The 56,538-nt window shown below is 34.0% G+C and carries 70 protein-coding genes (2 of these 70 only partly in view); 16 read left to right on the top strand and 54 right to left on the bottom strand.

Annotation, left to right across the window (positions count from 1 at the left end):
• The 17 genes from ABD745_RS09170 to ABD745_RS09090 form a co-directional block, all read right to left on the bottom strand.
• On the bottom strand, window positions 1–603 hold the beginning of the coding sequence (locus ABD745_RS09170) for a polyamine aminopropyltransferase (RefSeq protein WP_344828362.1). 912 nt of this gene lie to the left of the window's left edge; only the first 603 of its 1,515 coding nucleotides appear in the window; the start codon lies at window positions 601–603; the stop codon falls past the left edge of the window.
• Complete coding sequence (locus tag ABD745_RS09165; protein ID WP_344828359.1) at window positions 596–811, bottom strand: DUF350 domain-containing protein; 216 nt, start codon at window positions 809–811, stop codon at window positions 596–598. Before ABD745_RS09165 ends, ABD745_RS09170 begins: the two co-directional genes overlap by 8 nt.
• 11 nt (window positions 812–822) lie before the next feature.
• Complete coding sequence (locus tag ABD745_RS09160; RefSeq protein WP_344828356.1) at window positions 823–1,017, bottom strand: hypothetical protein; 195 nt, start codon at window positions 1,015–1,017, stop codon at window positions 823–825.
• Between the two features lies 1 nt (window position 1,018).
• Window positions 1,019–2,491, bottom strand: a complete 1,473-nt coding sequence (locus tag ABD745_RS09155) for a DUF4178 domain-containing protein (protein WP_344828353.1) — start codon at window positions 2,489–2,491, stop codon at window positions 1,019–1,021.
• A gap of 2 nt (window positions 2,492–2,493) precedes the next feature.
• Window positions 2,494–2,853 carry an S-adenosylmethionine decarboxylase family protein gene (locus ABD745_RS09150; RefSeq protein WP_344828350.1) on the bottom strand — a complete coding sequence of 120 codons (360 nt, stop codon included), beginning with the start codon at window positions 2,851–2,853 and terminating at the stop codon, window positions 2,494–2,496.
• Between the two features lie 24 nt (window positions 2,854–2,877).
• Window positions 2,878–3,801, bottom strand: coding sequence for a citrulline utilization hydrolase CtlX (ctlX, locus tag ABD745_RS09145; RefSeq protein ID WP_344828347.1), 924 nt, complete (start codon window positions 3,799–3,801; stop codon window positions 2,878–2,880).
• 94 nt (window positions 3,802–3,895) lie between these two features.
• Window positions 3,896–4,090 (bottom strand): four helix bundle protein, encoded by a 195-nt coding sequence (locus tag ABD745_RS09140; RefSeq protein ID WP_344828827.1) that lies wholly within the window; start codon window positions 4,088–4,090, stop codon window positions 3,896–3,898.
• Window positions 4,091–4,128: 38 nt separating this feature from the next.
• Window positions 4,129–4,293 carry a four helix bundle protein gene (locus tag ABD745_RS09135; RefSeq protein WP_344828344.1) on the bottom strand — a complete coding sequence of 55 codons (165 nt, stop codon included), beginning with the start codon at window positions 4,291–4,293 and terminating at the stop codon, window positions 4,129–4,131.
• Window positions 4,294–4,388: 95 nt separating this feature from the next.
• Window positions 4,389–5,303 (bottom strand): dimethylarginine dimethylaminohydrolase family protein, encoded by a 915-nt coding sequence (locus tag ABD745_RS09130; RefSeq protein ID WP_344828341.1) that lies wholly within the window; start codon window positions 5,301–5,303, stop codon window positions 4,389–4,391.
• Between the two features lie 614 nt (window positions 5,304–5,917).
• Window positions 5,918–8,089 carry a TonB-dependent receptor domain-containing protein gene (locus ABD745_RS09125; protein WP_344828338.1) on the bottom strand — a complete coding sequence of 724 codons (2,172 nt, stop codon included), beginning with the start codon at window positions 8,087–8,089 and terminating at the stop codon, window positions 5,918–5,920.
• 80 nt (window positions 8,090–8,169) lie between these two features.
• Window positions 8,170–9,147, bottom strand: coding sequence for a helix-turn-helix domain-containing protein (locus tag ABD745_RS09120; RefSeq protein WP_344828335.1), 978 nt, complete (start codon window positions 9,145–9,147; stop codon window positions 8,170–8,172).
• Between the two features lie 518 nt (window positions 9,148–9,665).
• The gene (locus ABD745_RS09115) at window positions 9,666–10,952 is read right to left on the bottom strand and encodes a citrate synthase (RefSeq protein WP_344828332.1); all 1,287 of its coding nucleotides are present in this window, start codon (window positions 10,950–10,952) and stop codon (window positions 9,666–9,668) included.
• An 89-nt stretch (window positions 10,953–11,041) separates the two neighbouring features.
• Window positions 11,042–12,334 carry a phosphopyruvate hydratase gene (eno, locus tag ABD745_RS09110; protein WP_047401297.1) on the bottom strand — a complete coding sequence of 431 codons (1,293 nt, stop codon included), beginning with the start codon at window positions 12,332–12,334 and terminating at the stop codon, window positions 11,042–11,044.
• A 134-nt stretch (window positions 12,335–12,468) separates the two neighbouring features.
• Entirely contained in the window at window positions 12,469–14,181 is a 1,713-nt protein-coding gene (locus ABD745_RS09105) for a hypothetical protein (protein ID WP_344828328.1), read from the bottom strand.
• Between the two features lie 136 nt (window positions 14,182–14,317).
• The gene (locus ABD745_RS09100) at window positions 14,318–15,010 is read right to left on the bottom strand and encodes a sensor histidine kinase (RefSeq protein ID WP_344828325.1); all 693 of its coding nucleotides are present in this window, start codon (window positions 15,008–15,010) and stop codon (window positions 14,318–14,320) included.
• Between the two features lie 667 nt (window positions 15,011–15,677).
• Window positions 15,678–16,478, bottom strand: coding sequence for a hypothetical protein (locus tag ABD745_RS09095; protein ID WP_344828322.1), 801 nt, complete (start codon window positions 16,476–16,478; stop codon window positions 15,678–15,680).
• A gap of 5 nt (window positions 16,479–16,483) precedes the next feature.
• Window positions 16,484–17,116, bottom strand: a complete 633-nt coding sequence (locus ABD745_RS09090; protein ID WP_344828319.1) for a response regulator — start codon at window positions 17,114–17,116, stop codon at window positions 16,484–16,486.
• 181 nt (window positions 17,117–17,297) lie between these two features.
• Here ABD745_RS09090 and ABD745_RS09085 point away from each other — a divergent pair, with 181 nt between their 5' ends.
• Window positions 17,298–17,723: a hypothetical protein gene (locus ABD745_RS09085; RefSeq protein ID WP_344828316.1), complete on the top strand. Its 426-nt coding sequence runs from the start codon at window positions 17,298–17,300 to the stop codon at window positions 17,721–17,723.
• Window positions 17,724–17,778: 55 nt separating this feature from the next.
• Here the strand turns inward: ABD745_RS09085 and rplQ are convergent, their stop codons facing one another.
• The 29 genes from rplQ to ABD745_RS08940 form a co-directional block, all read right to left on the bottom strand.
• Complete coding sequence (gene rplQ / locus ABD745_RS09080; RefSeq protein WP_344828313.1) at window positions 17,779–18,297, bottom strand: 50S ribosomal protein L17; 519 nt, start codon at window positions 18,295–18,297, stop codon at window positions 17,779–17,781.
• A gap of 6 nt (window positions 18,298–18,303) precedes the next feature.
• A complete protein-coding gene (locus ABD745_RS09075; protein ID WP_047401289.1) occupies window positions 18,304–19,299 on the bottom strand; it encodes a DNA-directed RNA polymerase subunit alpha in 996 nt (331 codons plus the stop codon).
• Window positions 19,300–19,331: 32 nt separating this feature from the next.
• A complete protein-coding gene (gene rpsD / locus ABD745_RS09070) occupies window positions 19,332–19,940 on the bottom strand; it encodes a 30S ribosomal protein S4 (protein ID WP_047401288.1) in 609 nt (202 codons plus the stop codon).
• A 19-nt stretch (window positions 19,941–19,959) separates the two neighbouring features.
• Window positions 19,960–20,349, bottom strand: a complete 390-nt coding sequence (gene rpsK, locus ABD745_RS09065) for a 30S ribosomal protein S11 (RefSeq protein WP_034694697.1) — start codon at window positions 20,347–20,349, stop codon at window positions 19,960–19,962.
• 12 nt (window positions 20,350–20,361) lie between these two features.
• Window positions 20,362–20,739 carry a 30S ribosomal protein S13 gene (gene rpsM, locus ABD745_RS09060; protein ID WP_007839478.1) on the bottom strand — a complete coding sequence of 126 codons (378 nt, stop codon included), beginning with the start codon at window positions 20,737–20,739 and terminating at the stop codon, window positions 20,362–20,364.
• Window positions 20,740–20,748: 9 nt separating this feature from the next.
• Window positions 20,749–20,865, bottom strand: coding sequence for a 50S ribosomal protein L36 (gene rpmJ, locus ABD745_RS09055; RefSeq protein ID WP_007839480.1), 117 nt, complete (start codon window positions 20,863–20,865; stop codon window positions 20,749–20,751).
• 62 nt (window positions 20,866–20,927) lie between these two features.
• Window positions 20,928–21,143, bottom strand: a complete 216-nt coding sequence (gene infA / locus ABD745_RS09050) for a translation initiation factor IF-1 (protein ID WP_047401287.1) — start codon at window positions 21,141–21,143, stop codon at window positions 20,928–20,930.
• Between the two features lie 3 nt (window positions 21,144–21,146).
• Entirely contained in the window at window positions 21,147–22,526 is a 1,380-nt protein-coding gene (gene secY, locus ABD745_RS09045; RefSeq protein ID WP_047401286.1) for a preprotein translocase subunit SecY, read from the bottom strand.
• 9 nt (window positions 22,527–22,535) lie between these two features.
• Window positions 22,536–22,985, bottom strand: a complete 450-nt coding sequence (rplO, locus tag ABD745_RS09040) for a 50S ribosomal protein L15 (protein WP_047401285.1) — start codon at window positions 22,983–22,985, stop codon at window positions 22,536–22,538.
• 19 nt (window positions 22,986–23,004) lie between these two features.
• Window positions 23,005–23,181, bottom strand: coding sequence for a 50S ribosomal protein L30 (gene rpmD / locus ABD745_RS09035; protein ID WP_007839493.1), 177 nt, complete (start codon window positions 23,179–23,181; stop codon window positions 23,005–23,007).
• 10 nt (window positions 23,182–23,191) lie between these two features.
• Window positions 23,192–23,713, bottom strand: a complete 522-nt coding sequence (gene rpsE, locus ABD745_RS09030) for a 30S ribosomal protein S5 (protein WP_047401284.1) — start codon at window positions 23,711–23,713, stop codon at window positions 23,192–23,194.
• 20 nt (window positions 23,714–23,733) lie between these two features.
• On the bottom strand, window positions 23,734–24,087 hold the full coding sequence (gene rplR / locus ABD745_RS09025) for a 50S ribosomal protein L18 (RefSeq protein ID WP_047401283.1): 354 nt from the start codon (window positions 24,085–24,087) through the stop codon (window positions 23,734–23,736).
• A gap of 15 nt (window positions 24,088–24,102) precedes the next feature.
• Complete coding sequence (gene rplF, locus ABD745_RS09020) at window positions 24,103–24,648, bottom strand: 50S ribosomal protein L6 (RefSeq protein WP_344828298.1); 546 nt, start codon at window positions 24,646–24,648, stop codon at window positions 24,103–24,105.
• 17 nt (window positions 24,649–24,665) lie between these two features.
• Window positions 24,666–25,064 (bottom strand): 30S ribosomal protein S8, encoded by a 399-nt coding sequence (rpsH, locus tag ABD745_RS09015; RefSeq protein WP_062162720.1) that lies wholly within the window; start codon window positions 25,062–25,064, stop codon window positions 24,666–24,668.
• Between the two features lie 148 nt (window positions 25,065–25,212).
• Window positions 25,213–25,482 carry a 30S ribosomal protein S14 gene (gene rpsN / locus ABD745_RS09010; protein WP_027387207.1) on the bottom strand — a complete coding sequence of 90 codons (270 nt, stop codon included), beginning with the start codon at window positions 25,480–25,482 and terminating at the stop codon, window positions 25,213–25,215.
• Window positions 25,483–25,485: 3 nt separating this feature from the next.
• Window positions 25,486–26,037 carry a 50S ribosomal protein L5 gene (rplE, locus tag ABD745_RS09005; protein ID WP_047401280.1) on the bottom strand — a complete coding sequence of 184 codons (552 nt, stop codon included), beginning with the start codon at window positions 26,035–26,037 and terminating at the stop codon, window positions 25,486–25,488.
• Between the two features lie 13 nt (window positions 26,038–26,050).
• The gene (rplX, locus tag ABD745_RS09000) at window positions 26,051–26,377 is read right to left on the bottom strand and encodes a 50S ribosomal protein L24 (protein WP_034702866.1); all 327 of its coding nucleotides are present in this window, start codon (window positions 26,375–26,377) and stop codon (window positions 26,051–26,053) included.
• Window positions 26,378–26,399: 22 nt separating this feature from the next.
• On the bottom strand, window positions 26,400–26,768 hold the full coding sequence (gene rplN / locus ABD745_RS08995; protein ID WP_034684837.1) for a 50S ribosomal protein L14: 369 nt from the start codon (window positions 26,766–26,768) through the stop codon (window positions 26,400–26,402).
• Window positions 26,768–27,025: a 30S ribosomal protein S17 gene (gene rpsQ / locus ABD745_RS08990; protein ID WP_052186088.1), complete on the bottom strand. Its 258-nt coding sequence runs from the start codon at window positions 27,023–27,025 to the stop codon at window positions 26,768–26,770. The genes rplN and rpsQ overlap by 1 nt, the downstream gene beginning before the upstream one ends.
• Window positions 27,026–27,036: 11 nt before the next feature.
• Window positions 27,037–27,225, bottom strand: a complete 189-nt coding sequence (gene rpmC / locus ABD745_RS08985; RefSeq protein ID WP_047401279.1) for a 50S ribosomal protein L29 — start codon at window positions 27,223–27,225, stop codon at window positions 27,037–27,039.
• Between the two features lie 12 nt (window positions 27,226–27,237).
• Complete coding sequence (gene rplP, locus ABD745_RS08980) at window positions 27,238–27,663, bottom strand: 50S ribosomal protein L16 (RefSeq protein ID WP_047401278.1); 426 nt, start codon at window positions 27,661–27,663, stop codon at window positions 27,238–27,240.
• 97 nt (window positions 27,664–27,760) lie between these two features.
• The gene (gene rpsC, locus ABD745_RS08975) at window positions 27,761–28,522 is read right to left on the bottom strand and encodes a 30S ribosomal protein S3 (protein WP_344828282.1); all 762 of its coding nucleotides are present in this window, start codon (window positions 28,520–28,522) and stop codon (window positions 27,761–27,763) included.
• Between the two features lie 7 nt (window positions 28,523–28,529).
• A complete protein-coding gene (gene rplV, locus ABD745_RS08970) occupies window positions 28,530–28,928 on the bottom strand; it encodes a 50S ribosomal protein L22 (RefSeq protein WP_047401276.1) in 399 nt (132 codons plus the stop codon).
• A 2-nt stretch (window positions 28,929–28,930) separates the two neighbouring features.
• Window positions 28,931–29,209: a 30S ribosomal protein S19 gene (gene rpsS, locus ABD745_RS08965; protein ID WP_034678015.1), complete on the bottom strand. Its 279-nt coding sequence runs from the start codon at window positions 29,207–29,209 to the stop codon at window positions 28,931–28,933.
• Between the two features lie 2 nt (window positions 29,210–29,211).
• A complete protein-coding gene (gene rplB / locus ABD745_RS08960; RefSeq protein WP_344828277.1) occupies window positions 29,212–30,033 on the bottom strand; it encodes a 50S ribosomal protein L2 in 822 nt (273 codons plus the stop codon).
• 22 nt (window positions 30,034–30,055) lie between these two features.
• Window positions 30,056–30,346, bottom strand: coding sequence for a 50S ribosomal protein L23 (gene rplW, locus ABD745_RS08955; RefSeq protein WP_047401274.1), 291 nt, complete (start codon window positions 30,344–30,346; stop codon window positions 30,056–30,058).
• A gap of 3 nt (window positions 30,347–30,349) precedes the next feature.
• Entirely contained in the window at window positions 30,350–30,979 is a 630-nt protein-coding gene (gene rplD, locus ABD745_RS08950; RefSeq protein ID WP_047401273.1) for a 50S ribosomal protein L4, read from the bottom strand.
• The gene (rplC, locus tag ABD745_RS08945; protein ID WP_047401272.1) at window positions 30,970–31,593 is read right to left on the bottom strand and encodes a 50S ribosomal protein L3; all 624 of its coding nucleotides are present in this window, start codon (window positions 31,591–31,593) and stop codon (window positions 30,970–30,972) included. Before rplC ends, rplD begins: the two co-directional genes overlap by 10 nt.
• Window positions 31,594–31,845: 252 nt before the next feature.
• The gene (locus ABD745_RS08940; RefSeq protein ID WP_344828824.1) at window positions 31,846–32,610 is read right to left on the bottom strand and encodes a DeoR/GlpR family DNA-binding transcription regulator; all 765 of its coding nucleotides are present in this window, start codon (window positions 32,608–32,610) and stop codon (window positions 31,846–31,848) included.
• A gap of 115 nt (window positions 32,611–32,725) precedes the next feature.
• On the opposite strand from ABD745_RS08940, the gene ABD745_RS08935 reads away from it, so the two are divergent.
• From ABD745_RS08935 to ABD745_RS08905, 7 genes are all read left to right on the top strand, one after another.
• Window positions 32,726–34,315, top strand: coding sequence for a glycerol-3-phosphate dehydrogenase/oxidase (locus ABD745_RS08935; protein WP_344828271.1), 1,590 nt, complete (start codon window positions 32,726–32,728; stop codon window positions 34,313–34,315).
• 19 nt (window positions 34,316–34,334) lie between these two features.
• Window positions 34,335–35,831 carry a glycerol kinase GlpK gene (glpK, locus tag ABD745_RS08930; RefSeq protein WP_344828268.1) on the top strand — a complete coding sequence of 499 codons (1,497 nt, stop codon included), beginning with the start codon at window positions 34,335–34,337 and terminating at the stop codon, window positions 35,829–35,831.
• Between the two features lie 25 nt (window positions 35,832–35,856).
• Window positions 35,857–36,588, top strand: a complete 732-nt coding sequence (locus ABD745_RS08925) for an MIP/aquaporin family protein (RefSeq protein WP_344828265.1) — start codon at window positions 35,857–35,859, stop codon at window positions 36,586–36,588.
• 18 nt (window positions 36,589–36,606) lie between these two features.
• Window positions 36,607–37,407: a hypothetical protein gene (locus ABD745_RS08920; protein ID WP_344828262.1), complete on the top strand. Its 801-nt coding sequence runs from the start codon at window positions 36,607–36,609 to the stop codon at window positions 37,405–37,407.
• A 147-nt stretch (window positions 37,408–37,554) separates the two neighbouring features.
• Complete coding sequence (locus ABD745_RS08915; protein ID WP_344828259.1) at window positions 37,555–37,968, top strand: hypothetical protein; 414 nt, start codon at window positions 37,555–37,557, stop codon at window positions 37,966–37,968.
• A complete protein-coding gene (locus ABD745_RS08910) occupies window positions 37,968–38,945 on the top strand; it encodes a hypothetical protein (RefSeq protein WP_344828256.1) in 978 nt (325 codons plus the stop codon). Before ABD745_RS08915 ends, ABD745_RS08910 begins: the two co-directional genes overlap by 1 nt.
• 33 nt (window positions 38,946–38,978) lie before the next feature.
• On the top strand, window positions 38,979–41,675 hold the full coding sequence (locus ABD745_RS08905) for a hypothetical protein (RefSeq protein WP_344828252.1): 2,697 nt from the start codon (window positions 38,979–38,981) through the stop codon (window positions 41,673–41,675).
• A 27-nt stretch (window positions 41,676–41,702) separates the two neighbouring features.
• On the opposite strand, the gene ABD745_RS08900 is transcribed toward ABD745_RS08905, so the two are convergent.
• The 7 genes from ABD745_RS08900 to ABD745_RS08870 form a co-directional block, all read right to left on the bottom strand.
• Entirely contained in the window at window positions 41,703–42,203 is a 501-nt protein-coding gene (locus ABD745_RS08900) for a low affinity iron permease family protein (protein ID WP_344828249.1), read from the bottom strand.
• An 84-nt stretch (window positions 42,204–42,287) separates the two neighbouring features.
• A complete protein-coding gene (locus tag ABD745_RS08895) occupies window positions 42,288–43,070 on the bottom strand; it encodes a GLPGLI family protein (RefSeq protein WP_344828822.1) in 783 nt (260 codons plus the stop codon).
• 184 nt (window positions 43,071–43,254) lie between these two features.
• On the bottom strand, window positions 43,255–43,560 hold the full coding sequence (gene rpsJ / locus ABD745_RS08890) for a 30S ribosomal protein S10 (RefSeq protein WP_002661363.1): 306 nt from the start codon (window positions 43,558–43,560) through the stop codon (window positions 43,255–43,257).
• Between the two features lie 17 nt (window positions 43,561–43,577).
• A complete protein-coding gene (fusA, locus tag ABD745_RS08885) occupies window positions 43,578–45,695 on the bottom strand; it encodes an elongation factor G (RefSeq protein ID WP_344828246.1) in 2,118 nt (705 codons plus the stop codon).
• Between the two features lie 6 nt (window positions 45,696–45,701).
• Window positions 45,702–46,178, bottom strand: coding sequence for a 30S ribosomal protein S7 (gene rpsG / locus ABD745_RS08880; protein ID WP_047401262.1), 477 nt, complete (start codon window positions 46,176–46,178; stop codon window positions 45,702–45,704).
• A 23-nt stretch (window positions 46,179–46,201) separates the two neighbouring features.
• The gene (gene rpsL, locus ABD745_RS08875) at window positions 46,202–46,615 is read right to left on the bottom strand and encodes a 30S ribosomal protein S12 (protein ID WP_027381287.1); all 414 of its coding nucleotides are present in this window, start codon (window positions 46,613–46,615) and stop codon (window positions 46,202–46,204) included.
• Between the two features lie 109 nt (window positions 46,616–46,724).
• Window positions 46,725–48,314 carry a hypothetical protein gene (locus ABD745_RS08870; protein ID WP_344828242.1) on the bottom strand — a complete coding sequence of 530 codons (1,590 nt, stop codon included), beginning with the start codon at window positions 48,312–48,314 and terminating at the stop codon, window positions 46,725–46,727.
• A 111-nt stretch (window positions 48,315–48,425) separates the two neighbouring features.
• Here ABD745_RS08870 and ABD745_RS08865 point away from each other — a divergent pair, with 111 nt between their 5' ends.
• The 3 genes from ABD745_RS08865 (at window position 48,426) to ABD745_RS08855 (ending at window position 50,646) form a co-directional block, all read left to right on the top strand.
• Window positions 48,426–48,902, top strand: a complete 477-nt coding sequence (locus tag ABD745_RS08865) for a Dps family protein (RefSeq protein ID WP_344828239.1) — start codon at window positions 48,426–48,428, stop codon at window positions 48,900–48,902.
• A 93-nt stretch (window positions 48,903–48,995) separates the two neighbouring features.
• Window positions 48,996–50,174, top strand: a complete 1,179-nt coding sequence (gene pncB / locus ABD745_RS08860) for a nicotinate phosphoribosyltransferase (protein WP_344828236.1) — start codon at window positions 48,996–48,998, stop codon at window positions 50,172–50,174.
• Between the two features lie 4 nt (window positions 50,175–50,178).
• Window positions 50,179–50,646, top strand: coding sequence for a YciI family protein (locus ABD745_RS08855; protein WP_344828233.1), 468 nt, complete (start codon window positions 50,179–50,181; stop codon window positions 50,644–50,646).
• A 479-nt stretch (window positions 50,647–51,125) separates the two neighbouring features.
• On the opposite strand, the gene ABD745_RS08850 is transcribed toward ABD745_RS08855, so the two are convergent.
• The gene (locus ABD745_RS08850; RefSeq protein WP_344828230.1) at window positions 51,126–52,286 is read right to left on the bottom strand and encodes a hypothetical protein; all 1,161 of its coding nucleotides are present in this window, start codon (window positions 52,284–52,286) and stop codon (window positions 51,126–51,128) included.
• A gap of 121 nt (window positions 52,287–52,407) precedes the next feature.
• Between ABD745_RS08850 and ABD745_RS08845 the strand changes: the two genes are divergently transcribed.
• The 5 genes from ABD745_RS08845 to ABD745_RS08825 form a co-directional block, all read left to right on the top strand.
• The gene (locus ABD745_RS08845) at window positions 52,408–52,863 is read left to right on the top strand and encodes a helix-turn-helix domain-containing protein (protein ID WP_344828227.1); all 456 of its coding nucleotides are present in this window, start codon (window positions 52,408–52,410) and stop codon (window positions 52,861–52,863) included.
• Between the two features lie 76 nt (window positions 52,864–52,939).
• The gene (locus ABD745_RS08840) at window positions 52,940–53,695 is read left to right on the top strand and encodes a DUF5995 family protein (protein ID WP_344828224.1); all 756 of its coding nucleotides are present in this window, start codon (window positions 52,940–52,942) and stop codon (window positions 53,693–53,695) included.
• 19 nt (window positions 53,696–53,714) lie between these two features.
• Complete coding sequence (locus ABD745_RS08835) at window positions 53,715–54,347, top strand: hypothetical protein (protein WP_344828222.1); 633 nt, start codon at window positions 53,715–53,717, stop codon at window positions 54,345–54,347.
• A 59-nt stretch (window positions 54,348–54,406) separates the two neighbouring features.
• A complete protein-coding gene (locus ABD745_RS08830; RefSeq protein WP_425549788.1) occupies window positions 54,407–55,915 on the top strand; it encodes a DNA recombination protein RmuC in 1,509 nt (502 codons plus the stop codon).
• Between the two features lie 101 nt (window positions 55,916–56,016).
• Window positions 56,017–56,538: the 5' portion of a TrmH family RNA methyltransferase gene (locus ABD745_RS08825; protein ID WP_344828219.1), read on the top strand. Its footprint extends 246 nt past the window's final position; only the first 522 of its 768 coding nucleotides appear in the window; it begins with the start codon at window positions 56,017–56,019; its stop codon lies beyond the right edge, outside the window.

The raw sequence follows: 56,538 nt of genomic DNA, 5'->3' as shown, positions 1-56,538 counted from the left end.
TTTTATTCTTAGTGAAATCGGTTTTGAAAGTTCTTTTTTAAGATAGAAACATAAAAATATGGCGATTGAAATATTAATCAATCCAAAAAACAAAGGTGTTTTTACGATTCCCAACTGAGGAATTAAGACCAGTGGAAATAAAATGGAAGCTAATAAAGCTCCGATATAATCAAATGCAAAGACATTTGAAACCAAATCTTTAAACTGAACTCTGTCCTTTAAAATGTTCATCAACAAAGGAATTTCCACACCGACCAGACATCCTGTAAAAAAGACAAAAAGATATAAAACAGCCTCAAAATGTGCCAAAGTATTAAACAAAATAAACAACACTACCGAACTGATTCCTCCGATAATTCCTACTAGAATTTCGATTTCTACGAACTTATCGATCAGATTTCCTTTGATGAATTTTGAGAAATAAGAACCAACTCCCATCGAAAAAAGGTAAACACCAATAATGAAAGAAAACTGTTTCACAGAATCTCCTAAAAGATAGCTTGCCAAAGCTCCAGCGACCAATTCGTAAATCAGTCCGCAAGTCGCAATAACGAACACCGAAAACATTAATAACAGCTCAAGAGGAATCCTCTTCTTATCCATGAATTGCTGCGCTTATAATAATTGAAATACCAATGATAAAAGCTCCGAAAATAATAGCTAAAGCCGTGTTTTTATTCTGAGCGATCTCATGCCATGTTTTTTCCGGTGTTATTTTTTCAATAACAACATAACAAAGCAACAAAATAGCAATTCCTAAAAAAGAATAAATCACCGAATTGATGATGGGTAAAAAATTTATCTGATCCATAATTTATATTTTTATTTGTGATAATATCTGTAATAGCCGACTCCAGAAGAGTGATGTCTCCTTGTAGTTCCGTCGCGGTAAGTTTCTGTTTTTTCGCAGTCACAAAACTGGTTTCCGTTATAGGTAAGATAAGTGAACCAGCCCAGAAAAAAAACTCCGATGAGACACAACAGCCAGTTTTCTTTTATGTAATTTATAATATTCATATTATGATTGCGGATAAGGTGAATTTGAACTGTTTGACCATTTACTCGTTTCAAAAATTTTTCTTCCGAAATAACATGCTACTACAAATACAATTAATAAAATCATCACAATAGCGAAATTCCAGAAGGAAACCGGAAGCCATTCGGCTTTAATTTTAACAGATTTATTGTCATAGCTTGTAGGCGCTGTACTTCCGGGCGAAACATTTGCATTCAGTAAAGAATCGATATCAGCTTTTCCTAAAGTCTGGCAAACCAATTGTGCAAGCGCGCTTACCGAATCTTTTCTGATCACTTTTGAATCTCCGAAAGCAGCCGTTTCCATTGTGCTGTTATTGGTCACACTAATTGTTCCGTACGTATCTCTCGATAAAGACAAACTTCCATCCGGAGAAGCATAGTTTGATGATACAGAAGTCTGTGCTGCTTCCTGCTTTTCAGCGGAAATTAAAAAGTGATATTTTCCCGGAGCGACACCACAAAAATTAAATTCTGAGTTTTTACTTCCTTCACTCCAGTTTTCTCCGTCTTCATAACCGTGATATTCTTCAATATCTTTCGAGGTGTAAGCAATTTCGTTTGTATTTTCATTCACCAGACTTAATCCTACATTTGCCCAGGAATTATCTACATTAGAAGAAACCTCAACCTTCAAAGGTGCAGAACCGCCCGATAACTCGAAACTTTTACTTACCATTTCCTTGTCTCTTACATCTGCGAAGTTGATTTCCTGTTCAAATACAGATTTATTAGTTCTTGACGTGACAACATATAACTGAACCAGACAAATCATTAAAGCAGCAACAGCCATAATATTCAGAACTTGTCTGAAATTAAAATAAAATGGCTGTACAATTCCGATTCCTGAGTAATTTGGGAGATTTTGAATATTGAACGCCTTTTTTACCTTATATTTTGAAATATGTCTGCCGAAAAAATACTCATTTGATCCTTTCGACTGTTCCTGAGAAATCATCTGAGTGGCATTAACGTACTCTCTGTAAGTTGCCAATCCGAAATCCAATCGATCTTCAAAAAAACCGGCTGCAGCGTGAATATAACATTCTGAAGTTTCATACCAACGGTAATTTCTCCCATGCAGTTCTGCTGCTTTTCCGTTCAGCTTTTTTTTGACATCCATCGCATTGATTGAATGCAGGAAAACCCAGTGCCCGTCGCTTTCACTTAAGAAAGCTTCTTCACCTTTTTTATCTTTTAAGTAATATTCTCTCCAAAAGATATTTGTTCCGTATTTTCTGATGACAATTCCTGTTACCGTATATTCTACCTCATCAATAATTCCTTTTTGCCCTATCTCCAGAACAACATTTTCAATCGGTTTCTTTACAACTTTTGTAGATGTATTTTTAGTAATATCAATAAGATTCGAACATGATCGGCAAATATATTCCGTGATCTGAAAATCTGCATCAATCTTATTCTCAGTCTTACACAAGGGACAAGTGTAATGCATTTTTATCTGTAAATTTTGTGTTTCTGAATGATTTTAGCTTTAAAATATTCCACGACCTCATCAGCAATTTTTTCAACTTTCTCCGTATTGTCCTGCAAATAATTACACAGAAAAATATCAAAAGTAAGCTGTCGAAATTCCGGCCAGGTGTGAATGCACAGGTGAGATTCTTTAAGACAAACCGCTGAAGTAAAACTCTGATTTTCAAAAACGTGGTTCGTAATTCCTACAATTTCCACATCCTTTTTTTCAAGAATACTTTTTGTAAATGCCAAAAAACCCTCACTGTCTAATAACAAAGCTTCTGACTCCGTTTCCAAAGTCAGAAGAATATGTAAACCTTTACTGGTTGATGATTCCAATTAATTATATTTTAAGCAAATATATTATTTTTTTGGCAAGAAAACTTCGGCAAGCATACAACGTGCACTTCCTCCGCCATTTACCTCAATTGTATTTAAATCCGAATAAATGATCTCGCAGTATTTTTCAATTGCTGAAACCTGGTTTTCGTTTAAAGATTTATAAGCTGTTTCGCTCATTACCAGAAATTTTTCACCTTCTTTATTTTGAACCTGAAGCATATTTCCTGCAAATTGCTGCATTTGTTCTTCGGAAATTTCAATGATTTCTTTTCCTGAATTTTTAATGGCTTCGATAACTTTGCTTCTTTCCAGTTCATTATCGATACAATCTAAGCAGATCACAACGAATTTATCTGCAACACACATCATGACATTGGTGTGATAAATCGGAAGTCTTTCCGAACCTACTGTCTGAAATGAATGAAAAACCACAGGCGTAAAATCGTACTTCTCACAGAATTTTCTGAATAAATTTTCATCCAATCTCAAAGAAACCGAACCGTAAGCAATTCTATTATCGTGATCGAAAATCATACTTCCTGTTCCTTCCAGAAAATGCCCCTGAATTTCAGCAAGTGACCAATCATCAATCTCAGCAACATCAAATCCCTGATCTTTGATCGTTTCAATAATATCTTCTCTTCTTTCCACTCTTCTGTTGGAAGCAAACATCGGATATAAAACCACTTTTCCATCATTGTGGAAACTTACCCAGTTATTCGGGAAAATAGAATCCGGTGTATGAGGATCTAATGTATCTTTAATAGTGATAACATTAATTCCTTTGCTTCTTAATTTTTCAACAAAAGCTTTAAATTCTGTCAAAGCTTTAAACTGAATATCAAAGCCTTTCTGCTCCACCTGAAAATAGTTATTTTTTGCTGTTTCTTCGTTGAAACCGAATGCAATCGGCTCTATCATTAATACGGTATCTGTTGTCTGCATGTTTATTGGGTTTGAGGGGTGTTGGGTTTTAGTGTTTTAGTGTTTTAGTGTTTTAGTGTTTTAGTGTTTTAGTGTTTTAGTGTAAATTTATTCTCTATTGATTTGTTAAAGAAAATGTACACCAACTTTTGGATTGACTCATCATATTAACCAACATCCCGATTATTTGATTATACTGATTGTTTAAATTACTAAACTGTTCTTTATTTATATAGTTACAGGCTAAAGCAAATTGAAGCCAAGTCTGCGTTTCTCTTGCTTCGCCCTCCGAATCTGTAAGCTTTGCTATAAAGGATTTTTCATATTTTCTTTTCCCCCAAGCTCCACTTATGTTTGCAGAGGTAGATCATGATGATCTTCTGATTTGATTTGATTTGTCAAAGAATAAAGTTCTTCTTTTGGAAAAGATTTTGAAAGTTCAAAAATCATCATTGCCGTTTCAAAAGACTTTTGATAAACTTTCAAATCCTGATGAAATTTAATAATTGACATATTTGTATTTTTAACTAAAATAGAAAAAATATCAATACCTCACTCCTAAAATCTTTAACTCCCCAACACTAAAACTCTACTACTCTCCGACACTCTCACTCTCTAACAAGCGGCATTGTAGAACATCTCAACAATCCTCCCATTTTTGAGATTTCTCTGTAAGGAATTTCTTCAACGGTCATTCCCCATTCATTTCTCAGGTGATTATTCATTCTTGTGAAAGCTTTGTCAGAAACTACAATTTCGGGAGAAATAGAGAAAATATTCGGACACATTTCGAACATTTCTTCGGCGGTCACATGGAAGCAGTTTTCTTCTCCGAAAATATCAATAATTAAACGGTAATCACTTTCGTCTACAAAACCATCTTTGTAAATAATGCATTTATCTTTCCCGATCGGATTGAAAGTACAATCCAAATGTAAAATTCCTTCGTATGGAATCTTATCATTTTTCTTTAATTCCAGGTCGATAATTCTCTTTTTGGGAAAATATTCTTTGAGAATTTCGATGGCATATTCGTTGGTTCTTGCTGTTTTATAGCTTCTGTAATCTTCACTGAAACAAGTTCCGATAAATAAAAAATCATTCCAGACAATGACGTCACCACCTTCAATGTGAGCCGTTTCCGGAAGATTAATAATTTTTCTCCAGGCTACTTTCTCGAAAACTTTTTTGTAAGCTTCCTGCTCATCAGCTCTATCTGCAATTACATTGGAAATAATCATCTTATCATCAATCACAAAAGCCACATCTCTCGCAAAAACCTGATTATAATCTTTGATAATGCTTGGACGAAGAACTTCAACATCATATTTCTTTAAAACTGCTTCAAAAGCATTCATTTCATTGATAATATCCGCTTCTACAGGATAAATATTATTTTCAATCGAATAATACGATTTTGCGTCATAGCTTTCTTCCAGTGTCGGAATTCCTCCCATTGAATTGGGTTGACCTAAAACTACAGATTTCAGCCTCCCCGTTTCGTTTTTTATATTTAGTTTCATAAAGATTTATGCAATGCTACAAATATAAGTAAAGGTCTGTATCTGGGAAACTTTTCAAATGTTTTATAAATCAAAGCCGAGTTTTATACTAAAAATTATTTAAAATCCAGTTTTTACACTTGCCGTTTCTCAAATAACACGTATTTACTTTTGATTTAAAATCATTTTCCAGATATTTATTTATGAATCTATTCTTTATTCTTTAACAATATCTAAAAATTATTCAATATTTACTCTCCCTTTTTTCCCTTTAAGGTTCAAATAAAATATAGAACCTCTTTTATCTTTCATAAAATAATAACACTGCTGTTTAAACAAATAAACTTAACCGCAAAAGAGACAAAAGATATTATTGGTCTTTTAAAATTTTACTTATTGAGAAAACAAAAGTTTATAAAAGGGCAAAAATCAAAGATTTTTAAAAACTAATATGTTCTTATTTGTGGTTTAATAATGAACTTAAGATATCTAATGTGTTAATCTTTTGTCTCTTTGTGGTAAAAATAAAAGTGTAAACAAGTTCAATTAAAAAAATTAATCTGAAGTTTTGCGTCATGATTTTTCTTCTTTTTAATCATTGCTAACATACAAAGAGATAAATATTCGACCTGTATTTATCTGGCTCTGTTTTCTTCATCCGTTTTTTGTATATTTTTTGCCTGATATTTCGAGTTTCCAAAATTGTAGCTTAAAGACAATATCAACTTTTGAGTATCCCACCAATGCGTAAATCGGGTATCCATAATTTGTTTATGCCTAAATTCCATACGCTGTTCGTAAGAATCAAAAATATTGTTAAAGCTTATTTTCGTATTCAGCTTATTATCAAACCATGCTTTTTGAACCGAAACATCAATGGTATATCTTGGCTTAATTATATATAAACTATTTCCTGTTTTTGATTCGTAATTAGCAAAAAGATTAATTGTATAGCCTTTAGATAAAGAAAAAACCTGATTTAACTTCATCTCGTAGTTATAAATTTTCAATGCAAAAACTTCATCCAGATACGGTCTGAATTCGTGATTATAATATCCTGCGATCTGAGTATTTATGTTCCACCATTTCGTTATTTTCACAGGAAAACTTGTTTCTACACTGGCAAAATTTCGATAAGGCAGGTTGGTTCCTAAAAATTCCAGCACATTTGTTTCAGAATTGTAAATAGGATATCGTGTCATCACATCGGTTTCTTTCCCAATGGTAAAAGCGGTCACCCAATTTTTATATCGATAGGTTGCTTTTATCTGATTGGTAAAAGAGGGTTGCAGATAAGGATTTCCGATCCAATAATTTAGCGGGCTGTAATAAAACCTGAATGGGTTAAGCTGTGAAAAAACCGGTCTTGTAATTTTTCTGCTGTAAGAAAATGAGAGCTCACTGGATTTGTTGAAGGCATAACTTGCACTGAAAGATGGCAGCCATTTCAGATAATTCCTTGAGACCACAGAATCTACGGTTACCGCATTAGAAAAACTTTGAGTATTTTCAAATCTCAATCCTGCATTAATCTGAAGTTTATTAAATTTCTGACTGTACACCAAATATCCTGCAAATATTTTTTCTTCATATGAAAATTGATTACTTCTTGTCGGATCAAAAATGAATTGTTTATCTACCGACAACGTATCATATCTAATCATATTATTCGTTTGAGTATCACTCAATTTTACACCCGTCTCGAAAGTAGCACCTCCTATTTTCTGGGAAATATCAACTTGTCCTGTATAAATACTAATCTTGTTGAGCAGATCAGATTTCCAATAGGATAAAGGCTGTGAAGTCGGCTTATCGCTGTTTATAAAATCGTCTTTTTGCTTATTTTCAACCGAAAGATAGTTGCCTAAAAAATTCAGCTTAAAGCTTTTGTACTGGAAAGAATAATCTGTGGTTATTCCATAATTATCTTGAAAATAGTTGATCGGGTTCTTACTTTCTGTATTAAAAACCAACTGCGTTTCGTCTTTATTTACGGTATACAATGATCCCAAACGAATCCGATCACTGTCTCTAAAGTTTCCTCTTACATTGATGCCAAACCTATTTTTATCATTTAATCTATAATCGATTCCCATTTGAACAGTATAAATTTCTGTATCATCTTTTTGGTAGGTTTGCGTTCTCATCACATTCGTATTTGCTAAACGCTGCAGTGCATTATAACGATATGTTGTGATACCGTTATTATAACCTAACTGTAAATTATAGCTTATCTTTTCCGTGTTGTAAGAAAGGTTTAGGCTATTCTCTTTATAATTAAATTTATTGATACTGGTGTTTCCAATATAGTTTCCTATCCAGCCGATATTGGTGTTTTTCTTTAATTTAATATCAATAATTCCTTTGAATTCGGCATCATATTTTGAAGAAGGATTTGTATTGACTTCAAGAGATTCTACCATTTCCGGCGACAGGGATCTCAGATAAGACTGCAGCTCCTGATTGCTCATTACAACAGGTTTTCCATTGATAAAAATGGCAGGACTCGTTCTTCCTCCAACAAAAATCCCATCTTCCGAATCTACCGTCACACCCGGAGTTTTTCTTAAAACCTCAAGAATATTTGTTGATGTTTTAAAATCTTTATTACCGGAAACATTCACCACAATATTTCCCTGATTGAGTTTTAAATCTCTGCGAGAAGATTGAATAATAACCTCTGAAATCGTTGCAACCGAATCTTTTTGTTTTATAGAATCGGAAACTTTAGCATTGAGAATTTCCTGAGACTTTGTAAAAAATGATAAGAATAGCATCAAGATAAAAATCCATAATTTGGCGTTCATAAACTTTAAATTTTATGAAACCAAAAGTATTGGGCATCGATGAAAATTAGGTTTTGAAGTTTAAATTCCGAAGTACAGAATTATAAATTTGAACTCTGGAATTCTGTCTCAGAAGGCATTTGAGACTGTTTATACAATAGCGGTGTTGTACTCATGATTTTCTTGAAAGTAGAAAAAAATGTAGATTTAGAATTGAATCCTACTTCATATCCGATCTCCTCAATTTTCAGATAAGATCCGTTTTCAATTTTTTCACAGGCTTCATTGATTCTGTATTCATTGATGTAGGTTGAAAAGCTTTTACCCAAATTATCATTTAACAACTGTGAAAGCTGATGGGCTGAAATATTCATTTTCAAAGCAAGATCGCTTAATTTTAAATTCGGGTTTTTATATAATTCTTCCGTATTCATCAATTTTTCCAATTTGGAAACAAAACTGTCTGCTTGTTGATCTGATATTTTTTTATTGGAATATTTATTCTCTTCTTTTATTACCGTTGACTTATATTTTTTATTAGCCAAGATCATAAAATTAATATATAAAACAAATGAAAACACAAGACTTCCACCTGCACAATACACCTGCGTCCAACCTGTAGAAATCAACTGATAAGCCAAAAAGATGATGACATTGCTTACTAAAATAGGCAGGATAAATTGAGTTGATTTCCTACCCTCTTTTTTTGAGAAAATATAATATTCATAAACAGATAGAAAAATGAAAATCGTCCAGATCCCATAAATAAATGTTGCAAAATATTTTTCCCAGATAATCGGAAAAATTAGATATAAAAGTCCGATTGCGCCAAGAATTAATGTCAAAATACCAAAAGATTTTCTGGTATTTTTAAGATCAAACTGTTCTTGTAAAAAAGAGGAACGAATATAATAATACAAAGCCGGACCAGTAAAAAATAGCGCCGATAAACCCAAATGTGGAATAATTCTAGGCCAATCCGGATAAAAATAAATACATACAGAAATTCCTACCCGGATGCTTAATGTAAACAAAATTAATCCTAAAAAGAAATTCGGAATATGTTTTATTTTTTTCACAAACAATAGGTAAATCCCAAGCAGAAGCCCATTAAAAGCTCCTATTGCGCTAAAAAAAAATAACATCTGTTGTCCGAAACTCATTGTTTGTTACCATTTTATGAAAGGTAAATTTAAGGAATTCTCAGAAGGAATTTTAGATAAAAGTACAAAATATTATTTCTCAGCTATATTTTCTAATCGACTGAGAATAACCGTTCTAAGGTGTTCTTCATTTTCGTCTTCCCATTCACCAAGAACAGAGATCATACTCCTGAAATTTGTCCCAGACTTTAAACATATGAACGAGCAGTTTAATTTCAATAATGAATTAAGCAACAAAACAGCTTTGGTAACAACCAAAATTTCAGGAACTTTTGATGGAAGCCCAATTAGTTTTAAAGTATAACTTTGAGATTGAAAATGTTAAGATTTCAAGTCTGAAAATTATTGGTTAATATTTTTAATTTAAGACTAAAACAATTAAAACAAAAAATCCCAAGTTTTGCTTGGGATTTTAATTTTATATCTATCAGATATTATCTGTTGATCATATCGATATAATCTCTTTGCTGAGCACCTTGGTAAACCTGTCTTGGTCTTCCGATCGGGTCTCCTTTCAATCTCATTTCTTTCCATTGAGCGATCCATCCCGGAAGTCTTCCTAATGCAAACATTACGGTGAACATTTCTGTAGGAATTCCTAACGCCCTGTAGATGATTCCTGAATAGAAATCTACGTTTGGATATAGCTTTCTTTCGATGAAGTATTCATCTTCCAATGCTACTTTTTCTAGCTGCATTGCAATATCAAGAGCCTTGTCTTCAATTCCTAGTGCTGCCAATAAATCGTCTGCTGCTTTTTTGATGATTTTTGCTCTTGGGTCGAAGTTTTTGTAAACTCTGTGTCCGAATCCCATCAAACGGAAGCTGTCATTTTTATCTTTAGCTTTTTCAACCCACTTGTTAACATCACCACCATCTTTTTCGATTAATTCAAGCATTTCGATAACTGCCTGGTTTGCACCACCGTGAAGTGGTCCCCAAAGTGCAGAAATACCTGCAGAAACAGATGCAAAAAGACCTGTGTGAGCAGAACCTACCATTCTTACAGTAGATGTAGAACAGTTTTGTTCGTGGTCAGCATGAAGAATTAATAATTTATCTAAAGCTTGAGTTACCACAGGATTGATTTCGAAATCCTCATTTGGCAATCTGAAAGCCATTTTGTAGAAGTTTTCTACATAGCTTAAGTTGTTATCTCCGTGGTTCAATGGAAGACCTAAAGTTTTTCTGTACGTCCATGCCGCAAGGTGAGCAAATTTAGCAATAAGCAATTCTGCAGCCAAATCCATTTCTTCTTTAGAGTTTACATTAACAGCTTTCGGGTTGAAGGCAGTTAAAGCAGAAGTTAAAGTAGATAAAACTCCCATTGGATGAGCAGAGCGAGGGAAAGCATCGATGATTTTTTTCATCTCCTCTGCTACAAAATTATATTTTTTGATATTACCGTTGAAGGTATTGAATTGGTCTTGAGTTGGTAAGTTACCGTGCAATAAAAGGTACATTACTTCTGTGAAGTTAGATTTCTCTGCAATCTGCTCGATTGGATATCCTCTGTAGAATAATTCCCCTTTGTCTCCGTCTAAGTAAGTGATTTCGCTAAGGGTAGCTCCGGTGTTTTTGTAACCTAAATCTAAAGTGATTAAACCTGTCTGGTCTCTTAATTTTGAAATATCGATTCCTCTGTCTCCGATAGTACTATCTACGATAGGATATTCATACGAATTACCTGCGTAATTCAATATTACTTTGTTGTCTGACATTATTTAATTTATTTTTTTTAAATATACTACTTATTACAAAATACGGCAAACTAAAAATTTCGCTTGCCGTTATTTATAAATTCGATCAATTATCTTTTGATTTTAAAAGCATCTAAGCCAGGAAAAACAGCAGTTTCACCCAATGCTTCTTCAATTCTTAATAATTGGTTGTATTTCGCCATTCTATCTGACCTTGAAGCTGAACCGGTTTTAATCTGTCCGCAGTTCATTGCCACTGCTAAATCAGCAATTGTAGAATCTTCAGTTTCACCTGATCTGTGAGACATTACCGTGGTAAACTTATTATGCTGAGCCATTTGTACAGCTGCCATTGTTTCAGAAAGAGAACCAATTTGGTTTACTTTTACAAGGATTGAGTTGGCAATTCCTTCTTTTACCCCTCTTGATAATCTTTCAACATTCGTTACGAATAAATCATCTCCTACTAACTGTACTCTGTCACCTATTTTATCCGTTAACATTTTCCAGCCTTCCCAGTCATTTTCCTGCATACCGTCTTCGATAGAGATGATTGGATATTTATTTGCCAATTCAGCTAAGTAAGAAACCTGCTCGCTGCTTGTAAACTGAGCCGCATCCGGAGTCTGGAATTTTCTGTAATCATAAACTCCGTCTTTATAGAATTCTGAAGCTGCACAGTCTAATGCGATCATTACATCGTCACCAGGTTTGTAACCTGCTTTTTCGATTGCCTGAAGCAAAGTATCCAAAGCGTCCTCAGTTCCTTTGAAAGTTGGCGCAAAACCACCTTCGTCACCTACCGCCGTAGAAAGACCTCTAGAATGAAGAATAGCTTTCAGATTGTGGAAAATCTCAGTTCCTTTTCTCAACGCGTGAGAGAAAGAATCTGCTTTTACCGGCATTACCATAAATTCCTGGAACGCGATCGGTGCATCTGAGTGGGAACCACCGTTGATTACATTCATCATCGGAACCGGAAGTGTATTAGCATTAACACCACCAACATATTTATATAAAGGTAATTTTAATTCATTAGCAGCAGCTTTTGCAGCAGCCAAAGAAACACCAAGAATTGCATTAGCTCCTAAGCTTCCTTTGTTGCTTGTTCCGTCTAAATCAATCATAATCTGATCGATAAGATTCTGATCAAAAACAGGAAGACCTACCAATTCAGGCGAAATTACTTCTCTTACATTCTCTACAGCTTTAGAAACTCCTTTCCCCATCCATTCTGAACCACCATCACGTAATTCAACTGCTTCATGCTCACCGGTAGATGCTCCAGAAGGAACTGCAGCACGACCCATCGCACCACTTTCCGTGAATACATCAACTTCAACTGTAGGATTTCCTCTTGAATCCAAAATTTGTCTCGCTTCTATGTAAGAAATGTAACTCATTGTTCTTTTTTTATAGTTTAGACAAATTTAATCAATTTTTAACTTTTGAAAGCACCGAAGAGCTAATTTATACGTTTATTCTGAGTTAAATTTTAGTTAATATTAAAAATGTGATAACTCGAAAATTTGAAAGATTATTGTTGGGGTATTTTTATTAGTCCTTTTTGTTTATTTGTAAGATTATAAGTCAATGCAAAGAATACTCCTATTTTAAAATTTTTGGTTATAATATCATTTACATCCTTAATTCCTACAACTTGATCATTTTCTTCAAAATTTTCTTTTAATTCTTGAGTTAGTCTAAAAGCAGGACCAGCAGTTATAATTACTTTATTTCTTTTCCCAATTAATAAACTTCCTCCAAAATAAAAAGAATTAATATTAAACTTACTGATATCCAAAGAAGTACCTAAAGCTATCCCCGGAGCCCAGGTTGAAGAATTCCTAAAACTAGAATGAACAAATATACCTAAATCTGGAATAAATTGATTTTTAGAATTAAGTTTTATAATATCATTTTGAATACTGTAATTTTTATCAATAGTTCCAAAATTTAAAACAACACCTGCGCTAAAATCCAAACGAACACCTCCTTTTAAATATTCAAAATATCGAAAACTTTTTTTATTATCTGGATAATAATCCGTTGAGACATTTTTTCTACTTTCAATATTTACATTAAACTCAACATAATCTTCTACTCCCTGAATTGGAACTGATGTATACTCAAACATTTCTTTATTTTGCATAAGTCTGTTAATCATTTCAACATGATTAAATTTTTTGGAAAGATCTATATCTAAAACCAAATCATCAAATGATTTTAATTGAGATTTCATTCTATCTATTTCTTTATTTAGTTGTTTTAAAATATAATTTCCATTAGAAATTTTTTGAATTTGAATTTCAGACTCATTTATATGAGTAATAAAATCATTCAGTTTGTCCAGATAATCAGAAGAGTTGGTTTTGTAATTATTACTTACGCCATAAGCATATTTCACACTTTTTTCATTTAACAAAAAGACACCTTCAATATTATTTTTAATTTTCTTCTTTTCTGTCTCATCAACGATTTTCTGATATTCATTATAGTTCATATTTGGATGAATAACTTTATCTATATAATTGTTAAAATTACCATTGAGTTTTATGATTTCTTTTACGTTATCTAATAAAGCAATATAATTTTTATTGAGATTTGAAAAGCGAAGTTTAATTCCATTGATCAATACTTTATTTGATGTATCTTCCTTTTCCAAATCTCGAAGCTTTGTTTCTTCTTTTTGAATGATACTTTTAACGCTGTCTATCTGTTTTGCTAATACATTAAGCTTATTTTTATCAATCTCTTGAGAGTATTGTTTTTGTTGCTCTCTCAATTTCATATTCTGTGTATCATATTCATCCCTTATTTCTTCGTATTTGTTTTTTTGTGCTTGATCAGTTATTGCATAATCCGGTAACAAAGAAGCCAAATCTGTATTCAGAGCATATTTTTTCTCTTCTGGGAGTTTAATGAATTCTGATTTTTCTATTTTTTGTTTTGTCTGCTCCGTAAGCTCTGTATTAACATAATCAATCACTTTGTCATCTGCTTCGATTTTTATATTATAAAATAAAGGATTGATATTAGTTATTCTTAATATTGTCGGGACTTTATAACATGGCTTTACCATCGAGTTTTCAAAAATTCCTTTAGCAAAATCATACGTAATTATTTGATATTTTCTTTCATAGCATTTCTTTGCATTCATAATACTATCATATTTGTTAGAAGCAATATTCTGAGAGTAAAATAAATTTAAATGCAATACACATAAAATGATAAAGATTTTAGTTTTCATGGCTATTAGTTTTTAAGTTTCATAACTCAAAGTTCAACTTAATAAAAAGCCCTGTCAATTACCCAAACGGGTGAATTTCACAACAAAAAAAACAGCACCATAAAATGATGCTGTTCTTATTTAATTTTTAAATTAGTTATAAATCGATCCTGAAAAACAAATGCGTTCCGTTTTCAGTGGTAACTTCGCAATGTCCGTTTTGTTCCTTCATTCTACGCTTCATGTTTCGAAGTCCATTTCCTTCTGGCCTTTGGTGATCGATTCCGATTCCGTTGTCGGAGATTTTCATCATGAATTCTTTGTCTTTCTGGATAAATGAGAGTTTTAGCTGGTTGGATTCACTGTGTTTGTAAGCATTATTCAGAGCTTCTTTTAAGCATAAAAACAGATTTCTCCTTTGTTCTGTCGTAATTGTAGTTTCAAAACTTATGTTTTCATCTTCAATAACAAGTTGAATTTTTGTTTTCTTGAGAAAATTATGAGCATATATTTTTGAATAATCTATAAAACTTCCTAATGTATCGTTTCCAGAATTCAGGCTCCAAAGCATTTCTCTCATGGAAAGATTCATTTCTTCGGAGGTTTTTAAAAGCTCGTCGATATCACTTTTTAATTCACCATCGTCAGCTTTTTGTTTTAAAAATTCTGCCTGAAGTTTTAATGCAGAAATTCCTGCTCCAAGATCATCGTGCATATCGTGGGAAATTCGTTCACGTTCTTGTTCTATGGATTTTTGTTTTTCGAGTTCTTTTTGGAGGAGCTGATTTTGGTGTTCGGATTCTTTGAGTTGTTGTTCTTTAAGGTAGAGTAATTGCCTTCTGTTGTACATTAAAACAACGAAAATTATAAAGCAAATAAATATTATCATTATAAAAGTTATAACAATATATGTAAGTTTAATATCTTCTGGAATCTGTTTCATACCTTACAAAAAAGACCCCTTAAAAAAATTATGTAACTTATTATTGTAGAATATTGATAAATACTATTTGTCATAATAAAGAACTCTTCGTCATTTTCCACAAAATAATTAGCTGGAATTATCCTCAATAAATATGTTACAGCCCAAAGTTTAATTCCAATGCTTATCCAAAAGCTCATTTTCTTATATATTTTTATTTCATTTGGATTCCTTATTTGGCTGGCAAACCAATTTAAACTAATTAGTAAATAAATAAAACTTTGCAACAAGCTCAAATCTAATCCATAAAACCTACCTTTAATAAGAATCATTATTATTAAAATAAAACTAAAAATTAATAATGGATTTAAGAATAATTTATTCTCTACTTCTTTCCTAAAGTAAACTAGAAAAAATAATATATAGATTATTTTCGTAACCTTATACAAATCGGATGAAAAAAATTGATTAAATACCAATAGTTCTGAAATAAAAACTATAAGAAAATAAACATATAAAAATCTTTGTCTTGCATATTTATTAATTAATGAATATGCAAGACAAAGAAAAACTATTATTATATATAAATAAAACATTAGCAACCAGGTGGTTTCAAACAGAAGTCATCATAATAAACTGTTGGTGGTAAAAATATCTTATTAGCATCCATAGGAAATATTGCTAAAATTAATGTAAAATGATGTTTTTTACTTTTATTATTACTATTAGTTTTATTTTCGGTCACAATCCCTGGAATTAAAGTTAAAACGGAATCAGCAGTATTTGTTTGATACTCATCAAAAGTCTTATATGGAATCATTATATCAGTTGTGTTACCATAAGAATTATCCCCTTCTTTTTTTGGGTCTGATGTTATTAATTTTGATTTAATTTCATTCATCCTTGGATATACTACAGTCCCGAAATCGCTATCCATTGTGGGCAATTTTAAACTATCAACTTCTGTAAGTTTCGATACATCTGTAACAAAATATTTCCTTTTGCCAGACTCAAATAGCAATCCTAATTTATTATTATTACTAGTTAAGATAAAATGAACATATGTATCTTTGTTACTGATAACAAGTGCCTTTATTTCATCTACAACCTTATCTTGTACTCTAAAAACAAAAGGAAATTGTCCTTTGTTTGTCAAGCTTGGCTTAAATTCCCCCAGATATTTTTGATAATAATTATCTGCTGTAGAATCTGGAATTCCTGATAACAAATGTTTTATATTAGTTATAGTAAGATTTTTAATTATAATACTATCTTCTGCAAATGTTGGACTTACAATTTCAGTGTTAACGGTTTTATTATCTTTCTTACAAGTTATTAAAAATAATAGAAATATTATTACAGGAATAAACCTAAATAATTTAATTGTTGTTCTCATAATTCTTAGTTTTTAAAATGGTTAAATTTATTAATAGCCTCCACTTTGTTATTGACGTGAAGTTTTCTGTAGATATTTCCGACGTGTTTTTTTACTGTGTCGATGCTGATGAATTTTTTATCAGCTATTTCCTTATACAATAGGCCTTGAGATAAAAGTTCCAACACTTCTTTTTCTCGTTCGGTAAGTTCGTCGAACCCCTTTATTTGGGGGAATTTTCTTTCAAAATGACTTAAAACTTTTCGGGCAATTGAGAAACTCATTGGTGCGCCGCCGTTGTATACATCACGAATGGATGCTAAAATTTTATCCATACTTTCCCCTTTTACAAGATACCCCATCGCTCCGGCTTTTAAAGAACTGAAAACCTTTTCATCATCTTCAAAACTTGTACACATGATAAATTGTGTATTCTGCATTTCTTTTTTCAGTTTCTCGATGATTTCAATTCCGAGCATATCCTGCAGCTGAATATCCATCATCACGACATCCGGAGAAATATCAGAAAGATTTTCTAAAGCGTCACTTCCATCGAAAAATTGGGCTACAACCTTCATATCGTCCTGATAATTGATGACTTTCTTCAACGCATTGTTGTAGTTTTTTTCATCTTCTACTATGGCTATGGAAATGCTCATGTTTGTAATTTTTGTTAGGACAAATATCTACAGAAAACAAAGCAGAAACAATTACACCTTTGGGTAATTTTAAAGTTTTGAGTTCGTGGCTATTGGTTTAGTTTTTGTTTTTACTAAATTTAATGAAATTTCTCTTACGTTTGAAAAAATAATTAATTCATATATATTAAAAATAAATAACATGAAAAAAGGATTTGTAATAGCTGCTTCCTGTATAGCATTATCATTAATAAGTTGTAAAAAAAATGAAGGTGGAAACAAAAACGTGATTAAAGCTGATGGTACGGAAACTATTTTGGCAGATAACGGAAAAGTAGATTCCACAATAAGTTACAATACTGATGTGAATGGGAAAAAATCGATAAAAACAGATTATGTGTATAAAGCCAGTGATGGAAATCTGGTAAAAGTTGTTTTCAACTACGATCCTAAAGAAAGTACGCTTACCATCAGAAGTAATAATAAAACTTTTATTCTTAATAAGGTAGAATCTAAAGGCAACGAAACGACTTACGAAAAAATGGATATGAAAGCCACCGTAAAGAAAGACAGTTTGATTTTGGATCAGGGAAACAATATCATAGAACTTGTAAAGACAAAAATCTAGAAAATAAAAAAACCGTTCAGAAATCTGAACGGTTTTTTTTATATCTGAGAATATATTATTCTGCAGTTTTTTCCTCTGTAGAATCAGTTGCTTCTGCCTTAGGCTCTTCAACTTTCTCTTCTACTACAGGAGCTTCAACAGCAACCTTTGCAGCAGATGTAGATCTTCTACTTCTTCTTGTAGCTTTTTTCTCTTCAGCATTAGGATTGTAAAGTTCGTTGAAATCAACTAGCTCGATAAGAGCCATATCAGCAGCATCACCTGGTCTGAATCCTGTTTTGATGATTCTTGTATAACCACCGTTTCTTTCAGCGATTTTAGGAGCTACTGATCTGAAAAGCTCAGTAACAGCCTCTTTACTTTGAAGATATGAAAAAACAATTCTTCTATTGTGTGTAGTATCTTCTTTTGCCTTTGTTAATAGAGGTTCAACATATACTCTTAAAGCTTTTGCTTTAGCTACAGTAGTGTTGATTCTTTTATGCTCAATTAGAGAACAAGCCATATTAGAAAGTAAAGCACTTCTATGAGAAGCTGTTCTTCCTAAGTGATTGAATTTTTTACCGTGTCTCATTATTAATTATTTATCAGCGTCTAACTTATATTTTGCAACGTCGAAACCGAAGTTAAGACCTTTTGAATGCACTAATTCTTCTAGTTCTGTCAAAGATTTTTTACCAAAATTTCTGAATTTCATCAAATCAGACTTACTGTAAGAAACCAATTCTCCAAGAGTTTCTACTTCAGCTGCTTTCAGACAGTTAAGGGCTCTTACTGAAAGATCCATATCTGCTAATTTAGACTTAAGTAGTTGTCTTGTATGAAGAGTTTCCTCATCATATTGGATAGATGCTTTTACAGCTTCAGTTTCAAGAGTGATTCTCTCATCAGAGAATAACATGAAATGATAAATTAATATCTTAGAAGCTTCTGTTAAAGCATTTTGAGGACTGATAGATCCATCAGTCTCAATATCTAATATAAGTTTTTCGTAGTCTGTCTTTTGCTCTACACGATAATTTTCAATGCTGTATTGTACTTTCTTAATTGGTGTATAAATAGAGTCAATAGCAATCGTACCTACAGGTGCATTGTTTGACTTATTTTGTTCTGAAGGAACATATCCTCTACCTTTTTCTAGGTTGAAAGTAATTTCGAAAGTTACATCACTGTTTAGGTTACAAATCACCAAATCCGGGTTTAGCACCTCGAATCCGTTCATCGATTTACCTAAATCACCAGCAGTAATAATCGTCTGACCCGAAACTTTAGCAACAACCTGCTCATTAGCCTGGTTTTCTGCCGTAGCTTTTAATCTTACCTGCTTAAGGTTAAGAATAATTTCGGTAACATCTTCGATTACTCCTGGAATAGTTGAAAATTCGTGCTCTACACCTTCTATTTTGATAGATGAAATAGCGTATCCTTCCAGAGAAGAAAGCAACACTCTTCTCAAAGCATTACCGATTGTAAGCCCGAAACCTGGTTCTAGTGGTCTGAATTCAAACTGACCTCTAAATTCATCAGAGTTAAGTAATATTACTTTATCGGGTTTTATGAATTGTAAAATTGCCATATTATTGGGTTGAGCAAAAATTTGATTAAAAATTATTTAGAGTAAAGTTCGACAATAAGCTGTTCCTTGATGTCTTCCGGAATTTGGATTCTCTCAGGAGCAGAAACGAAAGTACCTTCTTTCTTCTCATCGTTGAATTGTAACCACTCATAATTTGCTTTAGAAGCTAATGCATTTGTAACAACTTCAAGAGACTTAGATTTTTCTCTTACAGCGATTACATCACCAGCTTTAACCAAATACGAAGGGATGTTTAGAATTTCTCCGTTCACAGTAATGTGTCTGTGAGAAGTCAATTGTCTTGCACCAGATCTAGTTTTAGCAAAACCTAATCTGTATACAACGTTATCCAATCTTGATTCGCAAAGTTGCAATAGAACTTCACCTGTTACACCTTTACTTCTGTGTGCTTTATCAAATAGGTTAGCAAACTGTCTTTCTAAAATACCGTAAGTATATTTAGCTTTTTGTTTTTCAGCTAACTGAACTGCATATTCTGATTTTTTAGCACCTCTTCTTTTGTTAGGACCGTGTTGTCCTGGCGGTTGGTTTTTTCTTTTTTCGAAGTTTTTATCATCTCCGTAGATTGCAGCACCAAACTTTCTAGCAATCTTAGTTTTAGGTCCAATATATCTTGCCATAATGGGTAAATTCTAAAAATTAAACTCTTCTTCTTTTTGGTGGTCTACATCCATTGTGTGGCATAGGAGTCACATCAACGATTTCACTTACTTCAATACCTGAATTGTGAATAGATCTGATTGCAGATTCTCTACCTGCACCCGGACCTTTTACAAACACCTTTACTCTTCTTAAACCAGCTTCGTGAGCTACAGCAGAGCAATTTTCAGCTGCCATTTGAGCAGCAAATGGAGTATTCTTTTTAGAACCTCTGAAACCCATTTTACCGGCAGAAGCCCAAGAGATAACCTCTCCGTTTTTATTTGTTAAAGAAATGATGATGTTATTGAAAGAAGCCTGAATATGTGCTTCACCAATAGCTTCAACTTTTACTTTTCTTTTTTTAACTACTTTAGTTTGTTTTGCCATAATTCCTAACGATTATTTACTAGCTTTTTTCTTGTTAGCAACAGTTTTTCTCTTTCCTTTTCGGGTTCTAGAGTTGTTTTTCGTTCTCTGGCCTCTTAAAGGTAATCCAAGTCTGTGACGTATTCCTCGTTGGCATCCTATGTCCATTAATCTCTTAATGTTCAATTGCACTTCAGATCTAAGCTCTCCTTCTACTTTTACGTTTTCTGAGATATAAGTTCTGATTGCAGCCAATTCATCGTCATTCCATTCGTTGACTTTCTTGTCTTCGCTGATACCGGCAGCCTTAAGGATTTCAGAAGAAGTACTTCTTCCAACTCCGTAGATATAAGTTAAACCGATAACTCCTCTTTTGTTTTTTGGTAAATCAATACCTGAAATTCTCGCCATAATTTAATTTTAACCTTGTCTTTGTTTAAATTTTGGGTTTTTCTTGTTGATTACAAATAGTACACCTTTTCTGCGTACGATTTTGCAATCAGCACTTCTTTTTTTAATTGATGCTCTTACTTTCATTTTGATAGTATTTATTTTTTAACAATAGCCAAATGGAATGCTTATTCCATTTGGCGTTTGTTTTAATATCTAAATGTAATTCTCCCTTTTGTTAAATCATAGGGAGACATTTCTAATTTCACCTTATCACCAGGTAAAAGTTTAATATAATGCATTCGCATTTTACCAGAAATATGAGCGATAAGCATATGCCCATTTTCTAGCTCTACACGGAACTGGGCGTTCGAAAGTGCTTCCGTAATAACGCCGTCTTGTTCAATATGTTTTTGTTTTGCCATAAATTAATATCCAGTCGTTCTTGATAATTTAGACTGCATTAAGCCATCATAATGATGGTTCAGCAGATAGGTATTAATCTGTTGAACAGTATCTAAAATTACTCCCACCATAATCAATAACGACGTTCCACCGAAAAATAGGGCGAACGCATCTGTCTGAACAAAGCTTCCATGCACAATTGCCGGAAGGATTGCAAAGATAGATAAAAATATTGCACCTGGCAAGGTAATTTTTGATAAAATATCATCTAAATAATCAGCTGTCTCTTTTCCTGGCCTTACTTTCGGTACTAAACCTCCATTTCTCTTCAAATCATCAGCCATTTGGTTTACCGGAATTGTAATTGCAGTATAGAAAAACGAGAAGATAATAATTAATAGTGCAAACAATACGTTGTATTGCCAGCTAAAAACATTCTTGAAACCTGCAAGAAAAGTATTAGACTCATCTACTTTTGTTAATAAACCAGGTACGAACATCAATGCCTGCGCAAAAATGATCGGCATTACACCAGCTGCATTAACTTTCAATGGAATCCACTGTCTTGCTCCTTGCATAAGATTTCTGTTTACACCTCCTCTTGCCTGAGCTCTGCTTACATACTGAATAGGGATTTTTCTGACAGCAACGGATAATACCACTGCTAAAAGAACAACCAACATCCAGAAAATTACTTCAATAAGGATCATGATAGATCCCATTCCTCCTTTTCCGTTCTGCACTGCCATTTCCTGTACGAATGCTTCAGGTAATCTTGAAAGAATCCCCACCATAATAAGGATAGAGATACCATTTCCGATACCTTTGTCGGTGATTTTCTCACCCAACCACATTGCGAATACTGAACCACCTACCAAGATTACAATACTTGGTAACCAGAACATGATAGAATTTGGCTCTACATAGTATGCAGACTGGAACTGAGCATATGGTAAAAATAATTGAGTAATAGATGTTAAATAAGAAGGCGCCTGTACAAGACAAACACCGATTGTTAACCATCTAGTAATTTGATTCAATGTATTTCTACCTGACTCTCCATCTTTCTGAAGTTTCTGAAGATAAGGAATAGCCATTCCCATCAACTGAACAATAATAGAAGCAGAAATATAAGGCATGATACCTAACGCCATCACAGAAGCATGGCTGAAAGCCCCTCCTGTAAATGACGAAAGCAAGCCAAGAAGACCTGCTCCTTGCTTGTTTCCGCCTTGATTTTTATAATGCTCTAAGAGATCTCCTACTTGTGCAAGGTTAATTGCAGGTAGAGAGATATAAGATGCGAATCTATACACAAGAATAATACCTAAAGTAAAGATAATTTTATCTCTTAATTCTTTTAGGCTCCAAATATTTTTGAGGGTTTGTATAAATTCTTTCATTAGTAATTATTATAAGGTAATTGCTTTTCCACCTGCTTTAGCAATAAGCTCTTCAGCAGATTTAGTGAATTTGTCAGCAGAGATTGAAACCGCAGATTTCAATTCTCCTCTACCCATAATTTTCACTAATTCGTTTTTAGTTGCTAAACCGTACTGCACCAAAACTTCTTTTGTAATATCTCCTGTTACAGATTTATTTTCAATTAAGATTTGAATATCATCCAGGTTAATAGCTCTAAATTCTTTTCTGTTTACGTTTTTGAATCCGAATTTAGGTAATCTTCTTTGTAAAGGCATCTGACCTCCTTCAAAACCGATCTTCTGAGAATAACCAGCTCTGGCTTTCTGTCCTTTGTGACCTTTCGTAGAAGTACCTCCTTTTCCAGTACCCTGACCTCTACCAATTCTTTTTGAATTGAAAGTAGATCCTGCAGCTGGTTTTATGTTGTTTAAATTCATTTTAAAATTATTTTAAAAATTATTTTTGAACTTCAAGTAAATGACTAACTGCAGCTATCATTCCTAAGATAGAAGGAGTAGCTTCGTGTTCTACAACTTGGTGAAGTTTCTTAAATCCTAATGCTTCAAGCGTTCTCTTTTGGGTTTTTGTTCTACCAATAGCGCTTCTTACTTGTTTTACTTTAATTGTTGCCATTGTTTATATATTAACCGTTAAACACTTTACTTAGTGAAACTCCTCTCATTCTTGCAATTTCTTCTGGTCTTCTGATATCCAATAACGCTTTGAAAGTAGCTTTCACCACGTTGTGAGGGTTAGAAGATCCTTTAGATTTTGAAAGGATATCGTGAATACCAGCAGATTCAAGTACCGCTCTTACCGCACCTCCGGCGATAAGCCCTGTACCGTGAGAAGCAGGTCTTAAGAAGATATCTGCACCACCGTATCTAGCAGTAGTCTGGTGAGGAATTGTGTGGTTCATTACAGGAACTTTCACAAGGTTTTTCTTAGCGTCTTCAACTGCCTTAGCAATTGCAGAAGCAACTTCCTTAGATTTTCCTAAACCGTAACCGATAACACCATCTTCGTTACCTACTACAACAATAGCAGAAAATCCGAAAGCTCTACCTCCTTTAGTTACTTTTGTTACTCTATTAACAGCTACGAGACGATCTTTAAGTTCTAATCCTCCCGGTTTTACTCTTTCTATATTATCTAGTCCTAACATATGTTCCGAAATTTTTATGATTAGAATTTAAGTCCTCCTTCTCTCGCACCATCAGCTAGAGCTTTCACTCTTCCATGATATACGAATCCGTTTCTATCAAACACTATATTTTCGATTCCTGCAGCTTGAGCTTTAGCAGCAATAGCTTTACCTACCGCAGCAGAAATTTCAGTTTTAGTTCCGTTAGCATCAACACCCTTCTCTCTAGAAGAAGCAGAAGCTAAAGTTTTTCCACTGTTATCGTCGATTAACTGAGCGTAAATTTCCTTATTACTCTTATATACAGATAATCTTGGCAATTCAGAAGATCCAGAGATTTTTCCTCTTACTCTTCTTTTGATTCTTATTCTTTTTTCTAATTTACTTAATGCCATAATTCTTATAATTTATTAAGCAGATTTACCAGCTTTACGTCTAACATTTTCACCAACGAATCTTACACCTTTTCCTTTGTACGGCTCAGGCTTTCTGAATGAACGGATTTTCGCCGCTACCATTCCAAGAAGTTGCTTATCGTAAGACGTTAAAGTAATAATTGGATTTTTACCTTTTTCAGTCAATGTATCAACTTTTACTTCACCAGGAAGTTCTAATACGATACCGTGAGAGAATCCTAAAGCTAACTCAAGTTTTTGACCTGAGTGAGAAGCTCTGTATCCTACCCCTACTAATTCCAGTTTCTTTTCGAAACCATCAGATACACCAACGATCATGTTGGCGATCAACGCTCTGTATAAACCGTGAAGCGCTTTGTGTTGCTTAGAATCAGATGGTCTGTTAACATTAAGTTCACCATCTTTTTGTTCTAAAGTAATTCCTGCTGTAAGTTCCTGAGAAAGTTCTCCTTTAGGACCTTTCACTGTTACTACACCTTCTTTCTCAGTGATAGTAATTCCAGCGGGAACTGTTATAATTGCTTTACCAATTCTTGACATTTTCCTTTGATTAAAAATTAATAAACATAGCAGATTACTTCACCGCCTACTTTTTCTTCTCTAGCTTTCTTGTCAGTCATTACTCCTTTAGAAGTAGAGATGATAGAAATACCCAAACCGTTTAGTACTCTTGGAAGTTCAGTAGAACCTTTGTACTGTCTCAAACCTGGTCTAGAAGCTCTTTGAATAGACTTGATAGCTGGTTTGCTAGTTTGTTTGTCGTACTTTAAAGCGATTTTGATCGTACCTTGAACAGCGCTATCTTCAAACTTGTAGTTTAAGATATACCCCTGATCAAATAAGATCTTAGTAATCTCCTTTTTGATTTTCGATGCAGGAATTTCCACCACTTTGTGGCCTGCGCTTTGTGCGTTCCTTACTCTTGTTAGGAAATCTGAAATTGGATCTGTTACCATTTTTCTTTTATAAATTATTGGTTAAAGAACAATCAGTATTGCAAAGACTTGAAGAATAAAATATCAGACTTCAGAAAACTTCGGTCTGATATTTTTATCTTTAGTATCTGAACAACTTAATTGTCCCGATTTTTTAATTAGTAATTAATTACCAACTAGCTTTTTTAACACCCGGGATAAGACCGTTGTTTGCCATTTCTCTGAAAGTTACTCTGGAAATACCAAACGTTCTCATGTATCCTCTTGGTCTACCTGTTAGTTTACATCTGTTGTGTAATCTTACAGGAGAAGCATTTTTAGGTAATTTTTGAAGTCCTTCATAATCACCTGCTTCTTTTAAAGCTTTTCTTTTGTCAGCGTATTTAGCAACTAGTGCTTCTCTTTTGCGCTCACGCGCTTTCATTGATTCTTTAGCCATCTCTTAGTTCTTTTTGAAAGGTAAACCGAAGTGAGTTAATAATGCTTTAGCTTCTTTATCTGTTTTCGCAGATGTTACGAAAGTGATGTCCATCCCTTGGATTTTTTTCACTTTGTCGATTGCGATTTCAGGGAAGATAATTTGCTCAGTAATACCTAAGTTATAATTACCTCTACCGTCGAAACCATCAGCTTTAATACCAGAAAAATCTCTAATACGTGGTAAAGCAGAAGCAGTAAGTCTATCTAGGAACTCATACATTTTATCAGCTCTTAGGGTAACTTTAGCACCTACAGGCATACCTTTTCTTAATTTGAAAGCAGCTTCGTCTTTCTTAGAGATAGTACCTACAGCCTTCTGACCAGTGATGTTCGTTAATTCTTCAACAGCATAATCAATGATTTTTTTGTCTGCAGTAGCATCACCTAACCCTTGAGAAAGGATGATTTTTTCCAATTTAGGTACTTGCATTACTGATTTGTACCCGAATTCTTCCATCATTGCAGGAACAATCGTTTCTTTATATGCTTTTTTGGGTCTTGCTATATATTCCATTTGTTATTTAAAATTATAAAGTTTCACCCGTTTTTTTGTCGATTCTTACTTTCTTATCTCCGTCGATTTTGTAACCGATTTTGATAGCTTTTCCGTCTTTACCAACTAAAGCTACATTAGAGATATGAATAGAAGCTTCCTTTTCAGTAATTCCTCCTTGAGGATTTGAAGCTGAAGGCTTAACGTGCTTTTTAACGATGTTAAGTCCTGCAACGATTACTCTAGGGTCTTTTCCTTCTTTTTTGATCACTTCAATAACTTCACCAGTTTTACCTTTGATATCTTTCTTTCCAGTAGTAATGATTACGTTATCTCCTCTTTTTATTTTTAACTTTGACATTTTCTTTTAAAAATTTTAAAAATTAAAGTACTTCAGGAGCCAATGAAATGATTTTCATATATTCTTTGTCTCTCAACTCACGAGCAACAGGTCCGAAAACACGTGTCCCTCTCATTTCTCCACCAGCGTTTAGCAATACACAAGCATTGTCTTCGAACTTGATGTATGAACCATCTTTTCTTCTCACTGCTTTTTTTGTTCTTACTACAACCGCTTTAGATACTTGACCTTTCTTTGCGTTTCCTGATGGTGTAGAATCTTTAATAGTAACTACGATTTTATCACCAACTGAAGCATATCTTCTTCTGGTACCACCCAGAACTCTGATTACTAGTACTTCTTTCGCACCAGTGTTATCAGCAACTTTTAATCTTGATTCTGTTTGTAACATTACTTAGCTTTTTCAATGATTCTTACTAATCTCCATCTCTTGCTCTTGCTCATAGGTCTAGTTTCTTGGATAAGAACTGTATCTCCTTCTGTGCATTCGTTGTTCTCGTCGTGTGCAGTATATTTTTTCGTTTTTAATACGAATTTACCGTACATCGGGTGCTTTACTCTCGTCGTCTCACTTACAACAATGGTCTTTTCCATTTTATTGCTGGAAACTATTCCGATTCTTTCTTTTCTTAAGTTTCTTTCCATAATGTATGAAAATCTTATTGTTGTTTGTTAGTTAACTCAGTATTTAGTCTTGCGATTGTCTTTCTCAAATCTCTGATTTGGATCGGGTTTTCAAGCGGGCTGATTTTGTGAGCCAATTTCATTTTTGAAAATTGAACTTTTGCATCAGCTAATTGAGCCTGAACTTCCTCTGCGCTTAAATTTTTAATATCAGCTTTTTTCATTGTATTCAAAGATTAAAGAGGTTTAACAAAGTCGTTAGCAACTATAAATTTCGTAACGATTGGTAATTTTTGTGCAGCAAGTCTAAGAGCTTCCTTAGCGATATCGTAAGGTACACCTCCAACTTCGAACATAATTTTACCAGGTTTCACTACAGCTACCCAATATTCCACAGCACCTTTACCTTTACCCATACGCACTTCTGCTGGTTTTTTAGTAATTGGCTTATCCGGGAAGATTTTGATCCATAGTTGACCTTCTCTCTTCATATATCTTGTCGCAGCAATACGAGCAGCTTCAATTTGTCTTGCAGTGATCCAAGCACCTTCTGTCGCCTTGATTCCGAAAGTTCCATAAGCAAGTTGACTACCTCTTTGGGCACTCCCCTTCATCTTCATCTTATGAACTCTACGGAACTTGGTTCTTTTTGGTTGTAACATAATTTCTAAATTTTAGATTTTAGATTTTAGATTTTAGATTTTTTTTATTTTAAAAAAGTAACGGTAATTTAAAATTCAAAATTTCTATCTAAAATTTTTAATTATTATTGTTATTATTGTTGTTATTGTTCTTTCTAGGTCTTCTGTTGTCTCTGTCTCCTCCTCTGTTGTTATTTCTATCACCAGAAGGACCTCCTTTTTTCTGTTGTCCCACTAGAGGAGAAAGTTCTCTTTTACCGTAAACTTCACCTTTCATGATCCAAACTTTAACACCTAGCTTTCCGTACTGAGTTAATGCCTCACCAATGTGATAATCGATATCAGCTCTGAAAGTAGACAAAGGAATTCTTCCGTCTTTGAAAGATTCTGATCTTGCCATTTCAGCACCGTTCAATCTACCAGAGATCTGAACTTTGATACCTTCTGCACCCATTCTCATTGTACCAGCGATAGCCATCTTAACAGCTCTTCTGTAAGAGATTCTATTTTCGATTTGCTTAGCAATGCTGTCAGCAACTAGTACTGCATCAAGCTCAGGTCTTTTGATTTCGAAAATATTGATTTGAATATCCTTTTTAGTAAGTTTCTTCAATTCTTCTTTCAATTTATCAACTTCCTGACCTCCTTTACCGATGATAAGTCCCGGTCTAGCAGTAGTAATTGTAACTGTAACTAATTTTAATGTTCTTTCAATATAAATTCTTGAAATTCCACCTTTAGATAATCTAGCCTCAAGGTATCTTCTGATTTTGTAGTCTTCAGCGATTCTGTCTCCATAATCGTTTCCACCAAACCAGTTAGAATCCCATCCTCTGATGATACCTAATCTATTACCAATTGGATTTGTCTTCTGTCCCATACCTTGATTAATTTTCTTTTTTACCTAAGATTAATGTAATGTGGTTCGATCTTTTTCTGATTCTGTACCCTCTACCTTGTGGAGCTGGTCTCAGTCTCTTCAATTGTCTTGCACTGTCTACAAAAATTTCTTTAACGATAAGGTTTGCTTCTTCGATGTCAGCACCTTCGTTTTTTGCCTGCCAGTTGGCCATTGCTGAAAGTAAGACTTTTTCTAACTTGTTAGATGCGTCTTTCTTAGAATATTTTAGAATGTATAAAGCTTTGTCTACTTCTACTCCTCTGATGATATCAGCTACTAATCTCATTTTTCTCGGAGAAGACGGGCAATCATTATGTAATGCTTTTACTACATCTTGATTTGTTAATTTACGTGCTAATGCACTTTCTCTTTTTCTTGATCCCATGATTATCTGCTTCCTTTGTTTTTGTTACCACCATGACCTCTGAAAGATCTTGTTGGAGAAAATTCGCCTAACTTGTGACCTACCATGTTTTCTGTAACGTAAACAGGAATAAAAGATTTTCCGTTGTGTACAGCAATAGTTTGTCCTACGAAGTCCGGAGAGATCATCGATGCTCTAGACCAAGTTTTGATAACAGTTTTCTTATTAGCCTCTATATTTGCCTGAACCTTCTTATCTAAAGTATGATGAATGAATGGTCCTTTTTTAAGTGATCTTGCCATAATTATTTTCTTTTAGATACGATGTAACGGTTAGACACTTTGTTTTTCTTTCTAGTTTTGTATCCTTTAGCAGGCATACCGTTTCTAGATCTTGGGTGACCTCCAGAAGAACGTCCTTCACCACCTCCCATTGGGTGATCTACAGGGTTCATTACTACTGGTCTTGTTCTTGGTCTTCTACCTAACCATCTGCTTCTACCAGCCTTACCTGATACAGTTAATTGGTGATCTGAGTTAGAAACTGAACCGATCATTGCCATACATTCAGTAAGGATCATTCTAGATTCTCCTGAAGGCAATTTGATGATTGCGTATTTTCCGTCTCTTGAAGTAAGTTGAGCTGAAGAACCAGCACTTCTTGCTAAAATAGCACCTTGACCAGGCTTCATTTCAACACAAGAGATAACAGTACCCAATGGAATATTTTTCAATTTCATTGCGTTACCTACATTAGGTTCTACGTTTTCACCTGAAACTACTTTTTGATCTACTTTGATACCGTTTGGAGCGATGATATATCTCTTCTCTCCGTCTGCGTACTCTAATAAAGCGATAAATGCAGTTCTGTTTGGATCGTATTCTACAGATTTTACAGTTGCTTCAACGTTTGCTTTGTTTCTTTTGAAGTCAATAATTCTGTATTTCTTTTTGTGTCCACCTCCGGTGTAACGCATGGTCATTTTACCAGTTTGGTTACGTCCACCTGACTTACTAATACCAACTGTAAGAGATTTCTCTGGTTTGTTGGTAGTAATTTCCTCAAAGTTGTTTACAACTCTGAATCTCTGTCCTGGGGTGATAGGTTTTAATTTTCTAACAGACATTACTATTATTTATAATTAATAATTAATTTACAGCAAAAATATCGATAACATCACCTTCAACAAGTTTAATTACCGCTTTTTTCAATTTGTTTGTCTTTCCTACTTGAAGACCTTTTTTAGTGTATTTCGAAGAAACCTTCGGAGCATAAATCATTGTATTAACGTCTGCTACTTTTACACCATAAGCTGCTTCTACAGCCTTTTTAATCTGGATTTTATTCGCCTTAGGGTTTACTAAGAAAGAATAAGAACCTCTTAAATCTGTAAGGTAATTAGCCTTTTCTGAGATAACTGGTTTAATAATAACTGACATGACTTATTTCTTTAAATTTTCCTGGAATTTTTCAACTGCACCTTCGAAGAATACAATTTCACCTGCATTTACTAAGTCGTAAGAACTTACTTCGTTGAAGTTCATTACTTTAGTTTTAGGTAAGTTTCTTGAAGATAAATACACATTCTTGTTAGCTTCAGGAAGAATGAATAAAGATTTTTTACCGTTCAATACTAATGCATCCAATAAAGTAATGAAATCTTTAGTCTTAGGAGCATTTAAGCTCACATCTTCTAAAACTCTGATGCTGTTGTCTCTCATTTTCTGAGATAAAACAGATTTTTTAGCTAATCTCTTAAGAGCTTTGTTCAATTTGAATCTGTAGTCTCTTGGTTTTGGTCCGAATACTCTACCTCCACCTCTGAAAGTTGGAGATTTAATATCACCATATCTAGCAGATCCAGATCCTTTTTGCTTCTTAAGTTTTTTAGTAGAAGCTGTAATTTCGCTTCTTTCTTTTGATTTATGAGTTCCTTGTCTCTGTGCTGCAAGGTACTGCTTAACTTCTAAGTAAACCGCGTGCTGATTTGGCTCAATTCCGAATACTGTTTCGTCTAGAGTTACTTTTCTTCCGGTCTCTTTTCCTGATGTATTTAATACTACTAGTTCCATTTTCTGATAATTACATAAGAATTTTTAGCTCCCGGAACAGCACCTTTTACTACTAAAAGATTTTGTTCTTGATCCACTTTTAATACTTGAAGGTTCTGAACAGTTACCTGCTTACCTCCCATTCTTCCAGCCATTCTCATCCCTTTGAATACTCTTGAAGGGTCTGAACCAGCACCGATAGAACCTGGAGCTCTAAGTCTGTTGTGCTGACCATGAGTTGCCTGCATTACACCTCCAAATCCGTGTCTTTTAACAACACCCTGGAAGCCTTTACCTTTAGAAGTACCTGTTACGTCAACATATTCACCTTCAGCAAATAAATCAACTTTTACTTCTTCTCCTACGTTTACACCAGAGAATCCTTCGTGGAATTCTACTAATTTCGCTTTAGGAGCAGAACCAGCCTTTTTGAAATGACCAGCTAACGCTTTACCTACGTTCTTTTCACTCTTGTCATCGAAACCTAATTGCACAGCTGTATAGCCGTCTTTTTCTAAGGTTCTGACCTGTAAAATCGAGCACGGACCTGCCTGAATAACTGTACAAGGAATGTTTTTTCCTTCTTCGTTAAACAAAGACGTCATACCGATTTTTTTACCAATAATACCTGACATTGTTTATATTATAATAAAATTTATCCTTTATTTTTCGTCATTTTTCGGAGGTCTGAAGTAATTTCTACTTTTGATATAGGCATACTACGCCCCTAAAATGAGTGTGCAAATGTATGAATAATTTTATAACTGACAAATATTTAATACAAAATATTTTGATTTTTAATCATTTAGGTAAATTCGGAAAAATTCGGGCGAAATTTTCACTAAAATATTTTTGATTTACAGAAAATTTAAAAATGAGTGTGATTTTTATTTAATAATCACACTCACTCCAATTTCTTCGAGATTATTTTTATCTTCCTCTAAAATCTCATTATCTGTGATCAGATAATCAATTTTATCCAGAGAAGCGATCTTACCGAAGCCTTTTACATTCAGTTTGGAAGAATCTGCAAGGATGACAACCTTGTCGGAACACTCGATCATTAATTGATTAAGATGAGCTTCTGCAGCATTGGAAGTACTGATTCCGAAATCCATATCGATTCCGTCAACACCAAGAAATAATTTATTACAGGAGAATTGTTTTAGAATAGTCTCAGAAATAGAGCCCACAATAGAAGTAGAACTTTTTCTTACTTCGCCACCCAATTGTATAATATTAATATTAGGATTATTACAAAGTTCGATGGCAACACGTAAAGAAGAAGTTAAAACCGTCAATGGTCCGAAATTCACCAGCATTCTTGCCAGATAATGCATTGTCGTTCCTGAAGCCAGAATAATACAGTCATTCTCCTGAATCAAAGACAATGCAGCTCTTGCAATATTTTGTTTTGCCTCTACATTGATACTTTCCTTTTCATCTACATTTTTTTCGTACGCATATCTTACATGTTTACTTGCACCGCCATGATTTCGAAAAAGCAATCCTAAACTTTCGAGATAATTCAGGTCTTTTCGAATCGTAACCGACGAAACATTAAATTTTTCGCACAAATCCTGAACAAGCACATGATCTTTTTCATCCAGTTCCTTCAATATGTCATTATGTCTCGGCAGTAATTTTTCCATTTCGTTTCGTTTCATCAAAAATACCAATTTTATTTTGATTCGAAAAATTTCACTTATTTTCTTTTTAGTTTCGTTTTTAATTTATACATTTGAAAACGAAACATAACGAAATATTATGAAACGAAACGAAGAACTCAGCAAATTAACTACCGTAAAAGAATGGGACTTCCTAATCATCGGTGGAGGAGCGAGTGGTTTAGGTTCGGCATTAGACGCTACAAGCAGAGGATTTAAAACGTTACTGTTGGAATCACACGATTTTGCGAAAGCAACTTCCAGCAGAAGTACAAAATTGGTACACGGAGGAGTAAGATATTTAGCACAGGGAGATATCGGTTTAGTAAAAGAAGCTCTAAAAGAAAGAGGGTTACTGGCAAAAAACGCAGCTCATGTTGTGAAAAACCAGTCTTTTATTATCCCGAATTATACTTGGTGGGGCGGAATTTATTATAAAATAGGACTTTCGGTTTACGATTTCCTTGCAGGAAAATTAAGTTTAGGTAAAACGAAATACATCAGTAAATCAAAAACAGTTGAAAAGCTTCCGACTATTGAACAAAAGGGTTTGGCAAGCGGAGTCGTTTATCAGGACGGACAGTTTGATGATGCAAGACTGGCAATTAATTTAACTCAAACCATTATTGAAAAAGGAGGTACTGCCGTTAATTATGTTAAAGTTATTAATTTAATTAAAAATGATTCCAATAAAATAACAGGAGTTGTTGCAGAAGATCAGTTTACAAAAGAGCAATTCGAAATCAAAGCGAAAGTGGTTATCAACGCCACCGGGGTTTTCACTAACGACATATTAAATATGAATAACCCGAAGCACGGAAAATTCGTTGTTCCAAGTCAGGGAATTCATTTGGTTTTGGATAAATCTTTCTTAAAAAGTGATGACGCCATCATGATTCCTAAAACTTCAGACGGAAGAGTGCTGTTTGTCGTTCCCTGGCATGACAGAGCTCTGGTCGGAACAACTGATACTTTATTGGAAAACGAAAGTTTCGAACCGAGAGCTTTGGAAGAAGAAATTAATTTCATTTTAAATACAGCAAGACAGTATTTATCTAAAAAACCAACGCGGGAAGATGTAAAATCTGTTTTTGCGGGACTTCGACCTCTAGCAGCCCCGAAAGACGGAAGCAAAAGTACAAAAGAAGTTTCGAGAAGTCATAAAGTAGTCACATCCGAAACCGGATTGATTTCAATTATTGGTGGAAAATGGACAACTTATCGTAAAATGGCAGAAGACACGATCGATGAAGCATTAAAAGTTCACAAATTAGGAATTACAACTTCCAAAACGGAACATCTTTCGATTCATGGAAATATGAAACCTGAAACGGTTGACAGAACCAATCATTTATATGTTTACGGTTCAGACATCCCTGAAATCAAAAAACTACAACAGAACAATCCTGAATTTTCAGAAAAAATACATCCTGATCATCCATTTACAATAGCAGAAGCAGTTTGGGCAATCCGAAGTGAAATGGCTCAGACTATTGAAGATATTTTGGCAAGAAGAGTCCGTCTTTTATTTTTGGATGCAAGAGCAGCGATCGACAGTGCACATAAAATCGCTTATCTCATTGCAAAAGAAAACGGACATTCTGCAGAATGGGCAAACGAACAGGAAAACGAGTTTATCGAATTGGCGAGAGGATATTTACTGACTCCTTATTCACCAAGAAACATCTAACTTTAATTTAATCCCAAAGATGAGTGACCAATTAATTCTCGCTCTAGACCAAGGTACAACATCGTCAAGAGCCATTTTATTCAATCACAGCGGAGAAATAGAATTTGTTTCTCAGAAAAGTTTTGAACAGATATATCCTACCCCGGGTTGGGTAGAGCATGATCCCAACGAAATCTGGTCTTCTCAAGTTTCTGTAGCGGCAGAAGTAATTGCCAAAGCAGGAATTTCAGGAAGAGAAGTTGCCGCCATCGGAATCACCAATCAACGTGAAACTACCGTCGTCTGGGACAGAGAAACCGGAGAACCCGTCTACAATGCGATTGTCTGGCAAGACAGAAGAACGTCTAAATATTGCGACGAATTAAAAGAACAGGGTCATGCCGAAATGATTAAAGAAAAGACAGGTCTTGTTTTAGATGCTTATTTTTCTGCTACAAAGCTAAAGTGGATTTTAGACACAGTAGAAGGGGCAAGAGAAAAAGCAGAAGCCGGAAAATTATGTTTCGGAACAGTTGATACTTTCCTTGTCTGGAAATTAACTCGCGGAAAAATGTTTATCACTGATGTTTCGAATGCGAGCAGAACAATGCTTTTAAACATTCATACATTAGAATGGGATAATGATTTATTAGAATTATTTAATATTCCAAGAGCCATTTTACCGGAAGTAAAACAAAGCAGTGAAATTTATGGGGAAACTGCTACTACTCTATTTTCAACAAAAATTCCTATTGCAGGAATTGCAGGAGATCAACAGGCTGCCTTATTCGGGCAAATGTGTACAACTCCGGGAATGGTAAAAAACACATACGGAACCGGCTGTTTCCTTTTAATGAATACAGGAACAGAAGCCGTTTCATCTAAAAATAATTTGTTAACGACTGTTGCCTGGAAAATCAATGGCGAAGTTAATTACGCTTTGGAAGGAAGTGTATTCGTTGGCGGAGCAGCCATCCAATGGTTGAGAGACGGTTTAAAATTAATTAACTCGGCAGAAGAAGTAAATACGCTGGCTCAATCTGTTGAAGATAATGGCGGTGTTTATTTTGTTCCTGCATTGACAGGTTTGGGCGCGCCTTACTGGGATCAGTACGCTCGTGGAACTCTTGTAGGCATAACCCGTGGAACTACGAATGCACACATCGCAAGAGCTACGTTGGAAGGAATTGCTTTTCAGGTTTACGACATTGTAAAATCGATGGAAGCCGATTCAGGTAAGAAAAGTCCGGAATTAAGAGTAGACGGCGGAGCTTCTGCAAGTGATATTTTAATGCAGATTCAGTCAGATATTTTCGGGGCTAAAATTACAAGACCAAAAACATTGGAAACAACAGCTTTAGGAGCAGCTTATCTTGCAGGTCTTGCCGTTGGGTACTGGAAAAATATTGATGAAATCCAATCTCAATGGATCGTTGACAAACATTTCCAGCCTCAAATGGAAGAAGAGAAAGTTGAAAAGATGCTTAAAACATGGAAAAAAGCCGTTCAGCGTTCTCAAAACTGGATCGAAGATTAATCACATTTAAAAACAAATTAAAACTATGACTCCATTTGTAGCAGAAATAATAGGCACTATGCTGATGATACTTTTAGGAAACGGCGTGGTGGCAAACGTTGTTTTGAAAGGAACCAAAGGAAATAATTCCGGATGGATCGTGATTACAACAGCCTGGGCTTTAGCCGTTTTCGTTGGAGTAACCGTTGCCGGACCCATCAGCGGAGCACATCTGAATCCGGCGGTAACTTTAGGACTGGCAATTGCAGGAAAATTCTCATGGGATTTGGTTCCAACCTATATTGCAGGAGAAATGATCGGGGCCATGTTGGGAGCTTTTCTGGTTTGGCTATTTCATAAAGATCATTTTGCGATCACAGAAGATGAAGGCGCAAAACTGGCTTGTTTCAGTACAGGTCCGGCAATCAGAAAGCCGGTTTCGAATTTAATCAGTGAGATTATCGGAACTTTCGTTCTTGTCTTTGTGATTTTCCATTTTGCAGACCCGAGTGTTGCTTTGAATAATGATCCGACTGCAAAAATCGGTTTAGGAACTATTGGCGCTTTGCCTGTGACACTTTTGGTTTGGGCAATTGGTTTGTCCTTAGGAGGAACGACAGGTTATGCCATCAATCCTGCAAGGGATTTGGGACCAAGAATTATGCACGCTATTCTTCCGGTAAAAGGAAATAGTGACTGGGGTTACGCATGGATCCCCATTGCAGGACCAATTATCGGAGCAGCACTCGCAGCTTTACTGCATCTCGCTTTAAGTTAACCACAGACAGTTTACACAATGAAAAAACTCTTTTATATATGCCTGGTTTTACTAGGCACAGGGAACCTTTTTGCTCAGGAAAATACTGAAGAAAAGGAAGATAGCAGACTGGATTTCACTGCAAACATTCAGAATAATCACCTTTGGAGAGGATTGATTATCACGGATAAACCTGTTGTGATGGGAAATCTTTCTTATGCATTAGATAAAGACAAAAAATGGAAAGTCGGGATTTGGGGAGCCTCTTCCATGACTGATGATAAAGACGGAACGCATTATAAGGAAATCAATTATTACGTTCAGTATTCCAACGGGCGTTTGTATATTGGTTTGTGGGATTTGTTTAATTCAAGAAACATTAATACGGCAATTGCTTCGGATGATATTTTTAATTATTCAAACAGAAAAACTGCGCATATTATTGATTTAAGAACCAATTATACTTTCGGACCTTCATTTCCTTTAAATATTGAAACTGATATAATGCTTTATGGAGGTGCAAACGCAGGAGAAGTTGTTCTTGAACCGGACGGAAGTTATAAAAAGAATAAATATTCAACGTATGTTCAGGCAAGTTATCCTGTAATTAAAGACAAAAAAGTCAACCTTAATGCTTTTGTAGGAGCTGGTTTTGCTTTAAATGATAAAAACTTTCTGTACGGAAACGGAACGAACAGTTTTGATATCGTAAATGTTGGAGTAAAAGCAACCAAATCGCTCAAAATTACGGAACATTATACGTTACCTGTTTCCATGATGGCGATGTGGAATCCTGCGAATAAGTTTGCGCGAATACAACTTGCCGCAACTGTATTTTAAATTAAAAATTGTTAGTATTTTACAAACCATTCCGATTGCGGGATGGTTTTGTTTTATTAATTGAGAAAAACCATTAGCAAAAGAAACACCGTGATTTTACGGTTTAATTTTTGCTGGGATATTTTTAATTTTGAGAAAATTTATAATATGAAAAAGGTTTTTAGTTTACTTCTTTTATGCATCAGTATTTTGTCATTTGCACAATCGAAAGCTCCATTTATAGGGAAACGAGATTTCAATATCGAAGATGGAGCAAGCGGATCGGGAACTCCGGCTTATTATCTTGAAACAAAAAGCAACGGCGATGTTCATTTTGGTTTCGTACAAATCAATCAGGCAGACGGAACAGAAACGAAAGAAGAAATCAACGCCGGAAAATACAATCCGAAAGTGATGAAAGTTCATTTTAAAACCTATAATGAAACTTTTTACGTAAAATTCGATAAAGAAAAAATCTACCTTACCGACGAAAAAGGAAAAATTAAGAAATCAGACGATTGCTGTCCGGTTTCCGAAATGGTTGAACTGAATTGTGAATGTGGAAGCGCATTGTATCAATAATGAAAGTTCTAAGATTTTTATTTCTCTTCGTTTTCATTTTCTCATGTTCGAAAAAGGAAAATCATCCGTATACTTTTTATTACTGGAAAACAAAACTCACTTTAGACAAAACCGAAAAAGGAGTTTTGAATAAAGCGACAACTCCTTATTTATACACCCGATTTTTTGACATAGATAAAATTGACGGGAAATTTCAACCTGTCGGAACTATTACAAAAGACAAAAGTTTTGAAACCGATAAACAGATCGTTCCAATTGTTTTCATTACCAACCGCACTTTTCTTTATATCAGCAAAGAAGAAATTATTTTTCTTGCGAAAAATATTAATGATTTAATTCAAAAAAAGTCTTTAGAATATCATTTAAAGACCAACAATGAAATCCAGATCGACTGTGACTGGACGGTAGGAACGAAGGATGATTATTTTACATTTTTAAAAGAATTAAAAAAGATCTCAGGAAAAGAAATCACCTGCACACTTCGACTTCATCAGGTAAAAGATAAAGCCCAAACAGGAATTCCGCCTGTTGAAAAAACATATTTAATGTGCTATTCTACTTCTTCACCTTTGGAAAACTCGGATAAGAATTCAATTCTGGATGTGAATATTTTAAAAAGCTATTTATCGAAAATCAATGAATATCCGATTAAAAAAATTGAAGTTGCGCTTCCGATTTATTCTTGGGGAATCGTTACCAATTATTTAGGGAAACATAAACTGATCAATGCTTTATCCAAAAAAGATTTGGAAAATCCCAACTTTAAGAAAATATCGAATACAGAAATTGAAATTCAGAAAGACGGATTTTATTTTGGAAATTATCTGAATAAAGGTTTCAGAATAAAGATTGAAGAAATTTCTGATGAACAACTTCATGAGGTTGTCGATTTTCTGGAGAAAAAAATAACGCATTTCAATATCATTTATTATCAATTAGATAGTAAATTTGTTACTAACCAAAACTTTGATCTGTAATTATTTCATCGAAGCCAAATTAAACTAAACTATATGAAAAAATATATTCTTTCATTCACTGTCCTGTCACTTTTTTATTCAAAATCGGAAGCTTGTGCGTGGTCTGATCCTGATTATGAATATTTTAATCTGTTTACACAAAGTATTATTAAGGACAAATCTTACCTGCCTTTTCTTCACTCTTATTCGGAAAGATTTTATACCAATTTTAAACCTTTGCAAATTCCTGACGAGAACATTTATTCATGGAAGAAGTTTTTCAATAATCAGTTGAGCTACGCAGAAACTGATTATCTGGTAAATAAAATGAACATCAATGATTTGAATGCCTTAAAAAAAGGAAATCCTGCCAATCAATTGTTGATAAAATTAGGAGCAGGTTTTTATCAAAAATATCACGAAGGAATTGATTATCTGATTGAGGCAAAATATCTTGAGCCTTACATGAAAATCAATTATGTTGAAAGCGCAGATTCCTTTTATTACAGAGAAAACGAAACAGATAAAAACGCAACGAATCTTGATTACAACAAAACGATTTCAGCATTAACATCACTTTACAACGCTGCTAAAAATCCTGAAATCAAGCAACGATATGGTTATCAGCTTGTCCGTTTCAATCATTACACGAGAAATTATGATGCGGCAGTTCAGGCTTTTAAAACGTATGTTGAACCCATCAGATCGAAAGGTGCCCCTTACATTATGGCTCTAGACCAACTTGCAGGTGCGCAACGAGGCTTAGGAATGAATAGTGATGCCAATTGGAACTTTTTTCAGGTTTTCAAAGACAGTAAAAGCCGTAAAGAATCTGCATTTGTTTCAATGAAGCTTTCGGACACTGCTTCTTTTAATAATATTTTAAAAAGAGCCGGAACCAATGACGATAAAAACATGGCGTATTTCCTTTTGGGGTATGAAGATTTCAATAACCCTATTCCGATTATGGAAAAAATGTTTGAGATTGATCCCGATTCAGAAATCCTGAAAGTAATGGCGGTGAGAAGTATCAATGAGTTGGAAAGAAGCTATCTTCCGATTTATTACTATAACAATAATGATGAAAATTCGACGGTTCAGGCTTCCAAATCAACTCAAAATTCAGATCAGGTAAAAACTGAAGCAGAACCTAAAAAAGAACTTTCTTTCTGGCAGAAAATTGTATTATTCTTCAAAAAGCTATTCGGAATAAAAGACAAAAGTCCTGAAGAAATTAAAACCAATCAAAGCGACGATGAATTATTAGACAATCCAAACAGAATTCCGGTTTTTACAAAAAATAATTATTGGTACGATGATAAGACGAAAGACTTTTTGGATGATTTGGAGAAATTCACAGATAAAACCAAAGAAAAATCGAAGGATGAATATTGGCAGATTGCCGATGCTTACCTGAAATTTTTGAAAAAAGATTACAAAGCAAGTACTGAGATTTTAGAAGATATTAAAACTACCAATCCCGAATATCTGGAACAAATTAAGAGAATGAAAGTTCTGAATGATATTGTTTCTCAACCCAAAATCGATGCAGAATACGAAGATCATTTAATGAAAGATTATGCAGAATATTTTGTGGATAAACCAGAAGTAAAAAAAGACAGTACGGAAACCAGTGATTATGATTACTACGGTGAAGTTCCTTCAACGAAAGATTTTCTAAAAGACGTCTTGGCAAACCGATATTTCCTTCAAGGCGAAGACGGAAAATCTTTCCTGATGAATAATAAACTTTCAGATCTTCAATACAATCCGAATTCAAGTTTGGTAAAAAGTGTGGAGGATTTTTACAGAAAGTCTGATAAGACACAATTTGAAAAACAGATTATCGCTAAAAATATTAATGATGTCGGAAATATTGATGCATTTTTTGCAGTTATTTACGGTGATAGAGCGATGAGACAGGCTGATTTTGAAAAAGCTAAATCTTATTATGCCAAAGCTCAAGCTTTCTCCGGAATTCCAAGATCAGAATGGAACTACGATGCGAAGAAAACAACACCGCTTCAATATTCGGGAACTGCTTATAACGGATTTAATAATATTTCTGATCTTGTTTTTGGTCACAATGTTTGGGAAAGCTATCAGAGCGCTCCTGAAGAAAGTATGGAAAAAGAAGATTATTCGCAATTTCCTTTTATTAAACCGAACATGAATAAGTTAGAACTGACAAATGCTTTGGTTCAGCTTAAACAAATCGGAAACGGGAAGGATGAAAAATCTGCAACAGCCAATCAGCTCATCGGGAACTTATTGTACAATACTTCTATTTTAGGGTATTACAGACAACTGTTTGTAATGGATATTGACAATACCAATGGTGGAAAATACGATTTCTGGAGTACTGATAAAAAAAATCCTTATCAATATTATTATAAAAACTTCCTGGATCGAACTTATATTGAGCCTAATAATTTTGATCTTGCCATTAGTTATTATAAAAAAGCACTAGATCTTTCAACCAATAAAGAACAAAAAGCAAGAGTCCTTTTCCAAATGGCAAGTGCTGAACAGGGCAAATATTATCAGTATGAAGCCAAAAACCCTTCAAAAATCGATTATTCAGATCCGAAATGGAGTGAGAAAACTGATGCTTACCAAAAACAATTGGATCAGATTAAAAATCAAAAATACAGAACATATTTTGCTATGCTGAAAACGCAATATGCCGATACGGAAACTGCAAAAGACTTAATGGGAAGCTGTTCTTATTTTAGTTATTTCATGAAATAACTTACAAGAGTAAAAATAAAAAAGGAATCAGATTGATTCCTTTTTTTGTTCCTGTTTCTGAAGCCATTCATTGTGCTTTTTCTCGAAAAACTGCTGTTTATAATTCTGATTTCTTTTTGCCGCATCGATAGAATGTGAAGTATGTATATCTTCATCTTCTTCCGCAAAATCTGCCAGTTTTTCATAATAGCAATGTAGCTGATCCAGTTCTTTTTCCGTAAGGTCTTCAATGTCTACAATTCTGTTGCTTGCTTTTTCGTTGGCAGCAATAAGTTCATTCAGTTTTATCTGAATCGCTTTTGAATCTTTATTCTGAGCTTTCTGAATCAGGAAAACCATCAGAAAAGTGATGATCGTCGTTCCTGTATTAATTACCAATTGCCAAGTCTCGGAATAATTAAAAACAGGTCCTGAAAATGCCCAAGCTACCACAATAGCTGCCGCACCTAGAAATGCGTAAGAACTGCCTGTAAATTTTGTTGCCCAATCTGAAAATTTCTCAAAAATACTTTTATCTGTATTAGCCATTTTATTAGTTTTAATCAATATTTAATTATCAAAAACTCCGCCGAAGTGGCAGAGTTTTGAGGCTAAATTAATTGGTAATTAAGATTAGTATTTCATAGCTTTATTAAGCTCGATCGGATTATTGGTTTTCCTCAGCATTTCCTGAAGTTTTTTACTAAGATCATTGAATTGTTCTTTGCTTGTTACCTTAGTCCCCAGTACAAACATTTCTCCCTGCATATTATCTTTATATTCGTTTCGCATATCCTGCAATGGATCGTTATAAAATTCCTGTTTTTTTCTGATTCTTACTTTTTCTGATATCTCCAAAGGTTTTGTACCGTAAAAGGTTTCAATAAAACCAACCGTATTGTAAGTTTCTTTTAAATTCCTGTTTTTAACTAATGTAAAAATATAATTAGATTTAGAATCTTCCAGCTGAAAAATCAAGCCTGGAAGTCCTCGGAATTTATACGGACCTTCTGAAATATTTATCTCTTTATTGAACCATGCCGTCCAAATTCTGCCGCCAAAATTCGTAGTTGCTTTTTGTAATGTATATTCACCGAACTTTTTAGTTTCGTTTGATAAGTCCCAAGTTATCTTATCTTCGGACGGAAAGGAAAACATATCATGCCCTATTAACTCATAATTTTGATTTTTAAAAGAGTTTTTCTCTCTTTTTATCGATGGGAACCAGCCTCCGTAGTGATGTCCATAATTTCCGTTTACTTTATTGATAGAATCAGCTTTTAGATAATCATACTCATAGAACTTTACATCTTTCGGATTGATGTCTAATGCGAAGTTAATTTTTTCATGTCCTTCTTTTGTACTATCCATCTTAAACTGCATTTCATAAATAAATCTTTGTGTCTGTGCATTCACATATAATTTATAAGCATCATTATTAGCAGAATTCTTTTCATAGCAATATTTTTCACAAATATACAATTAAAATAGAACCTTGCAATACATAATAGTATTAATTTTTAAGATCACTTAAATGCAAAAAAAATCCGCTCCTTTTCAGGAACGGATTTTATTATAATCATTGCAAAGTATGCAATTATCACACTTTAATTTCAACGTCTACACCGCTTGGTAACTCTAATTTCATTAGAGCATCCACAGTTTTAGAAGAAGAAGAGTAGATATCCATCAATCTCTTGTGAGCTGATAATTGGAACTGCTCTCTAGCTTTCTTGTTTACGTGTGGAGATCTCAACACAGTGAAGATTCTCTTATTTGTAGGTAATGGAATTGGTCCGTTTACAACAGCACCAGTAGCCTTTACCGTTTTTACGATTTTCTCAGCAGACTTGTCTACCAAGTTGTAATCGTAAGATTTTAGTTTTATTCTGATTCTTTGTGACATTTCTTTAATTTAAAAAATTAACCTTTTGCTTTAGCAATGATTTCTTCCGCAACGTTCTGTGGCGTTGGTAAATATTTCTCTAATTCCATAGAAGAAGTAGCTCTTCCTGATGAAAGTGTTCTTAGAGTAGTTACATATCCAAACATTTCAGAAAGTGGAACTGAACCTTTGATTACAACGGCACCGTTTTTCTCTTCCTGACCACTGATTGTACCTCTTCTCTTGTTAAGGTCACCAATGATGTTACCCATATACTCTTCCGGAGTTACAACCTCCAATTTCATAATAGGCTCCATGATTACTGGCTTAGCAGCACGTCCCGCTTCTTTAAATCCTAATTTAGCAGCTAATTCGAAAGAAAGTGCATCAGAATCCACTGCGTGGAAAGATCCGTCTTTAAGAACAACTTTAATACCTTCAACTTCGAAACCAGCCAAAGGACCGTTCTTCATTGCAGCTTTAAAGCCTTTTTCAATGGCAGGAACAAATTCTCTAGGAACGTTACCACCTTTGATCTCATTGATGAATTCTAACCCAATTTTACCTTCCTCAGCAGGTCCTAGTTCAAATACAATATCAGCAAATTTACCCTTACCACCAGATTGTTTTTTGTAAACTTCTCTGTGCTGAGCAACTCTTGTAAGATTTTCTTTGTATTCTACCTGAGGTTGTCCTTGGTTAACTTCAACTTTGAATTCTCTCTTCATACGGTCAACAATGATATCCAAGTGAAGCTCACCCATACCAGAGATAATCGTTTGTCCAGAAGCCTCGTCAGTTCTAACTGTAAATGTAGGATCTTCTTCAGCCAATTTAGCTAATGCGTTACCCATTTTATCCTGGTCAGCTTTAGTTTTAGGCTCAACAGCGATACCAATTACCGGATCAGGGAAAACCATCGATTCAAGAACGATTGGGTTTTTCTCGTCACACATAGTATCACCAGTTTTGATAGATTTGAATCCTACAGCAGCACCAATATCTCCAGCTTCAATATATTCTACAGGATTTTGCTTGTTAGCGTGCATCTGATAGATTCTTGAGATTCTTTCTTTATCTCCTGAACGAGTGTTCAAGATGTAAGAACCTGCATCTAATCTTCCAGAGTATGCTCTGAAGAATGCCAATCTACCCACGAATGGGTCAGTAGCAATCTTAAATGCTAAAGCCGAGAAAGGCTCGTTTACGTCTGGTTTTCTTGTGATTTCAGCGTCAGTTCTTGGGTCAGTACCTTTGATATCATCTTTATCCAATGGAGAAGGTAAGTATTTACATACTGCATCCAACATAAACTGTACTCCCTTATTTTTGAATGAAGAACCACAAGTCATTGGGATAATAGATAAATCGATAGTAGCTTTTCTAAGAGCTTCGTTGATTTCGTCTTCAGAGATTGAATCCGGATCTTCAAAGAATTTCTCCATCAAAGTCTCATCGTAGTCAGCAACAGCTTCTACTAATTTCTCTCTATATTCAAGAACTTCAGCCTTCATGTCTTCAGGAATCGGCACTACTTCGAAAGTAGCTCCTTGTCCTGCTTCATCCCAGATGATAGCTCTGTTTTTAATTAAGTCAACAACACCTTTGAAATCTTCTTCAGCACCGATTGGTAAAACGATTGGAACTGCATTTGATCCTAACATTGTCTTAACCTGGTTTACCACGTTAAGGAAGTCAGCACCTTGTCTGTCCATTTTGTTTACGAATCCCATTCTAGCAACTTTGTAGTTGTCGGCAAGTCTCCAGTTTGTTTCAGACTGAGGCTCTACTCCATCTACTGCAGAGAATAAGAATACCAAACCATCCAATACTCTCAAAGATCTGTTTACTTCTACTGTAAAGTCAACGTGTCCCGGTGTATCGATGATGTTGAAGTGGTAAGGTTTAGTTTCTGCTAAAGGCTTTCCCTGATCAGTTGGGAAGTTCCAAGAACAAGTAGTTGCAGCAGAAGTAATTGTAATACCTCTTTCTGCTTCCTGCTCCATCCAGTCCATTGTAGAAGCACCATCGTGAACTTCTCCAATTTTGTGGTTTACACCTGTATAGAATAAAATTCTTTCTGTAGTGGTAGTTTTTCCCGCGTCAATGTGGGCAGCGATACCAATATTTCTTGTAAATTTAAGATCTCTACTCATTTCTAATTAGAATTTAAAGTGTGAGAAAGCTTTGTTAGCTTCCGCCATTTTGTGAGTATCAGATTTCTTTTTGTAAGCAGCACCTTCTTCTCTAGAAGCAGCTACAACTTCGTTAGCTAATTTCAAAGCCATAGACTTATCATTTCTAGCTTTAGAATATTTGATTAACCATTTCATTGCCATAGAAATTTTTCTATCAGCTCTGATTGGCATAGGAATCTGGAAGTTAGCCCCACCTACTCTTCTAGAACGTACTTCTACGTGAGGCATTACGTTAGTAAGTGCATCTTTCCAGATTTCAAGGGCAGTTTTCTCAGTTTCTCCTTTTTTAGTTTCTACGATCTCTAAAGCATCATAGAAAATTTTGAATGCGATAGACTTTTTACCGTCTAGCATCAAGTTATTTACAAATCTTGTTACCAATTGATCATTAAATTTCGGATCTGGTAACAACGGTCTTTTTTTCGCTTTTGTCTTTCTCATTGCTTCTGTACCTTATTTAATGATTATTTTTTCTTTCCTTTTGCTGGTGCAGCTGGTGCCTGACCTGGTTTAGGTCTCTTAGCTCCATACTTCGATCTTCTCTGTGTTCTTCCATTTACACCTGCAGTGTCTAAAGCACCTCTTACGATGTGGTAACGTACTCCCGGTAGGTCTTTCACCCTTCCGCCTCTCACCAATACTATCGAGTGCTCTTGAAGATTATGTCCTTCGCCCGGGATGTAGGCGTTGACTTCCTTCCCGTTAGAAAGTCTTACCCTTGCAACTTTTCTAAGTGCAGAGTTAGGTTTCTTAGGAGTGGTAGTATATACTCTCGTACATACACCGCGTCTTTGTGGACAAGAATCAAGGGCAGCCGATTTGCTCTTCTTGGCAAGCGTGGCTCTTCCTTTTCTTACTAATTGTTGAATAGTAGGCATTTAATTGCTTTTTATTTTAGGGTGCAAATTTAATAATATTTTTTTAATTAGCAAGCAGTCGGATAGAAATAATATTTTTTATTAAAAATTAATTAACAGACAGTTACATTTAATCAGTGATTGTCACCTGTACATTTCTGTTCCAACCAAATTTTTTAATATTTCGCTTAAGCTGTTGAAGATTATCAATATTAACAGAATAGATTGATACTTCGTCCTGAGAAACCGAAATAGGATTTTTTATTTTTAAAACGGCAGCTTTTTTCCATGTTTTTGGCACGTGTCCCTGAAACCATTCGTCATAAATTACCGCAATATCATACTTATTATTAAAAGTATATTGACTCAGAAAATTTTCAAAATTATCATCAATTGGTTTTTTATTTTCGGAGAAGGGTATCATTTCTTTCGAACCTAAACCAACAATATCCAATAAATGAATATCTGTGAAATAAGTAATTGCACCAATATCATTTGCAACAACTTTGGATGTATTATAATAGGTATGTAAAAATTTTGCAGATTGAATTTGCTGTTCATAAATGTTTTTCCCGCCATGATCAAGCATGATGTGAGCAAAAGAACATTTGTAGATCAGCAAGATTACATTTACCACTACTAATCCGGAAACAATTTTTTCATTTTTAATATAATTTTTAAAATCATCAAACATACCTTTCACTTTCGGGATCAATGCCATTGAAAATCCTGCAAGAATATAAGCTTCATATCGAAAAGCTCCTTTTAAATCAGCAAACATGGTATGACAAATCATTAATAACGAAATGATAATCAGAAGAAAATTATCTTTAATTAAATTATGAAAATCTTTCTGTTTAAAATCCTTCAGAATAAAGATCAGACACATGATGATAGGAAAGAATCCGATTTTGTAGAAACTTACGTTTAATAAAAAATTATCTACGAAAATTGATTTTAGCTGATAGGGGAAATTCGAGTCAAAACTGAATTTTGTTCCTTTCACGACAACCGAATTTGGGAATAGATATCCATCATGCTGATAATTAAAATAGCAGAAAATCACAATTGGAATGAATCCTATAAATAATGTCAAAATTACCTCCTCCCATTTTTTAATTAAAACAAAAGCAAAAGCCAGGATTACAAAATAAAACATACTTTCGAAACGCACTAATCCCATTAATATTAAGGAAAAATAAAATCCCGCGACTGCATATTTATTCTTAAAATGAGAAAGACAGAAAATATTTAATACAAATAAAAAAACATGAAAAATATGTTCCATCCCTGATAAAAGCTGTAAATGTAAAACTGCAAAGAATAAGGTAAACAAAACTGCAATCACAGTATTTTGTATATTTTTAAAAATTTTCGAATAATATCGATTCAGAATATAAACAATTCCAACTCCAAAAACTGTATTAAAGTAAAGCGGAATCTGATCATTATTACCGAAAACTTTAATCAAAATACTTAAAATACAGGTAAATAATGGCGAAGAAGACGTAGAAGAAAATTCATATTTTGTTACTCCCCAAACATTGTGCAGCGCGAAATTTTTCGCCATCGCCAAATGAATATAAGCATCATCAATAAGATAAACATAATGTCCATCCGTTTTCGAAACCGTATTAAGATAATAGCCAAAACAGACAGTTAAAAACAGGAAAATTATTATCCCAAAACTCTTTACACTAACATTTGAAGGAGAGTTCATATTTAAATATATTATAAGAATCTCAAAGATAAGTATCATCAATCACGAATCCATATTTTCGGCACAATATTTCCTTAATTTTGCAATGTAAAAAATAAACTACCATTTAATATGAAAAACGCGAACATTATTGGTTTAAAAGAAACCGATTGCAAACAAATTGCAGAAAAATTAAATACCCTTTTGGCAAACTATTCCATTTTCTATCAGAATACAAGAGGTTCTCACTGGAACATAAAAGGTGAACAGTTTTTTACACTTCACCCGAAATTTGAAGAATTGTACAACAGCCTGGTTCTGAAAATCGATGAAATTGCTGAAAGAATACTGACATTGGGAGCAACACCTGCTCATAACTATTCTGATTATTTAAAAGTTTCAACAATCAAAGAAAGTCAGGAAGTAAGCAACGGAACAAAAAGTGTTGAAATTATCTTAAATTCATTCAAAGTTGTGATCGATTTACAGAGAGAACTTTTAGACATTACAGATAAAGCCGGAGACGAAGGCACAAATTCTCAAATGAGCGACTATATCACAGAACAGGAGAAAGAAGTCTGGATGTACAACTCCTATCTTGGAAAGTAAACCTATAAAATTATCAGAAAATATTAAAAAAATCACCTTACATTTAGGTGATTTTATTTTTAATTATTAAATTTGCGTATAAATTACACAATTATGCACGACGTACGATTGAATTCCATTCTAGATAACGACTTTTATAAAATTACCATGCAGAACGCAGTGGTAAAATTATTCCCAAGTTCCATAGTGAAATATGAATTTATCAACAGAGGAAAACATCAGTTTCCCGAAGGTTTTGACGCAGCTTTAAGAGAAGCCGTAAATAAAATGGCAGAACTTAAGCTGACGAAAGATGAAAAAAAATTCATGGCAAGAACCTGTCCATACATCGATCTACCTTATCTGGATTTTCTTGAAGGATACCATTTTGACCCTTCCGAAGTGAAAATTCATCAGGAAGGAAGCGATCTTTCCGTAATTGTGGAAGGACTTTGGTACAGAACGATCCTTTGGGAAGTTCCATTGTTAGCTTTAATCAGCGAACTTCATTACGAAATGAACCATATGGAAAGAGATTCCAACGAAGTTGTAATAAGCAAAACCATTGAAAAAGCTGAAGCTTTAGGCAAACTGAGAGTAAATTTCGCTGAATTTGGAACAAGAAGAAGACATTCCTATAAAGTTCAGAATTTAGTTGTAGAAGCATTAACACAGAAAAAAGAATCTACTTTCATAGGAAGTTCAAACGTACATTTTGCTATGAAGTATGGAGTAAAACCCATCGGAACTCACGCTCACGAATGGTTTATGTTCCATGCTGCAGAATACGGTTTTAAAATGGCAAACGAATTAGCTTTGGAACATTGGGTAGATGTTTACAGAGGGGATTTGGGAGTTGCACTTTCAGACACTTATACAACCGACGTCTTCTTTCAGCAGTTTGATAAAAAATTTGCAAAACTTTTCGACGGTGTTCGTCATGACAGTGGAGATCCGCTTCAATTTGCAGATAAAACAATTGCCCATTATGAAAGACACGGAATCAATCCTTTATTTAAATATATTATTTTCTCTGATGCTTTAAATCTTGAAAAAGTAGAAGAAATAACCAACTATTGCAGAGGAAAAATCGGAATTTCTTTCGGAATCGGAACCAATCTAACGAATGATGTAGGTTTAAAACCAATGAATATCGTGATGAAATTAATCGGAGTTCAGGCTCCAAATCAGGAGTGGATACCTACGGTAAAACTTTCCGACGAACACGGAAAATATACCGGAGATCCAAAAATGATCGAACTGGCAAAAGAATTTCTAAGAATAAAAGAATAACACAATGAAAACAAAAACCATTTTAGCTTTATTATTTTTTACAGCAATATTTACATTTGCTCAAAAGACAACAGAGAAACCGAAATTCAATCAGGAGCTTGCTGTAAAATTAGGCGCCGATCAATATGGGATGAAAGCTTATACGATTGTAATGTTGACAACCGGTTCTGCAAAAATCGGCGATAAGGCTAAAATGGGAGAATTGATGAAAGGACATTTAGCCAATATCGGGAAATTGGCAGATGAAGGAAAAATCGTTGTTGCCGGTCCTTTTCTTGAAAAAAATAAAGAAGATTATCGTGGGATGTTCATTTTCAACACAAAATCTAAGGAAGAAGCCGAACAATGGGTAAAAACTGATCCCGCAGTTCAGGCAGGAGTTTTCAACTATGAAATTTTCCCTTGGTACGGTTCAGCTGCGCTGCCAATGTATCTTGAACGTCATAAAGAGATTTCAAAAGAGAATCCTTAAGATTTAATCTATACAGTTCAAAAATAACGAGACTGTCTCGCTTTTGAGACAGTCTCGTTTTATAATATTATGCTTCTTTATTTTCTATGACAGGTTTCTTAAAGTTTAATATTATTAACCAAATAGAACTTATTACAAAAAGGGATAAAGGAATTATAAATCCAATTGTAATCTTATCATAATTGAAAACCCCAGATATGTACATCGTTGAAAATAAAAGAGCTATAAAACAAAATAATAATATGTATTTATCACTATATTTTCGACATACTAAAAACGTTATCAATGTTCCAACTATAAGGATAGCCAATATACCCTCCCAAAAAATAGTATGTATATTTGAAAAGCTTAGAACATCCTGAATTAACTGAAATATATATATAAATAATATTCCAATATTTAGTGTTCCATGTAACTGTATCCCTTCAATTAGTAAGAAGGAAATAACTGAAATGATTTTAAGAGTTTTCATAATAATATTAATTACATGTTCGATGTGTTGCTGGTGCCGTCCCGTTTGCCGGAGAACCAATTAAATTTGCGACAGTATTGGGAGTTGCTATTCCTACAGCACTATTACTAACTCCAATATAATCCAATACATTTAGAGTAAAATCTGAACAATTATTAAAGCCAAGATCATAATCACTAGTGGAATATTCTAAAGCAACAGCAATTATTTGCTGTAACTGGGTAGGTGTAATTGTACCCGCGTTCCACGCATTAGTATAAACATGACCACTGTCATCTCCAAAAATACCAGTGCCTGATAAAGATTGTACTGCACCATATTTAGGATAAAATCCAAAAGTCATTGTATTATTACCTTGAGTAATAGAAATGAAAGCATGTCCTACTCCATGTCCATTTCCCATACGTTCTGCAAATACTTTTAAATTTGCAGGCTGTGTAATATTCAGACAACTTAAGAATTGTGTCATATTTTGAATTGGAATATTTGGAGGTGGTGGCATGGTAAGAACCGGATTATCAGAATCGTTGCTTCCACTTCCACCGCCTCCTCCATACTCGAAGCCACCACCTCCGTTATCTTCCCATCCTGGACCTGAATAATCTAAAAAGTTATAACAGTTGGTATAGTAGTTTGTCTCCCAATAACCACCGCCACTAGGATTAGATTCATTATCAGGATACCACATCGATATGCTTTTTGTTATACAGACCATACCTTTCTGTGTGCCTTTATTTGTGTTGTTTTGAGGGTCCGTTTTGTACTGAGTGTATTTTCCGTATATAATGTTCTGAAAAAAGGCTTTGTTACTTTCTGAATTTTCATACCGGAAATAAACTTTTTTATCAAATCTTGCACATGCTAAAGTGTTAATAACTTTACCGTTTTCTATAATAGGAACTACCATAAAAGATTCATCATATTTCCCCATACTCATCGCATAATACCAGTCGGGAATTCCTGAAGACTTCTTTATATCCTTCTCATGTTCTGTATAAATCTTCATTATATTTTTAATATACTTTTCATCTTCTTTCCAGAGACTTTTAGAATGATATTCTTTAGAAATAGGATCGGATGAACTGATAATCTCATCATTTACACATGAGTGTAAAATGAAGCAAATGACCGTCATGAAGCACAGCCACGAAATAAATTTTTTCGTCATAATCATTTTTGTTTTTTTAAGTTGTTAAATATAATTAATTTTTTCATTTATCTCCTCGTTGAGATATTGAGCTTCAAAAATAAGTACGATTTCACAAATTTTTAATAAGTTCTCTTATAAAATGTATAAGTCTTCTTATAATTTTAAAAAGTTTACTATTTTTGAAAAAAATAAAACAATGAGTTTAGGAGTGAAGCTTAGAAAATTAAGAGATACTAAAAGTTGGTCACAGACAGAAATTGCAGATCGATTAAGGGTTTCACAACCAGCCTATCATCTGTGGGAAACAGATCAGGCTAAACCTACTACAGAAAATCTTTTGCGTATTGCAGAAATTTATAATTTAGACCTATACTCTTTATTAGATACACAAGATCAGAATATTATTAATAATTCTACTTTTCAAGATAATAGCTCTGTACAGCAACAATATTATCCTACTATTAATAATATGGTTTCTCCTGAATTATTAGAAAGCGTTTTCAAAAATCAAGAACAAATTACCTCTCAGCAGGAACAAATCACTAAGCTGATAGAATCCCAAAATAAATTAATTGAAAATTTATTAAAAAAATAAAAATATTCTTTGGCTATAAGCCTATAAAGCTAGTCATTTCTGAGGTTTTTTCTTATTTTTATAAAAACAAAACCACATGAAAACCATAGAAGAAGTTCTAAAAAAATTAGACGAAATCATTATCTGGGCTAAAGAAAACCAAAGTCCGGTCGGATATTTTGCCTGCACTTACCGAATCATGACGGCACAGGTTTTAAAAGGAATTCAGCAGAAAAAATTTGAAGATAATCCTAGAATGACTCAGCTTGATCTTGCTTTTGCAACCCGATACCTGGAAGCTTGGGACGCTTATTCAAAAGGTCAACAATGCACTAATGCATGGTATCTTGCTTTCGAAGCGACAAAAAATAAAAACCTTCTTATCCTACAACATATTTTTTTAGGAATGAATGCTCACATTAATCTCGATTTGGGAGTTTCTGCAGCTTCAATTATGCCTTACAGAAAAATCAATCCTTTGAAAAAAGATTTTGAAAATATCAATAACGTCATTTCATCCATTAATCAAAAAGTTCAGGATTCTTTAAATAAAATTTGTTATCCCGTAGAATTAATCGATAAGATCTCGAACGGAAAAGACAATGCCGTTTTAGATTTTGCCATCTCAAGAGCAAGAGAAACTTCCTGGGCAACTGCAGTAATGACTTCCAACACTCCGAATTTTTTAAGAAGTTCAGTCATCGGAATTGTTGATTATGCTGCCGCAAAAGTTGCTTCACAAATTTTAAATCCGAAAATTCTTACTCCTGCCTTAACAAAAGAATTAAAAAAATGCGAAAGCAGCGATGTAGTGAAGAATATTGAAATTTTGGCTTCAACCAAAAACGTCTAACAAAATCCAATTAATAAACATGGAAAATGAGATTTGGTATCAATTCATAATTATCAGAGATTTCAAAAAATATCCCGTCATAGCATCCATTCTTCATGATTTTGAAGGAGAACATCTCGCAGGATATGTTTATATAGACCCGATAAAAGGAACAAATCTGGATATTATCAATCTATTCTCCGGAAATGAGAATGATGCAAATACCAATAAAAATCTTGTTGAAGAAAAGATAAGAGCTATTTTGCCATTCGAACATTTTTCAGAAACCAACTTTGAAATTGCAGATCAGCAGATTATTCAAAACCTGAACTTAACAATTCCCGATTATATTGAAAGCTATAAAAGAGAAAATTTAAAACCATTCAGAGAAGAAAAAGCTTACGATAAATTCAGAGTTGCAGGTTTTCCTTATGATATTCAGGTTCTTCTCATCAACAACAGAAATACACCGGAGCTGATTTGGGCAAGAGTGGAAAATTATGATTCTGAAAACAAAATCGGCATCTCCAGACTGATTGTACAACCTCACCAGAATTTTAATCTTAATATAGATGATAAGCTAATGTTTAAATTAATGGAAATTAATAAAAGCCTTTATCCCGTAGGAATAATTGATAATAAACCTGCTAAAAAATGGTGGAAATTCTGGTAACAAACAATCTTAAGGTTTCCCGTAAAACAAATCAACTTATCTTTTTGTAATTTTGAAAAATGGAGATGACATATTTAATTATGGGATTTTTTGCCGGAGGAATTCTGGGTGCCGTTGTTCTATATTTTGTGTTGAAATCATCGATGGTTTCAAGAAAATCATATGATGAACTGAACAATTTACATATTAAAAACAATTCTGATTTAGAAAATTCCAACCTGAAAATTCAGGAATTAACTCAAACTATCAATAAAGAAAAAGAGTTTAATTTACAGCAAACAGATCTTTTGAATGATCTTAAAAATGAATTCGCTAAAGTTTCTGCAGTACATTCATCTTTGAATGCTCAATTTTCTGAACAGAAACAAATTAATACAAAACTGTCTTCTCAGATTGAAAATCTTTTAATAGAGAAACAGGATATTTTCGCGAAAAACTCTGAACTTTTCGCGAAAAACGAAGGCTTGCAAAAGTCTTTAGAAACTCAGAAAGAAGAAATTACGAAAATTCAGGAGGAATCAAAATTGCAGTTTGAAAATCTTGCCAACAAAATTTTAGCAGAAAAAACAGAAAAGTTCACCACTTTAAATCAAAATAATTTAAAAACAATTCTCGAACCTTTTCAGGAAAAAATCAACGACCTTAAAAATCGTGTGAATGAAGCCTACGAAAAGGAAAATAAAGAGCGTTTTTCTCTTGCGGAAAAGGTAAAAGAATTGGCAGAACTCAATCAGCAGATTTCTGAAGATGCAAAAAAATTAACCCGGGCTTTAAAAGGTGAAAGCAAAACCCAGGGAAATTGGGGTGAAATGATTCTTGAAAGTATTTTGGAGAAATCGGGTTTGGTAAAAGGAAGAGAATATTTCCTTGAACACGAACTTCGCGATGAAGATAACAAAGCTCTTTTTTCAGAATTTTCAGGCAAAAAAATGCGTCCCGATGCAGTTATAAAATATCCGGATGAAAGAAATGTTATCATAGATTCTAAGGTTTCTTTGACAGCATTTACAGAATTAGTGGACGAAACAGATCAGGATGTCTATCTCATAAAACTGAATCAACATTTATCTTCCATAAAAAATCACATCACCCAATTAAGCCAGAAAGCTTACGATGATTACGGAAAATCTTTGGATTTTGTGATGATGTTTATTCCTAGCGAACCGGCTTATATTGCCGCGATGCAGGCAGATCAAAATCTTTGGAATTATGCTTATGACAGAAGGATTTTATTATTAAATCCAAGTAATTTAATCACTTCCTTAAAATTGATTGCTGATCTTTGGAAACGTGAGTATCAAAACAAGAATTCTCTGGAAATTGCTGAAAGAGGAGCAAAACTCTATGATAAATTCGTTGGTTTTATTGAAAATTTAGAAAAAGTAGGAAAAAATCTGGATCAGGCAAAAAATGTCTATAACGATGCTTACAAACAGCTTTCAACCGGAAATGACAATCTTATAAACCAAACCCAAAAACTGAAGTCTTTAGGGATTAAGAACAAAAAAGATCTTCCGCAAAGCCTGATTGATAATTCTCAAATCTCACTTGATCTTTCAGACGAATAAAGATAAATATAAAACAAACCTTGATCGATTGATCGGGGTTTTTATTTGCTTAAAATTCAAATTAAAAGACTCTTAAAAATAATTTTACATAATTTTGCGGAATGTTAATAGAAAGCTTTCAGAACGAAAAGGTAAAATACATCACCAAACTTCTTACAGACAATAGATTTCGTAAAAAATCGGATGTTTTTGTAGTAGAAGGCCAACAGGAAAATGAACGTGCTCAGCAATTCGGTTTCGAGTCTGTTGAATTTTTTATTTGCGAGAATATTTTTCAGAAACAGCTTCCAACAGGAAAAGTTCATTTGGTTAGCGATAAAGTCTATGAAAAAATTGCTTACAGAGGAAGTTCTGAAGGTATAATAGGAGTTTACAAAATAAAAGAATCAGATTTATCTTCATTCAAACCAAAAGAAAATTCTACCATAATTATCGTTGAAGGAGTTGAAAAACCCGGAAATTTAGGCGCAATTCTGAGAAGTTGCGAGGCTTTCGGTATCGATGCTTTAATCGTTTCTGACGGGAAAACAGATTTTTACAACCCAAATGTAATCAGATCAAGCGTAGGCTGTCTTTTCGGGATGGATGTTTTTCAGGCAGAAAATCAGGAAACTTTAGAATTT

The sequence above is a fragment of the Chryseobacterium ginsenosidimutans genome, assembly GCF_039536845.1.
Lineage (GTDB): Bacteria > Bacteroidota > Bacteroidia > Flavobacteriales > Weeksellaceae > Chryseobacterium > Chryseobacterium ginsenosidimutans_B.
Note: the sequence above shows the minus strand (reverse complement) of the source record. Positions and strands in the feature narration are given on the sequence as shown.

Coding starts and splice junctions, on each gene's coding strand:
- ABD745_RS09165 (WP_344828359.1), bottom strand. CDS start 811: ATGGATCAGATAAATTTTTTACCCATCATCAATTCGGTGATTTATTCT.
- ABD745_RS09160 (WP_344828356.1), bottom strand. CDS start 1,017: ATGAATATTATAAATTACATAAAAGAAAACTGGCTGTTGTGTCTCATC.
- ABD745_RS09155 (WP_344828353.1), bottom strand. CDS start 2,491: ATGCATTACACTTGTCCCTTGTGTAAGACTGAGAATAAGATTGATGCA.
- ctlX (WP_344828347.1), bottom strand. CDS start 3,801: ATGCAGACAACAGATACCGTATTAATGATAGAGCCGATTGCATTCGGT.
- ABD745_RS09135 (WP_344828344.1), bottom strand. CDS start 4,293: ATGTCAATTATTAAATTTCATCAGGATTTGAAAGTTTATCAAAAGTCT.
- ABD745_RS09130 (WP_344828341.1), bottom strand. CDS start 5,303: ATGAAACTAAATATAAAAAACGAAACGGGGAGGCTGAAATCTGTAGTT.
- ABD745_RS09125 (WP_344828338.1), bottom strand. CDS start 8,089: ATGAACGCCAAATTATGGATTTTTATCTTGATGCTATTCTTATCATTT.
- ABD745_RS09115 (WP_344828332.1), bottom strand. CDS start 10,952: ATGTCAGACAACAAAGTAATATTGAATTACGCAGGTAATTCGTATGAA.
- eno (WP_047401297.1), bottom strand. CDS start 12,334: ATGAGTTACATTTCTTACATAGAAGCGAGACAAATTTTGGATTCAAGA.
- ABD745_RS09105 (WP_344828328.1), bottom strand. CDS start 14,181: ATGAAAACTAAAATCTTTATCATTTTATGTGTATTGCATTTAAATTTA.
- ABD745_RS09100 (WP_344828325.1), bottom strand. CDS start 15,010: ATGTACAACAGAAGGCAATTACTCTACCTTAAAGAACAACAACTCAAA.
- ABD745_RS09095 (WP_344828322.1), bottom strand. CDS start 16,478: ATGAGAACAACAATTAAATTATTTAGGTTTATTCCTGTAATAATATTT.
- ABD745_RS09090 (WP_344828319.1), bottom strand. CDS start 17,116: ATGAGCATTTCCATAGCCATAGTAGAAGATGAAAAAAACTACAACAAT.
- ABD745_RS09085 (WP_344828316.1), top strand. CDS start 17,298: ATGAAAAAAGGATTTGTAATAGCTGCTTCCTGTATAGCATTATCATTA.
- rplQ (WP_344828313.1), bottom strand. CDS start 18,297: ATGAGACACGGTAAAAAATTCAATCACTTAGGAAGAACAGCTTCTCAT.
- ABD745_RS09075 (WP_047401289.1), bottom strand. CDS start 19,299: ATGGCAATTTTACAATTCATAAAACCCGATAAAGTAATATTACTTAAC.
- rpsD (WP_047401288.1), bottom strand. CDS start 19,940: ATGGCAAGATATATTGGACCTAAAACTAAGATTGCTAGAAAGTTTGGT.
- rpsK (WP_034694697.1), bottom strand. CDS start 20,349: ATGGCAAAACAAACTAAAGTAGTTAAAAAAAGAAAAGTAAAAGTTGAA.
- rpsM (WP_007839478.1), bottom strand. CDS start 20,739: ATGGCGAGAATTTCAGGTATTGATTTACCAAAAAACAAAAGAGGAGTT.
- rpmJ (WP_007839480.1), bottom strand. CDS start 20,865: ATGAAAGTAAGAGCATCAATTAAAAAAAGAAGTGCTGATTGCAAAATC.
- infA (WP_047401287.1), bottom strand. CDS start 21,143: ATGGCAAAACAAAAACATATTGAACAAGACGGCGTTATTACGGAAGCA.
- secY (WP_047401286.1), bottom strand. CDS start 22,526: ATGAAAGAATTTATACAAACCCTCAAAAATATTTGGAGCCTAAAAGAA.
- rplO (WP_047401285.1), bottom strand. CDS start 22,985: ATGAATTTAAACAACATAAAACCAGCTGCAGGATCTACTTTCAATTCA.
- rpmD (WP_007839493.1), bottom strand. CDS start 23,181: ATGGCAACAATTAAAGTAAAACAAGTAAGAAGCGCTATTGGTAGAACA.
- rpsE (WP_047401284.1), bottom strand. CDS start 23,713: ATGTTAGGACTAGATAATATAGAAAGAGTAAAACCGGGAGGATTAGAA.
- rplR (WP_047401283.1), bottom strand. CDS start 24,087: ATGGCATTAAGTAAATTAGAAAAAAGAATAAGAATCAAAAGAAGAGTA.
- rplF (WP_344828298.1), bottom strand. CDS start 24,648: ATGTCAAGAATTGGTAAAGCAATTATAACAGTTCCCGCTGGAATTACT.
- rpsH (WP_062162720.1), bottom strand. CDS start 25,064: ATGGTAACAGATCCAATTTCAGATTTCCTAACAAGAGTAAGGAACGCA.
- rpsN (WP_027387207.1), bottom strand. CDS start 25,482: ATGGCTAAAGAATCAATGAAAGCGCGTGAGCGCAAAAGAGAAGCACTA.
- rplE (WP_047401280.1), bottom strand. CDS start 26,037: ATGGAATATATAGCAAGACCCAAAAAAGCATATAAAGAAACGATTGTT.
- rplX (WP_034702866.1), bottom strand. CDS start 26,377: ATGTCAAAGTTAAAAATAAAAAGAGGAGATAACGTAATCATTACTACT.
- rplN (WP_034684837.1), bottom strand. CDS start 26,768: ATGTTACAAACAGAATCAAGATTAAAAGTTGCTGATAACACTGGTGCG.
- rpmC (WP_047401279.1), bottom strand. CDS start 27,225: ATGAAAAAAGCTGATATTAAAAATTTAAGCGCAGAGGAAGTTCAGGCT.
- rplP (WP_047401278.1), bottom strand. CDS start 27,663: ATGTTACAACCAAAAAGAACCAAGTTCCGTAGAGTTCATAAGATGAAG.
- rpsC (WP_344828282.1), bottom strand. CDS start 28,522: ATGGGACAGAAGACAAATCCAATTGGTAATAGATTAGGTATCATCAGA.
- rplV (WP_047401276.1), bottom strand. CDS start 28,928: ATGGGATCAAGAAAAAGAGAAAGTGCATTAGCACGTAAATTAACAAAT.
- rpsS (WP_034678015.1), bottom strand. CDS start 29,209: ATGGCAAGATCACTTAAAAAAGGACCATTCATTCATCATACTTTAGAT.
- rplB (WP_344828277.1), bottom strand. CDS start 30,033: ATGTCTGTTAGAAAATTAAAACCTATCACCCCAGGACAGAGATTCAGA.
- rplW (WP_047401274.1), bottom strand. CDS start 30,346: ATGTCAGTTATTATTAAACCAGTTATCTCAGAAAAGGCTAATTACCTT.
- rplD (WP_047401273.1), bottom strand. CDS start 30,979: ATGGAACTAGTAGTATTAAATACATCAGGAAAAGAGACCGGAAGAAAA.
- rplC (WP_047401272.1), bottom strand. CDS start 31,593: ATGTCAGGTATTATTGGTAAAAAAATCGGTATGACGTCTTTGTTTAAC.
- ABD745_RS08940 (WP_344828824.1), bottom strand. CDS start 32,610: ATGGAAAAATTACTGCCGAGACATAATGACATATTGAAGGAACTGGAT.
- ABD745_RS08935 (WP_344828271.1), top strand. CDS start 32,726: ATGAAACGAAACGAAGAACTCAGCAAATTAACTACCGTAAAAGAATGG.
- glpK (WP_344828268.1), top strand. CDS start 34,335: ATGAGTGACCAATTAATTCTCGCTCTAGACCAAGGTACAACATCGTCA.
- ABD745_RS08925 (WP_344828265.1), top strand. CDS start 35,857: ATGACTCCATTTGTAGCAGAAATAATAGGCACTATGCTGATGATACTT.
- ABD745_RS08920 (WP_344828262.1), top strand. CDS start 36,607: ATGAAAAAACTCTTTTATATATGCCTGGTTTTACTAGGCACAGGGAAC.
- ABD745_RS08915 (WP_344828259.1), top strand. CDS start 37,555: ATGAAAAAGGTTTTTAGTTTACTTCTTTTATGCATCAGTATTTTGTCA.
- ABD745_RS08910 (WP_344828256.1), top strand. CDS start 37,968: ATGAAAGTTCTAAGATTTTTATTTCTCTTCGTTTTCATTTTCTCATGT.
- ABD745_RS08905 (WP_344828252.1), top strand. CDS start 38,979: ATGAAAAAATATATTCTTTCATTCACTGTCCTGTCACTTTTTTATTCA.
- ABD745_RS08900 (WP_344828249.1), bottom strand. CDS start 42,203: ATGGCTAATACAGATAAAAGTATTTTTGAGAAATTTTCAGATTGGGCA.
- rpsJ (WP_002661363.1), bottom strand. CDS start 43,560: ATGTCACAAAGAATCAGAATAAAACTAAAATCTTACGATTACAACTTG.
- fusA (WP_344828246.1), bottom strand. CDS start 45,695: ATGAGTAGAGATCTTAAATTTACAAGAAATATTGGTATCGCTGCCCAC.
- rpsG (WP_047401262.1), bottom strand. CDS start 46,178: ATGAGAAAGACAAAAGCGAAAAAAAGACCGTTGTTACCAGATCCGAAA.
- rpsL (WP_027381287.1), bottom strand. CDS start 46,615: ATGCCTACTATTCAACAATTAGTAAGAAAAGGAAGAGCCACGCTTGCC.
- ABD745_RS08870 (WP_344828242.1), bottom strand. CDS start 48,314: ATGAACTCTCCTTCAAATGTTAGTGTAAAGAGTTTTGGGATAATAATT.
- ABD745_RS08865 (WP_344828239.1), top strand. CDS start 48,426: ATGAAAAACGCGAACATTATTGGTTTAAAAGAAACCGATTGCAAACAA.
- pncB (WP_344828236.1), top strand. CDS start 48,996: ATGCACGACGTACGATTGAATTCCATTCTAGATAACGACTTTTATAAA.
- ABD745_RS08855 (WP_344828233.1), top strand. CDS start 50,179: ATGAAAACAAAAACCATTTTAGCTTTATTATTTTTTACAGCAATATTT.
- ABD745_RS08850 (WP_344828230.1), bottom strand. CDS start 52,286: ATGACGAAAAAATTTATTTCGTGGCTGTGCTTCATGACGGTCATTTGC.
- ABD745_RS08845 (WP_344828227.1), top strand. CDS start 52,408: ATGTATAAGTCTTCTTATAATTTTAAAAAGTTTACTATTTTTGAAAAA.
- ABD745_RS08840 (WP_344828224.1), top strand. CDS start 52,940: ATGAAAACCATAGAAGAAGTTCTAAAAAAATTAGACGAAATCATTATC.
- ABD745_RS08835 (WP_344828222.1), top strand. CDS start 53,715: ATGGAAAATGAGATTTGGTATCAATTCATAATTATCAGAGATTTCAAA.
- ABD745_RS08830 (WP_425549788.1), top strand. CDS start 54,407: ATGGAGATGACATATTTAATTATGGGATTTTTTGCCGGAGGAATTCTG.